The following is a 57,671-nucleotide window of genomic DNA, read 5'->3' on the forward strand; positions in this document are numbered from 1 at the left end:
ACAGAAGGAGGAAATTAGTAGATGTAATGAAAATGGATGGTAGATAAAAAGCTCATTTCTCAGGCCTATCCTTATCAGGAGTTAGTGGATTTAATCTGCTCTCCAAATAGTAATTAATTGTAATTCCAATTTAGGATGATTGTTTTAAGAAATAAGTCATTAGAAAGTTAGAGATTAGATAAAGGAGAAAAACCTGTGATAGAAGTTTCTCATTGCGATCTAGCCTACATTCAAGGAACCTCACAGGTCAAAGTCTACGACCAGTTTGATTTGAAGATTGAACCTGGAGAAAGTCTAGTCCTTATCGGTCCATCGGGCTGCGGAAAAAGCACTCTTCTTTACCTTCTATCTGGATTGCTACGACCAACAGGGGGTGAGATTAAGATTTGGGGTGAGAAAGTAGTAGAGACTCGTCAAAAAACAGCCTTTATTCTGCAAGAATATGGGCTGTTTCCTTGGCTCAATGTAGAGCAAAATGTTACTCTGGGTTTACGGGTCCGGCATATACCCAAGAGGAAGTATCAGAGCATCGTGGAGGAAATGATTCACAAAATGGGGTTATGGGAAGTGAAACATCATTTTCCGAGCCAGTTGAGCGGTGGACAAAGACAGAGAGTGGCTTTGGCTCGGGCGTTAACCCTACAACCGGATCTTTTGTTGATGGATGAACCTCTATCTGCCCTTGACGCTTTGACCCGTGAACGGCTTCAAAACCTCTTATTAGAAATTTGGCAGGAACGAAAATTAACCACAGTTTTAGTGACTCACAGTATTGAAGAGGCAGTTTTTCTCGGCAGTAGGATCTTAGTCCTTGTGGATGGTCGACCCACGCATATTATGGGCGAAATCGATAACCCTCGTGTAGGGCAAATGGGCTATCGTCAGACAGCGGATTTTTTCCAAAAGACAAGTTATGTCCGCTCTCTTCTGGAAAAGGAGGGAGCAACAGTATGACCTGGAAAGCAAGAAAACTTCAAGGACAGTTCTTGGGATATCTAGGAGCTACGATATTTTTGTTGGCCCTTTGGCAATACGCTGCTTGGAGCCTTAAAACTCCTCTTTTACCCACACCTGGAGCTGCTTTGAAAGCTACTCTAAGGTTATTAGAAGCAGATCTGGGCCGACATCTATGGGTTAGTACTTATCGAGTGGTTATATCAACCTTTATTTCCCTATTTCTAGGGCTTCCTCTAGGATTAATAATGGGTTATGAACGAAGAATTGATCGCTTTTTAGCTCCTTTAGTTTATCTTACTTACCCAATTCCTAAAATAGTCTTTCTTCCTCTAATCCTCTTATTTCTGGGTTTGGGGGACCGTTCTAAGATATTTCTGATTACTTTTATCGTCTTCTTTCAAATTTTAGTCACAACTCGTGATGCAGTTCGAAAAGTTCAATCTGAAACGATTTCTTCACTGCGATCTTTGGGAGGGAATCGTGCACAGATCTATCGCTACGTACTATTGCCTGCAAGCTTACCAGATGTTCTGACAGCTCTGCGCCTGAGCATGGGAACTGCCATTGCCGTCTTGTTCTTTGCGGAATCATTTGCGACGACAGAAGGGTTAGGGTACTTCATTATGGACTCGTGGAGCCGAGCTGCTCCGGATGAGATGTTTGCAGGAATTATAATGATGGCACTATTAGGAGTTAGTTTATTTATAGTTGTGGATCTCTTGGAAAAGGTTCTTTGTCGTTGGCAGGACTTAAAAGGGAACTGAAACTGTGATAAAAGAGCATAGTATGACCGATTATTTAAAAGTCTTGGTTATTAATATCTTTATACGAGGAGTGAAAACTATGGCTGAATTCAAAGAAGTTAGTAATTCTCAAACTTTGAACGAAATTTTAGACGAGTCAATTCAACGCAAGGTGTTTATTTTTAAACATAGCACGACATGTCCAATTAGTGCTCGTGCTTGGCAAGAGGTTCAGAATTTTATTAATCAAAGTTCAAGTGAAATCCTTGTAACCATGATCAAAGTGATTGAATCCCGGCCGATTTCTAATCAGGTGGCTGAGGATTTAGGGGTTAAACATCAATCTCCTCAAGTTTTACTTTTAAGTGATCGACAGGTCATCTGGACTACTTCACATCAGTCAGTCACTCAGGCTAATCTTATTAAAGCACTGGCAGGGGAAATTCAGCCTTTTAATCTTAACCTATAGTTAGAATGGCATTTTTACACGCCACATAACTATTTCACTTTACTTAATTCACAGGAATTGGAATATAATGATTAAGAGTAGCCTAGTGAATTAAGGATGAGGAAGAGGTGATATCTAGTCATGAAGTACAGTGAATTTGAATTTGGACTTAATAATGGGGCCGCTCTTTTTGCGAGGGAGTGGCGACCGGAACGTGACGTTCGAGGGGTTGTTTGCCTTGTCCATGGATTGGGAGAACACAGTGGTCGGTATGCTCATTTGGCATTGGCCTTAACTCAAGCAGGCTATGTTCTCATGAGCTATGATCAAATTGGTCACGGAAAATCGCTGGGTCAGCGTGGACATACTCCATCCTATGAAAGGCTTCTGGATGATATTGATAGTTTTAGACAAGAATGCTTGCAACGTTTTCCTAGTTTACCACTCTTTCTTTATGGACATAGTCTAGGTGGTAACTTAGTGCTTAATGATTGTTTACGCCGTCAACCTGAGTTTAAGGGAGTCATTGCTACCAGTCCTTGGCTAAGATTGACGGTTGAACCAACTGCTCTCGCTAAATTATTGGCCTTTGTGTTAAATAAAGTCTGGCCAACCTTTTCACTGTCTAACGGTCTTGATGTTCATGCTCTATCCCATGACAAAAGCATGGTCGATGCCTATAAGCTCGATCCTCTTGTCCATGACCGCATTTCTGTTCGAATGCTTACCACGGTAGAGCAGGCAGGACTCTGGGCAGTCGAAAATGCGGCCCAGTTTAAGTTACCCTTGTTACTAATGCACGGCGGGGCAGATCCCATAACATCTGTTGACGCTTCGTCAAACTTTGCGGCGCAGATCGAACAAGGCTGCACTTTGAAAATTTGGACTGGCTTATTCCATGAGCTTCATAACGAAACCGATAAATCGGAGATAATTGCCTACCTAATCACTTGGTTAGATTCACTGACCCCATGAAACTAGGATCCATTAAATGACCTATGATATAATCTTCTAAATATACCTTACTCCAATAATGGGGTAGGGTATTTCAATTAACTGAGGTGTAACATGGAAGCGACAAGGGAGATATATTGGAATATTAACGGTAAGGGCGTTATGTATAGCGTCGCTCTAATAGCCTTCGTAATTTTAATAGTTGGCGTTACTCAAAAGGTTCAGAGCTGGAATAAGGGTCGACCCATCAAGTACGATAATCTGGGCTTAAGATTTAAGATGTTTTTTTCAGCCATCCTCCAACATGACAAAGGGGTTTTCAGGGGAACTTTCCGTCGATTCATGCATTTATTTGTTTTTTATGGTTTTCTTATGTTGAGCTTTGGAACGTTAGTGATTGCTATCCAAGATCATTTTGGAATTCCGTTATTCTATGGAAAGAAGTATTTAATCCTGAGCCTACTGCTTGATTTATTTGGATTATTGACCATGATAGGAATTGTGATGGCCACCTATAAGCGATATATTGATAAACCAGACCATGAAGATTACTCCTTTGATGACGCAGTTTTGCTCATTCTCGTCTTTGCAATCCTTTTAACTGGTTTTATGTTAGAGGGCTTGCGCATTTTTTCAACCAACGATCTTTGGAGATGGTGGTCACCAGTCGGTCTATTCTTCTCCAATGTATATCAAAAATCAGGATTATCAGTTCCGTTGGCTTTGAGATTTCATGCTTTTATTTGGTATTTTCATATGCTTTTAACCTTTAGTTTTATCGCCTACATTCCGTATTCAAAATTGTTTCACATGGTGGCATCTCCGCTGAACATTTTCCTCAGATCGTTTTCTCCAACAGGGACGTTAACGACGAGTGCTATACTATCTAATGATGCTGATAAGATTGGCGCTGGACGACTTGAAGAGTTTAGCAAGAAGCAGCTTATTGAATTAGATGCTTGTATATCCTGTGGGAGGTGTCAAAAAGGTTGTCCTGCCTATATGAGTGGTGCGCCTTTATCCCCAAGGGTGGTTATACAAAGTTTGAAAAAGCACGCCAACCAAAGCAACTCTCTTTTCAAAAGAGGTCTAATCAATGGTTCCCCAATCATAGATCAGGTGATCTCAAAAGAAACGCTATTAGCTTGTTCGACCTGTGGACTATGTGAAGAAAAATGTCCAATGTCTATTGAACATATTAAACGAATCGTTGATATGCGCAGAAGTCTTAACACTGAGGACAAGGGTTACCCGTTGGAGGTCGAAACAATTTTTAAGACTCTTTCGAGAGAGGGGAATCCTTGGGGATTTCGTCAAGAGAGTAAGTATTATCTGGGAGATTCACAGATTTCATTACTTAGTGAAAAGAAGCAGACAGATATTCTTTATTGGGTCGGTTGTTTTGGTTCCTATGAATCTCGCAATCAGAAGGTCTCTGAAGTAATGTTCAAAATTTTACAGAAGGCAGGCGTTGATTATGCGGTTTTGGGAACGGAAGAAACGTGTTGCGGAGATTCAGTAAGGCGTCTCGGTAATGAAAAGCTCTTTCAACAATTAGCCCTTGAAACTATCCAAAAATTAAAGCGCTATGAATTCAAGACAATCGTGACTCATTGTCCGCATTGTTTTAACACTCTAAAAAATGAGTACCCACAGTTCGGTGGGAATTATCAAGTAATGCACCATTCGGAATTCATTCTAAACCTCATTAAATCTGGAAAAATAAGCCTAAAGGGTGTCCTTAAAAGCAAAGTTACGTTTCATGATCCTTGTTATTTAGGGAGATATAATGATGTTTATCAGGCACCCAGAGAAGTCATAGCCTCAATTCCAGGACTTGAATTAGTAGAAATGAAAAACAATCGAACTTGGGGTTTCTGTTGTGGTGCTGGGGGTGGGCGACTATGGACTGATAATCATGACAATCTCCAGAAGGGTGATCAAATTCACGACATTTTGGTAAAGAAAGCTTTAAGAACTGAAACTGAGATCCTTGCCACAGCCTGCTCCTTATGTTTAACGACGTTGACAGAAGCAATATCCAGTTCTGGTGCAAATCTTGAAAGTAAAGATATCGCAGAATTAGTTTACGATGTCCTATAGTAAAAACATGAGGTTGACCTGAACCGTCAACCTCATGTTTTTTTTAGTTATTAAAGACATAGTGATGATCAGCAAGGATCACTATTGAGAATCTAAAGGAATAACCAGCCAAGCAACAAGATAGGCCAAAAATCCTGTGCCCCCTACGAAGAGAAGAAGTATTGCGGCAATTCGCACGAGACTGGGATCCACTGCTAAGTATTCGGCTAATCCTCCACATACACCACCAAGTTGTTTATCAAGGCTAGATCGATACAAACGTTTCGGCATACCTTACCCTCCCTTTAAACATTGTACAGCCTATAGAATTTTATCTCTTGGCTATTTTTAGCTCACACTCTTAATACGCAAGAAGGGATCTAATTGTTACATCTTGCTAATAATATTTTTTTTAGTCTACTTTTCAAGGGCCATATTTAGGGGATTTCGAGGAACTGTTATTTATTATTCAACCATTATATTCCAGATTCATTTGATAATTGCTTTAATTTATGATAAATTTCAAATGACTAGTATAAAGATAATGTATATCAATCAATTGAATTAGATGATGAATCAATAATAATCAATAATAATTCGTTAACTCTTAAGTATTAATATATTTAGAAATAAGGGAGAGAGAACGTTGAAGAAATTTATCGGCATTTTTCTAAAGGGTCTATTAGTCCTAACTCCTATAGCGATTACATTCTATATTCTATATAAAATGTTTTTAGTAACTGATGGATTATTTAAAGGATTGCTGGAGCGTGCTGGCTTATATTTTCCTGGGTTCGGAGTGATTGTCACTCTGGCCATGATCTTTCTAGTCGGTTTGTTAGCTTCAAACTGGTTGACGAATCGATTACTTAATTATTTAGATAAGATTTTTATTAAAGTACCCCTTCTCGGAAGTATCTATGGAATTATTAAAGATACTGTAAATTCCTTTTCAGCGAATAAAAAGGGCTTTTCGCGTTTAGTCGTAGTTAACATGTCCGATGAACTTAAGCTGCTAGGATTTCTCACGAATGACGAAGAAAGCGCCTTTATTCCAAAGGGTTACGTAGCAGTCTACCTAATGCAGTCAATGCAATGGGCTGGGAATCTGATTCTTGTGCCGGAAGAGAAAGTTCAACAGATCGAAGTTTCCTCTGAAGATGCCTTGAAGTTTATTGCTTCTGCTGGGCTTTTAAGTAAGAAGGCGACACATGAAGCCATGAATTAAGGCTTGCCCAAGTTGGGCAAGCCTTAATTCATTCGATTTAATTAGTAACTTTCTGACGATTAATTACTCGGGAAGAAACGTTGCGCAGTCTGTCATTTCTGTGCTCTGAGCATTTGGGGATTGAACTTCAATTTTGTCAGCATGGCAATGATTACCTTGACCATAATAATGGCATGTGTTCACCACACATGTAATTCCTCCATTTGGCTGAGGCATTTTTTGAGCGCGTTGTGCCATTGAGCATCCTCCTTTGTTTTTGAATTCCTATAATATTATTGCCCAGTTTGTATCGATTCATGAATACCAATTCTTAACTTTATTTCATATTTTTGATTATTAAATTATATCATGCTATAGCGTTGCAAAATGACCTATTTAAGTGAAGCTTTATGATATATTATTGTTCAAATTCATAAAAGCTATTATCAATAGATAACGCTATCAAAGTCAATAATAGTTTATCGTCGATTAATAAGCTGATAAAGGAGAAACGTCATAATGGATATCAAGCTTGATAAGAAGGGGTTGGAACCCTATAAAGCGATAGCCAACGAATATCTTAAGGACAAGAAAAAGTCTCTAGGCCTTCTCAATGAGGCACTACAAAAGGCTACGACTCATAGGAGCGCGTTGGGTGAAACCTGGGAGAAGTTACAATTGCTATTTGGAGTGTTAAGAGATTGGCTTAACGGCAACTATAAGGAAATGCCTAAACGTTCTCTCCTGATGATTATCTTAGGAATTGTTTACTTCGTTTCGCCTATCGACGGAATTTTTGATTATATTCCTTTTGCTGGGTTGGTCGATGATGCTGCAGTGGCTGGTTTTGTTATTTCTCAAGTAAGCGTTGACCTTGAACGATATAAACTATGGAAAAAGCAAGTCGAAGCTTAGCTCGAACACTTGACACAAAATGGCAAAAAACAGCCTAAAACTTGCGGTTTAGGCTGTTTTTCTTTGCTGTGTTTCACACAGCCCCTTCATGTGGATAGAGCCCTGTAGCGTAGTACTGCCGAAGTATTATCCGCAATATATGCGCAAGACTTCCTTAACTGTTCATTCGGAGGAAGGCCAGGGCGAGGTGATTTCTTAGACTATTAGAATTGTCAAATGAGCGTAAAATTCTGAGACAGTGTAACATATATTTTCAAAATGAATTTGTGGATAAAATCAAACATGCCGGGACATTCAGAAAAATACGTAACATTGTTTAACATGTTTTTTGTTTCGGGGACATAAGAACTTGTTTTTTGCTTGCTTATTTGCTGGTACCAAATTTGCATAAGTGTTTATACATCTAAATATTAATCAGATCAATCTTAAATTATTTCATGCAATATATTACTTATTGATTCCAAGGTTAATAAAAATAGGGCATTCTTGTGTATTTAGCCACCGTCAATGTGTCGATGTTGATAAATTTGAGGAAGAAGGGGAGTTATATTTGTCTAGTAACTTTATCTATCATAACCGGGATCACAAATTTATTATCAAGGAATGGATAGAAGGAGAAAAGATCTTTGGCTGGAATCGATTCAAGGATTATTTAAGTATGGATGATGTTGATCAGATTCTTGACCAGGCCTTGAAAGTCTGCAAGGATGTAGTTGCTCCGACGAATGATGATGGTGACCGAATAGGGGCGATATTTAGTGAAGGCAAAGTGATCGTCCCGAGTTCCTTTCATCACGCTTATCAATTTATCCAGAAAAACGGCTGGGGTTCAACTAACAAAGATGTGGAAGGGGAGGGGATTCTGCCTAATATTTTATTCGGTGCCGTACACGAATATTTACAGGCAGCTAATCCCAGTTTAGAAACGTACATCGGGTTGACTAGTGAGACAGCCACAGTCATTCAATCCTACGGCTCTCAAAAACAGGTTGAACGGTTTGCTCCGAAAATATTTGAGGGTGTCTGGGCTGGCACCATGTGTTTAACCGAACCCGGAGGCGGCTCTGACGTAGGAGACATGCTTTCTAAAGCTTACCCGACGGAAGATCCATCAGTCTACAAAATTAAGGGGACAAAATGTTTTATTTCAGCGGGTGACCATGACCTAACTGAGAATATTATCCACTTAGTACTTGCTCGGATTGATGGAGCGGCAGGAGGTACTAAAGGTCTATCTCTATTTATTGTACCAAAGATCTGGGTTAACGACGATGGAAGCCTTGGCGAAGCGAATGATGTAGCAACAGTTGGAATCGAAAAGAAAATGGGACTTAAGGGGTCTGCCACTGCTGTCCTAAGTTTTGGTGAAGAAAGCACCTGCAGGGGGTTTCTGTTAGGTGAACCTCCAGATGCCAAAGGCTTGGGGCAAGGGATGGCTCAGATGTTCAAGATGATCAACGAGTCCCGGATCAACACCGGGCACAGCGCTCTAGCAGTAGCCACAGTTGCCTACAACAATGCAGTCGCTTATGCTAAGGAACGTGTACAGGGGAAGCTGTTCTGCAATCCTAAGGCAGGAAGGGTTCCGATTATCCAGCATGAGGATGTCAGGCGCATGCTGCTAACACAGAAGGCCGTGCTGGAAGGTATGCGGGCGATGGTTTTTAAAGGTTACTACTATATGGATCAGATTACCTTTGGTCAGGATGATGCTGACGTCATGGAAGCCAATCGTAGGATCGAAATAATTACCCCGCTGATTAAGGCTTATTGTTCAGATCAGGCATGGACTCTTATCGCTGAAGCTATCCAAGTGCACGGGGGGTACGGTTTTACTGAAGAGTATCCGGTAGCGCGCCAGGCCAGAGACAGTAAGATTTACTCCATTTGGGAAGGCACCAATTATATTCAATCCTTGGATTTGGTAAGTCGCAAATGGAAACTTGAAAATGGCAGCATATTCAACGAGTGGCTCGCTGAGCTAAAGCAATTTATTAATATACACAAAAATAGCAGCTACTTCATTAAGGAATTTGAAATTCTTATTCAAGCTGTCCTAGCTTATCAGGAATTGCTGGAAGTGATGCAAGGTTACTTAAATATGACTCCAGGCTTCGTTCCTCTGTATTCCACCAGAGTTCTTAGGGTTACCGCTGAACTGTATATCGGTTGTCTCTTAATGCAACAGGCTTTGGTGGCCCAGAATAAATTAACTGAAGCCAATTCTGAACAGTCTTTTTATAAAGGTAAGATTTTCAGTGCGCGTTTTTATGTTAGAAATATTGTTCCAGACGTTATGGCAACGGTCCGGGTCATTAAAGAGGAGGACAGCTCCGCGCTAGACATTCCAGAGGAGGCTTTTTAGTATATTGTTTGTTTCATCGCACAAATTCTTGCCCTTCCAGAAAACATCATTATTACCGCGTTAATGCCTGTCGGATTTCCGGACCAAAACCCCGCACCCAGACCTAGGATAGCTCTAGAGGAAATCAATTTAAAGCCTAATTCACTTTAATCAACGCCATTCTAAATGCACCGACTCAGAGCAAAGCCCTGTGGTGTCTGAGAATAAGTAGTAAAAAGGCCCGGCATCATATTAACATAGCCGGGCTAAGGACAATGCAAATTGCTTCAAAAAACCGATCTTAAACGATCAGAAAGCCAGCGGACAAGGAGTCTTTGAAATAAGCTCTTAGGAAAATTCGAATAATTTGTATTCGTTTAACTTTCTATAGAGCGTCGGCCTGCTTAAGCCCAGCACTTGTGCGGCTTGGGTTTTATTGCCATTCACTATGGCTAACGTGTTTAAGATAGATTCTCTTTCCAATACCTTTAGCGAAGTCCCAGCTTCAGGCGACTTTAACTTTTGGGCTATTTCAAAAGGCAAGTGCTCAGGTAAAATGGAGCCATTGACCAACACCGCAGTTCTCTCGGCCGTGTTTTGTAATTCCCGGATATTACCGGGCCAACTGTACTCGCAAAGAATTTTTTGGACTGCCATAGTGGTTTCTGGGACTTCTTTCTTAAACTGGTAACAAGAATCTGTCAGAAACCGCTTCCAAAGAGATTGAATATCTTCTGGACGCCGTCGAAGCGGCGGTAATGTAATCTTAACCACATTTAACCGGTAATACAGATCCATTCTGAAGCGACCTTGGCGTACCTCGGCGAGCAAATCCTGGTTAGTCGCGGCGATAACCCTTACGTCGATCGGAATTACTTTATGTCCGCCCAGCCTAACTATTTCCCTATTTTGCAAAACTCTGAGCAAGATGACTTGAACATCTGGGGGCAACTCCCCAATCTCGTCCAGAAATATCGTTCCTCCGTTGGCCAACTCAAACTTGCCAGCATTTCCATGTTTTTTGGCACCGGTAAAAGTCCCTTCCTCATAACCAAAGAGCTCACTCACAACTAGTTCCCTGGGTATAGCTCCGCAATTGATGGCGATTAAAGGCTTGCTATTCCGAGTACTGGCGTAATGAATTGCCTGTGAAAACATCTCTTTTCCGGTTCCCGTTTCGCCCTCCAGGAGAACATTAACGTCACTGGCAGCTACCTTCTCAGCTATGACCTTTGCATCTAGGAAGGATTTGCTTTCACCTATTAAATCGGCGAAATTATATCTCATGGCAGTTTTAAAGGGTTTCTCTGTAACTGTTCTTTTTTCAAACCATAGGACTTTATTTTCACCTAAAGCATTGGAGGCGATGATGATTTCTTTATCTTTCATCACTGGAAACCGTAATGATTGGTTATTCCCGTTGAGCTTTATTTTGTGATGCCAATGATTTTCAAGTTCGCTGATTTTCACGGGGGTTGTCCCCAAACTAGCCTTGGCCATGGAATTGGCTGAAATAATCTGATCATCGGCATCAACAAGCAGTCCGGCCCGTGGAATTGCTGAAAACAGGTATTCGGAAAAGGATTTCTGCCAGGACAACTGTTTGCTTAAATCAGCTTCTTTCATTACTCTGTTCAGTAAACTTGCTATCAGCCAGGCGATAGTCGCGATAGCGGGAAGTTGTCCAGTACGACAGGTAATTGTAACTACACCGGCAAGTTGTTTTGTAGGAGTAAAGATTGGGTAAGAAGCGCCGTCGTAGAGGTGAAATGCCGAACAATAGTGCTGATAACCTTGAGTAACAATTGGTTTTATAAGTTTTAGGCAAAGGCCAGTACAAGTGGTCCCGACAGAGGTTTCCGTCCAGATAGCCCCTGGGACATACCCATTTTCATAGGATTCCTCGATCCCTTGTTTAGGGCCGTCGAGGTAGAGTATTATGCCATCGTTGTTAACCAAGGTGACAGCAGCTGCTAATTGTTCTAGCAAAGAATTTATCATTGTCTTGATATTGTCCGAAAGGCTTATGTACACCGGGTTGCTTTTCTGATAATTACTGAGATTTTGAGGGCTCACGGTCAACGGTTCTCTTTTTAAAAAAGGGTTAACGTTCGATTCCTTAGACCTTTGCCAAGAAGTGCGGATAAGAGCTGGAATATCTGGTGTAAGACTTCCCCGTTCAATGAACTTCTTCCATTCTATATGAGTTAGCATTCAATCCCCCCAGATACTTGGATATAAAGTGATTGCGGGAACGGGTTGTGGGATTATTACTAACCAAGGTGCCTATCCAGATCCATTGGGTGAAGGAAAATCATATTTTCGCCAGATCGCTCTATTTGACGATAAGTTTTTGCCCCAATTTGAACAAATTGCCGGTTATATCCATGATAACGGGGCTGTGGCTATTCAACAGATTTTACATGCTGGCAGGTATGGAGGAATTGACCTCGGCTATTGTGTTCAACCTTCGGTAGTACCTCAAACTCTACCTCATTTCCGTCAGCCCCGGGAAGTTAGCAAAGAACAAATTAAAGCAATGGTTACGCAACATGCAGAAGCTGCAAAACGAGCCATAAAGGCTGGTTTTGACGGTACGGAAATAACTAGTTTTATGGGTTATCTATTAGCGAACTTCAATTCCAAGTTTACCAATCGCAGGACGGATGAATATGGTGGCTCAGTAGAAAACAGGGGTCGCTTTATGCGGGAATTGATTTACGCTATCAAAGAAGCGCAAGGGGATGACCATCCTTTAATCGTACGCCTAAACGGGGCCGAGCTTATGGATGTTCATGGCGGTAACACAGAGGATGAATGTTTCGAATTAATGAAGATGGCTGGTGATGCCGGCGTAGATATGATCAGTGTAACAGTCGGTTGGCAAGAAGCACCGGAATCTTCGATCGGGCGGGATGTTCCTCCCGGTCACTGGAACCGTCTAGCCATAAGGGCTAAAAAACTTCTCCCCAATATTCCGATAACCTTCGGGGTACGGTTGCCTAATCCAGTGATGGCGAATCAGAATATAGCCGATGGAGAATTCGACTATTGGGAAGTTTGTCGCCCTATGCTTGCGGAGCCGGAACTTTTGCATAAAGCAGCTGAGGATCGTCTGGATGAAGCAAAACATTGCTTAGGCTGTATGAATTGTCTTGCCCGACTATTTAGGGATCTGCCCTATCTTTGTACGAATAATCCGGCCTTAGGCCATGAGGTTGAACCGGAATACCTTATTACTCCGGCAGTGGTTAAAAAGAAGATTATGATTATCGGAGCAGGGCCAGCAGGAATTGAGTGCGCAATTGCCGCGACAAAGCGAGGGCATGATGTAACCATTTATGATAAGAGTGACAGTATTGGCGGGAGTCTTGTAGGATATGCAGCCTATGATATTGCCAATAAAGCGGACCTTCAAAGTCAAATTTCTTATTATCAGACGATGCTAAATAAGCTGGGAGTTAAAGTAAATCTCAATACGGATGTGAACCCTAAGCTTATGAGAAGTATTCTTCATCAATACGATGTAGCAGTGCTTGCCGTGGGAGCCGGAGTTGATACTAGTGTAATTCCAGTACCAGAACAAGAGGGCGTATTAGTTTTGGCTGCCGATGTTGCTAGAGGAAAGGTAAACGTGGGGCAAAAGGTGGTAGTCTTGGGTGGCGGCAAGATTGGTTTAACTTTGGCGGAAGGTCTAACCCAGGAGGGTAAAGAAGTAACCATTGTTGAAAAGGAAAAGAGGATTGCCGGAGATGTCATCCCCACTTGGAAATGGCGACATTCCTCTTGGGTAGACCAATTAAAAATAAAGACGTTAACGCTTAGTAAACCAATAAAAATCGGAGTTGGTGGAGTAACTGTCGTCAATGACAAAGGTGAAGAAACGTTTGTTGAAGCAGATACGGTCATTGCTGCGTCACCTAGAAAGCCTAATCAAGAGTTGTTCCAAGAGTTTGAATTTATGGTTGATGAGTTACATGGGGTTGGTGACGCTATGGTTCCTCGGGGACTCTTACAGGCCATTCATGAGGGATATCGTTTAGGAGTACGGATTTAGACGAGAGATGCGGGGGTGAGCTATGTGGTATCAACAATAGGTGAAATGTTTTTAGATGCTCAAGGCTGGCAAACCATACTTGACCGTAGGCCGGAGATCTTTACCGACATGCTTCAGGGGGCTAGCCTGGGGATATTGCCTAAAAAGGAGTTGGAGTCCACTGGAGGAACCATGCTGATCTGGATAAAGCAAGTCGATAAAATGGCGGTGTTTTATCGACCCTTCACAGGTTTCCAGAATACCAGTGTGGACTTATTAATGATAGCTGATGATGTAGCCCTCGAGTCACTTCATAGTAAAGCACAGGAAAATCCTTTTTATGAAATGAGAGAACAGATTCGCAATGGTAATATCCTCTATTATGTGATGAAGACCAAGAATGAACTACTTGACTTAGGCTATGAAGAGTTAATTGATGTTTTGGGGATTCCCTTTCTGGGTGCTTGTCGTTAATATTTAGAAAGGGGTGGCAGAGATGATATTTCTAAATCCAAGTGGAGCCCCAGAACTCGGCTGTAGTGAGTGTGGTTGTCGTTGGTATGACCGTTTAACAAATAGTTGTTATGAATGTGGTCAGATAGTTTCAGAGGAAGATATTGCTGAATATCAGGCAGCTTTGGAATTGTTTTATGAAGAAAGAGGCATTAAGCCTTAAATTGAAATAAGGAGGAGAAGCTTGACGGATGTAACTAGTGACGCTCTTAAGAAGCTGGAAAGAGATTGGCGTTCAATGATTTTCATTTCCCATGATTTTTTTCATTGCTGGAGGAGGGTTCTTGAGGAGAAGTTTGGAGCAGAGGAAACGGTTAATTTGGTGGACCGCTTTTGGGAATTAGTTGGCGAGGGAACCGCAGAAAGTTATCTTAAACGTGGCCGGGATACTGAAGATCTAGAACAAATAGTCGATGCTTTTGTCCGAGCTAGTCTTGTCATGGGAGAAAGTGCTAAATCGGTTAAAGACGGAAATGACGTTTTACTCATCCACGATGCCTGTCCTTGGATAGGTTCTTACAAGGATTACGGAGCACCGGGACAATGTCAAGCAGGCTGTGACAAGTGGTTTGAAACGGCATTAAAGAAAATATCTCGTGATTTCTCTGTCAGAACAGATAGTTGTTTGGCAGCGGGTGAAAGTACCTGTACTAGACGCTACTCTAGAAAGACTTATGGATAATGAGACAAGTCATTTGAACGAATACTAAAAGAATGGCTGAAAATTTAACAACGAGATGCTTGTAATCTATCCCTACTTGCATTAAAATGTTTATAAATCAATATTATTTTGTTATTGGTGCCCTTAAATAAGGGAGAATAGGGAACTGGGTGAGAATCCCAGACGGACCCACCACTGTAAAGAGGAGACTTATGCATTGCCACTGGAAAACCGGGAAGGCGCATAAAGTCAATGATTCTGAGTCAGGAGACCTGCCAGTAACCTAAGTAAGTCATGAATAAAGGTAAAGTTCATGGTCAGTCTTTGTTTTCAATTGCTAAATTGAAAACGGGGATTAGGCTATGAACTTTTTTATATGCCTTTTGAGGAAAGGGGGTGAAACAGTTGGGATATCTGGGCCGAGATGTTGAAGTCGTCTCGATAAACAATACACAATATTTGGTGGCTTCCTGTGATTCCTGTGGTGCAATTGGTATGAAGGAATTAGATGCTTTTAAGATTTCTTGGTTCGTAACAGGGAAGTTGACTACCCGAGTTGCGTTGTTGGAAGTCCTTTCTACAGGGGCTGTACCACAGTTGCTGACTGTGGCGATTTCAAACGAGCCTAACCCTACAGGGGATGAACTATTAAAGGGGGTGAACAATGAACTAGAATCCGCTGGATTAAAAACTTTACCTATGGCAATCAGCACGGAAAAAAACATGCCCACGCAACAGACCGGTCTCGGGATTAGTGTCATTGGTGTGGTTCAGAAAAATAACTTGCGTCTAGGAACAGCTCAGCTAGGAGATGACGTTTATTGTTTAGGGCTTCCAAAAGTCGGATCTGAACTTAGCAATCCAGATGATCCGGAAATTGCGCAAGTGAAAGCTATTCAGGCTCTTTTAGGGATCCCAAGTATTCATGACATCATTCCAGTCGGGTCAAGAGGAATACGCAGAGAAGCTGAACAACTTGCCTCTACTGTAAATTCCCGACTGCGCATTGATCCTTCCTGTATTCTCGACTTGGATAAATCAGCAGGACCGTCCACGTGTCTGGTTTTCTCATCATCTTCATCTTCATCTATATCCACGTCTTCATCTTCATTTTTATCGACTAAGGGCTTAAATCATGGGTTCTTAAACTTTCCGGATTTACCTTTATCTAGAATTGGCCAATTATACTAAAATTTGAGGAGGAATATTTCATGAATAATTTAGAAACAGAAAACAAGGATTTAAAACTATCCGCTTGGAATGTCAAGAGACTTTCGATTATGGCCATTTTTATTGCTTTAAGTGCCGTGGGAGCGCTTATTAAGATTCCAAGTCCTGTTGGAACCATCGGCATGGATTCTGCACCCGGATTTTTCAGTGCATTAGCTTTTGGAGGACTAACGGGAGCTATTGTCATTGCTTTTGGACACTTATTGACGGCTGCGGTTATCGGATTTCCTATGACAATTCCGATCCATTTATATATTGCTTTACAAATGGCTTTATGGGCTGTGGCCTATCGCTGGGTGAATAAGAAGTTCGGTTTGATTCCCGCAGCCATCGTTGCAATTATCCTCAACGGGGTTGTGTCATCGTTTGCGATGCTTCCAATGATGGGTATGGGTGGTGTGATTGGACTGATGCCTTTCCTTGTTGTTGGAGCAGCTCTTAATGTTATAATCTCTGCAGTAGCCTACAAAGCAATTAAGGGAAGTCGGCTCATTTAGATGATGAGGTGAAAACCGTGGAGATCGTGGAAAACTTAAAAACTACAAATTCCCATGAGACTGATATATCTGCTCATTTAAAGCATGTAGAAAATGCGATTGAACTTAATAATATCTCCTATTATTATCCGAACGTCGTAGAACCTAGCTTAAAAAAAGTCAGTTTAAACGTGGAAAAAGGAAAATTTGTTCTTTTAATGGGGGCTACTGGGGCGGGGAAAACGACCTTAAGTTTATGTCTTAACGGCCTGATTCCCCAGCTTCTAGAGGGCAAACTAACCGGACAGGTAAGTGTTGCAGGAAAGAATGTCGGGAAAACAGCGGTACAATCGTTATCCAAGGTTCTGGGGCTTGTTCTTCAGGATCCAGAAACCCAAATTATTGGTCGGACGGTTGAGGAAGATACCGCCTTTGGCCCCCGTAATTTTTTGGTTCCCTTGGAGCAGATTAAACAAAGAGTTGATCAAACATTAGAGAAAGTTCGCCTTAAAGGATATAATCAACGCTTATCTGAGGAACTCTCAGGAGGGGAAAAACAACGCTTGGCGATTGCGGGCGTTCTCGTGATGGAACCAGAAATTTTGGTCCTGGACGAACCAACTTCGGAACTTGATCCCATCGGACGGGCTGAAATCTATGAAACGTTGGATGAGTTACGCAGGAAAAAAGATTTGACTATTTTGTTAGTCGAACACTCCAGTGAAGAGCTAATTCATAAGGCCGATGAAGTCGTCGTACTTAACCAAGGGGAAATCTTCTGGAAAGGGGTGCCAACGGAACTCTTCCGCAATCTTCCACTCTTGCGTCAGTGTGGGATAAAGCCGTTACCAGTTAGTCAGATTGGATGGGATTTTTATGAAAAGGGGTGGATCTCCTTTGCTGAAATCCCTTTAGATATCCCGTCAGCGGAAGGTTTAATTCGTGCGCTTTTACCGAAATACGGAAAACAACAGTGGCAACAGAAAGGGCAAGAACAAGAACAAAGAATTGAACGAGAAAGAGAACGAGAAAGAGATTTGGGGCTAGGGCTAGAATTAGATCAAGTACATAGAAGGAATTCTAGACTTAAACAGGAAGCGAACCAGTCAGATAAAAATAGCTCCGTTGAAGTACGTAATCTAATTTACCATTACAACTCGGAACAGCCAGCCTTACGAGGAATTAATTTGACGATTGAAGCTGGCGAGTTCGTGGCTTTGATCGGACAAAATGGTGCTGGGAAAACAACCTTAGCTAAACACTTGAATGGTCTTTTGAAACCAACCCAAGGAGAGGTTATCGTTGAAGGTATGAATACCCAACAGTATGATACGTCAGATTTATCAAAAACTATTGGCTACGTCTTTCAAAACCCCGATCATCAAATTTTCTCGGCAACGGTCGAAAAAGAATTAGAATTTGGCCTGAAAAATGCGGGTTATAAAGGCAAGGAAATCCGAGAACGAGTCGAACAAGTACTTCAGGTTACTGGGTTAGAAAAATATCGTAGTGTTCATCCATTTAGTTTGGGCAAAGGAGAACGGCAAATGATTGCTGTGGCTTCAATTCTAGTCTTAAAGCCTATGCTGCTGGTCATTGATGAACCGACCACTGGCTCAGACTGGGTAGGAGTTCAGACCATGATGACTTTGATTCGAAAACTAAACGCTGCAGGTACCACTATTATTATGATTAGCCATGATATGGATCTTGTGGCTCAATTTGCTAATCGGGTCATTGTCCTAAAAGAAGGCGAGATTTTATTGGATGGCACTCCTCAAAATGTTTTTTCAAACGAACAAATGCTCCTCGACTCTGCCATTATTCCACCCCAGTTCTGTAGACTGTCAAAGCAATTGAACGATATTTTAGGTCATGAAACCTTCATCGAATCCAGTGAATTTGCTGCGATGTTCGAAAGTAAGGGGACGACAGGATGTTAATAGAGTATTTAGCAGGGGACACCTTAATTCATCGACTAGATGTACGCACTAAAATGTTTGGCTTCTTAGGTTTTATGATTCTGTCCTTCCTATTCGAAGATCCAATCTATCAACTCATAATCGTTTTCTGCACTGGACTTTTAGCCTTTTGGATAAAAATCCCCCTGCGAAAGTTCATGGTAATGGTGGTTCCCTTGATTCCTATTATAATATCGATTATTCTAATGACAGGGTTCACGTTTTCTCCGGGGCGCTTTGATCGGATTTCCAGCCAAGCGGTCCTCTTTTATGCCCTGCCAGGAGACCGATTAGGGGCGACCGTGGGAGGATTTCTTATGGGCACAACGTTTATTTTACGTCTTTTAGGGATGATGATTGCTTCTACTGTATTGACCTTGACCACGACTATGGATGAAGTTACTCAATTCTTTCAGAAAATGAAGGTTCCTCCGGAAATCTCTATGATGCTGACAACCGCGATAAGGTTTATTCCGACCTTGGATAAAAAACGCAGGCAAATTGTTGAAGCACAAAAAGCACGTGGGACGAAATTTAACGAAAAGGGGATTATCGGTTCGATCCGTTCTTACCTTCCAATTATGATCCCTATGTTTATTAATTCAATTTTAATGGCTAATTCCTTATCAATGGCCATGCTTAATCGAGGATATGGCTTGACTCGAACTTGGACATCTGTGCGCGAACTTTCATTTGAACCAAGGGATTATGGAACGATTTCTTTGGTTGTTATATTATTAACGTTAGCAATCTTTGTCCGATTTAAACTCAATCTAGGGGTATTGTAATCTAAAAGTAGGAGAGTTACGATGGCACGAGATAAAGATAGACATACTTGGCGCGAAGGATATACTACAGGAAGCTGTGCAGCAGGCGCAGCAAAAGTCGCTTGTCTGCTCCTCAGGGGGGACAGTTTAGCTAAGCAGGTTGAGATTCCTCTGCCGAATTCAGCGCGTTTAACGATACCGATCCATCGTGGAGAATCCGGATATCCAGAAGCTAGGGCGAGCATTCTCAAAGACGGCGGGGATGATGCGGATATTACGCATGGGCTTGAAATCCAGGCGATCGCTCGCTATATTTCCCCTCAAGGAGAGGTCCACATCCGCGGGGGCCAGGGAGTTGGAACCGTCACTAAAAAAGGATTGGCTCTCTCGGTCGGGGAAAGTGCCATTAACCCGGTGCCAAAGAAGATGATTTTTGAAGCGGTTCGAGAGGTCTTTCCTACTGAAGCGCTTGAAATAATCATCGAAGTTCCTGACGGAGAAAAGACTGCCTTGCGTACCCTTAATCCGAGACTAGGGGTAATTGGAGGAATTTCAATTCTCGGGACAAGTGGGATTGTCCGACCAATGTCCGAGGAAGCCTTTAAAACCTCGATCCTGCCGGAGTTAGACCAAGCAGTAGCCTATGGGCATAAAACCATAGTTCTCACTCCAGGGCACTATGGGTATCGTGTGGCGACGGAGAGTTTTAAGGTACCGACCGAAGCAGTAATCCAAATGAGTAATTTTGTAGGCTATTTATTAGAAGAAGCTGCCTACCGGGGGATTAAACAAGTAATTCTCTTAGGGCATATTGGAAAGCTTATAAAAGTCTCCGGCGGAATTTTCCATACTCATAATCGTGTCGCTGATGCCCGAATGGAAATCCTGCTGGCGCATGCCGCACTAGCAGGGGTTAATCAGGACACCTTAAAACATCTGACTGAGTTTCCAACGACTGAAGGAGTTACCTCAGAACTATTGCTCCTTGGAGAGCAAAAGTTACTTCATCATCTGGCACACCTGGCAAGTGAAAGAGCCCAGGCGTTCGCTTTTGGAGATCTAAGCGTTGGAACGATTATGACATTATTAAATGGTCAACCAGTTGGCTGGGATCTGAAAGCTCGTCAGCTAGTTGAGGAACAAGGTTGGGCGTGGCCTATTTAGGGTAAAACAAGGGGACAGGTAAAACAAGGGGACATAAAACAAGGGGACACATAAAACAAGGGGACAGGTACGTTGTTTCTGTTACCTGATAGGTATAATAGAAAACAGTGGAAAACAGGGGGACGGAAAAACAGTGCACCTGTCCCCCTGTTTCACTTAAATAATCATTTTTTGAGAAGGTATTTTGAAAAAGAGGAATTTAGTATATACTTATAGAATAAATCATTATCCGTTCGAATACATTACTCGTGAATTTAATAGCGTTATGCTTAAGGTTCCTTTGTAATAAAGGATCTAAAAGGGGAAGTCGGTGAAAATCCGGCGCGGTCCCGCCACTGTAAACAAGGAGTTCTCTTCAGATATCCACCATCAACTACTTTGATGGAGGAGAGAACGATGCTTTGAAGCCAGGAAACCTGCCTTAAGTAACATCACAGACCTACGGGCGATAGGAATTGTGTGTGTTTATTTAGGGTAAACCATACGAGCCGCTCAGGCTCGTTTTTTATTTTACTAGTCAGCACAATCTGATCTCCTTAAACAAGCGATAAACGAAACTTATGGAAGAGGGGTCATGTATGTTACAGGTGATCGGAATCGGTCCTGGAAGGCCGGAATGGTTGCCCCCTGCAATTTCTGAACTTGTAAAGTCCTGTGAAATTTTAATTGGAGGGTCTAGAGCGCTTAAACTGTTTCCGGATTTCACAGGACGCCAGTATTCCTTATCCGGTGACCTAGCCAGTAGTGTCGAGCTGATCAGAAAGGCACTTCAGGAAGAAAAAATTGTTGGAGTTCTCGTCTCTGGTGACCCTGGATTTTTCAGTTTTTTACCTAGACTTAAAAGGGAATTTCCTGAGGAAAGAATCGACGTCTATCCAGGGATCAGCTCGCTTCAATTTGCTTTTGCGAGAGCTGGGCTTCCATGGCAGGAGGCAACATTTGCTAGTGTTCATGGTCGAGAGCTGTCCATCCTTCCTCAGATGATAACCCGTCCTACAGCGGTTCTAACCGGTGGAGAAAATACTCCTCAGAAAATCGCACAATTCTATCTGGACCGCGGCTATAACCCGTTAATATCGCTTGGGAATGCCCTTGCTTATCCAGAGGAATTTTGGGCGACAATGGATGCGGAGCATTTGGCTCAGGAAAAGACCTTGTTAAAAAATGCTATTGTTATCCTGTATCCTGCTCAGAAACGAGATACAGGGATCGATTCTCAGCAGGGTACGACAGATGATAGCCATCAGCTTTCCAAGCAAACTATTATTCATGATAACCGGAGACCCACTGAACACAAGACTGGTGCTAGGCTAGGAATTCCAGACGAAGAGTTTCTGCGAGGTAAAGTACCCATGACCAAGGCGGAAATTCGTGTGCAAGTACTCGCTAAAGCTCAAATCTCACAAGATGACCGTGTCGTGGATATTGGGGCTGGTACGGGGAGTATAAGTATTGAAGCTGCTGGTCTCGCTTCTGAAGGGGTAGTTTATGCGATTGAACATAATCCAGAGGCTCAAGCACTTATTCTTGCCAATCGACAAAGGTTTGGCATCTCTAATCTTCAACTGATTCCTGGAGCTGCGCCGGATGTCTTCGGAGAGCTTCCTCCAGTGGATGTCTGTATTATTGGCGGGAGTAATGGACGTTTATCAGAAATTTTAAACACGGTTCCCCTTATTGAAGGGGGAAGAATCGTGATCACAGCAGTGACGATCGAAACAGTGGCACAAGGATTAAAACTACTCACTGACTATAACTATCAGGATATAGATACAATTTCTATTCAAGCGGTCCGTTGGAAAGCAGTGCAAACTCTGCATATGGCACAAGCCTTGAATCCAATCTTTATAATATCAGCACGAAAAGGGGAAACGTCATGACTATAAACTGGGGAAAATTCTATGGAGTCGGGGTCGGTCCCGGTGATCCACGGCTCTTGACTTTGCAAGCCGTCGATGTCCTGCAAGCGGTCGATATAGTAGCCATCCCAAAATCTAAGCTTGATCGAGAAAGTGTAGCTTGGGATATTGCCAAAATTCATTGTCCAGCCAAGGTGCGTCTTGTCGAACTCGAAATGCCTATGACTTCCGATCAGCAAGTTTTGGCAAAGGCTTGGCAAGATGGAGCACTAACTCTTCTTGCCGAATTGAAACAGGGTAAATCCGTGGCCTTTATCACACTGGGTGATCCTTCACTTTATAGCACTTACAGTTACCTACTCAACATCCTTCAGGAGGAACTTCCTCAAGAGTGCATAGTTACAGTACCAGGGATCACAGCAATGTCCGCAGCGGCAGCCAGGATTAACTTACCGCTTGCCACAGGGGATGAGCCTCTGCTTATTTTACCAAGTACCGAAGATGTGGGTGAATTTCTCAACTTCCCTAATTTAGTCTTAATGAAAGTCTCTCGAAGACTTCCTGAAATTTTAACCCTTCTCGAAGAGCATGATAGAAAAGCCGTCTTATTAACTCGCCTTGGACAAGCCGGTGAGAAAATCCGTTGGGAACCTAAACCACAGGATTTCACAGCCGATAAAATTGATTATCTCAGTTTGTTACTCGTCAAAAAGGATTTGTTGGGGAGGGAAAACAGTGAGCCAGACAAAAACTAACGGTGAAGTGATCTTCGTCGGAGCTGGTCCGGGGGATCCTGAACTGATTACGATCAAAGGATCGCGCGCACTCGAACGAGCGGACCGCGTAATTTATGCTGGCTCGTTAGTCAACCCAGAATTACTTAAGATTTGTCGTGCTGGAACCCCTTTTCACGATAGCGCTCATCTCACACTTGAAGAAGTAGTCACTCTCATGTTCGAGGGAACTAAGCGTGGCGAAACGATTGTCCGACTTCATACAGGAGATCCCAGTATGTATGGAGCGATTAAGGAGCAATTTGAACAGTTAGATAAGCAAGAAATACCGTATTCCGTCATTCCAGGGGTTAGTTCGGTGTTTGCTGCTGCCGCAGCGGTTAAACGTGAATTTACGCTGCCAGATATTAGCCAAACCTTGATTCTTACTCGCTTAGCTGGACGCACTCCAGTTCCAGAACGTGAAGCTCTTGCAAAATTGGCCAAACATCAAGCCAGTATGGCAATTTTTCTAAGTGTTCAAGATATGGGTTCTGTCGTTCAAGCGTTGCTAGAAGGTGGTTATCTGGCTTCTACTCCCATAGCTGTGGTTGCCAAAGCGAGTTGGCCGGATGAAGAAGTTCTATTGGGAACCCTAGAAACGATCGTCGAAAAAGTCAAAGAGGCAGGGATTCGTAAACAAGCACAAATTCTTGTCGGAGACTTCTTAGATCCAGCCAATGGGTACGCCCGTTCAAAACTCTATGACCCGACCTTTACACACGAATATCGGCAAGGAACAAAAAAGTGAATGTAAATGCAAGCGATGATAATAACGTAAACGTCGACGTAAATCCTAAGGTTGATGTAAATACGAAAGTAGCTCTTGTGTCGTTAACTGACCGAGGATTAGACACGATCCTGCGTATAGGAGAGGGCCTTCCGAATAGCATTATTCTAGAGTTTTATCTACCTGAGAAAGTAATTGTTCAAAGCGAACAACTCTCAAAACAACGACCATCCCTGGCTCAGGGTCAAGAACAAATCCAAGAAGAATCTCTAGTACAGTGGAAAGCACAACCTCCCCTCAAAATGCAACTACAATCGTTCCATCGTTTGAGCGATATCGTCCCAAGGTTATGGCAAGAGCATGCCGTTCTTATCTTTGTAATGGCGACTGGAATTGTCGTTCGCCAAATTGCTTCCTTGATCGAGTCGAAGGACCGAGATCCGGCCGTGCTTGTCTTAGATGAGGAAGGGAAATTCGTAATTCCTTTGCTTTCCGGGCATTTAGGTGGTGCAAATGCATGGGCCCATCAAATCTCTGAACAGATTGGGGCTTTGCCCGTTATCACGACTGCTACGGATGTGAGGGGCTTGGTGGCTCCAGACGAATACGCTCGCCGATTCGGTTGGAAAGTGGAACCTGTCCAACATTTGCCTGCGGTTAACCGCATACTTTTGGAGCGGAAGCTCCTTAAGGTTTGGGCATTTTCTCCATTAAAGCCTAAGTACGACACATGGCTTAACGATCCCCATTATGAATTCTTATCAAAAAACGATAGAGATCAAGCGAATGTGATTGTCGACCCTTTTCTAAACTCAAGTATTAAAGCAGATTGCCTGTATTTAATTCCACCAATTTTAAGTGTCGGGGTGGGATGTCGTCGAGGGGTTTCTAAGGAAGTCATTCTAGAGAGAATCAGAATGGCAGTAGATCAACTTGGATCCTCACTGAAGGCAATCTCAGGAATCTATAGTATTGACCTTAAATCCGATGAAGTGGGTCTAATTGAAGCGGCTAAAGCCCTGCGGGTTCAGTTTCATACCTTTCCAGCGGATGAACTGCAAGCGGTTAATCTTCAAAATCAGTTAAGTCGATCAAACTTTGTAAGCGAAAAGATAGGAGTGGACGGTGTATGCGAAGCAGCGAGTTTACTGGGGGCTCAAAAGGGGCGGCTAGTCCTGCCGAAAACCAAGGGGCAGGGGGTCACAGTGGCGATCAGCATAGAAAACTCTTTGTCGTGGGCCTAGGGCCTGGAGACCAAGATCATATGACAACACGGGTTCAGTCGGTATTAAATGACGTTGAATTTATCGTAGGCTATAAAACTTACATAGATCTTATTCGGCCGTTTATTACCCATCAACAAATTGTAGCAACTGGGATGCGTCAAGAAATTGACCGCTGTCGAGAAGCGATTCGCTTAGCTGCTGAGGGACACCGAGTTGCTGTCGTAAGCAGTGGAGATGCCGGAGTTTATGGCATGGCGGGGATAATTATTGAGTGTCTGGAACAAGAGAACCTTTTGGATCTACCCTTAGAAATCATTCCTGGAGTAACGGCGGCTTCTGCGGCTGCTTCTATGCTAGGAGCTCCTTTAATGCATGATTTCGCGGTAGTTAGCCTAAGTGATCTCTTAACTCCCTGGGAAGTTATTGAGAAACGAGTGCGTTTAGCAGCGGAAGGGGATTTTATCTTCGCCCTGTATAACCCGAAAAGTAATGGTCGTCCCCAGCACATTGAGACCGTCCGCGAAATTGTACTGCGCTATCGTCATCCTAACACTCCGGTAGGCCTAGTTCGAGAGGCATTACGAGGGGAGGATTCGAGCGTACAAATCACGACACTAGCCGATTTCACAAAACACCCCATCGACATGCTGACAACTGTGATCATCGGAAACTCTCAAACTCGTGTTGTTGGTCCTTATATGGTAACTCCCAGAGGGTATAAACTGTGAGGCTTTTGGTCTTAGCAGGCACAGAGGATGGACGAGAGCTGGCGGATGCTCTTATGCAGCGTGGACATGATGTTTTGGTATCTACACTGACAGCTTATGGTGCAGATTTGGCACTAGAACAAGGGTTGCCTGCTCGCTCAGGAGCGATGGATGCGGAAATCCTTACTGACCTTCTAAAAGCTAATTCCTTTGCTGCTCTCGTAGATGCAACTCATCCTTACGCGGTACGGGTGAAAGAAATGGCTAAAAAGGTTTGTGACGATTTAGCACTCCCTTACCTGCGCTGGGAGCGCTCAGCACTGGAACTCGCAGATCATCCCCTCATACACTGGGCTGAAGACATACCAGCCGCTGCGCAAATTGCAACCGAGTTAGGACAACGTATTTTACTGACCACCGGAAGCAACGGGTTGCCTGAATGGATAGCTCAGCGTTCTATTAACGCTAAAATGCTCTATATACGCGTTCTCCCTACTTCTGACGTGTTAGCACGCTGTGAATCGTTGGGTTTCAAACCTAATCAAATCATCGCTGCTCAAGGACCGTTTTCCCAAGAGTGGGATGAAGCGATGTTTAAGCAATTAAAGATTGAGGTTGTCGTAGCCAAAGAAAGTGGAAAAGTAGGCGGGACCCTTGAAAAGGTAAAGGCCTGTCTCAGCTTAAACATACCGTTGGTAATTTTAAAACGACCAACAACCGAAAAGGCTTCAAATAGTTGGACACTTAGCCAATTTATTAAACATTTGGAGGAAATGCTATGAAATCAGAAATTATTCTCTTAGGACACGGCAGCCGTCGTGCAGAAGCTAACCAAGGGCTTTTAGTGGTCGCTGAAAAAGTAAGTCGTTTAATGGGACAGCCGGTAACCCCTGCCTATATGGCTCATGATCACCCTAGCCTTCCGGAAGCAGTTGAAGCAAAAATTCAAAGCGGTGCGTTACGCATTGTCGTGATGCCACTCTTTCTCTTCCGCGGAATCCACGTGACGGTAGATATTCACGAAGAATTGCATGAAATTCGCGAACAACATCCGAACGTTGAGATCATTTTCACCAAAGAACTGGGAGCTGATGACGGTATCGCAAGTTTGGCCAGCCTTCGCATTAAGGAGGCTTTAGGCGAATGATGACAGATTTCATATTAGACCCGGGGCAAATTGAAGTAGAAAGTATGAAACTTATACGGGCTGGTCTAACCCGTTCATGGCTAGATGCAGACTACCCAGTTGTAGAACGTATCATTCATACAACGGGGGATCCTTCGTTAGAGTCTTCGATTGCCATTCATCCCGAAGCGATCGCTTGTGGGCTCAAGGCTCTGAAGGAGGGAGCCAATGTCATCACGGATGTGGAGATGGTCCGAGCAGGGATCTCCAAAGAGAAACTAAAAGCGTTGGGTGGAACCGTGGAATGCTTCCTGAATTCTCCCGAGGTCCCCGAACAAGCGAAAGCTTGGGGAATCACACGCTCGATGACCGCTTTTCGCCTGAATGCAGACCGTCTTCGTGGCTCAATTGTAGCCATTGGCAATGCACCTACGGCCCTTATCGAAGTCTTGCGTTTAGCTGAAGATCCGGAGACTCGACCCGCGTTGATCGTTGGAATACCCGTGGGTTTTATCGGTGCTAAAGAATCCAAGGATTTGCTATGGGAGCATCAAGAGTTCCCCTCGATTACAGTACTCGGCACGCGGGGTGGAAGTCCAATCGCTGCCACTGTTGTTAACGCGCTAATATATACGGTTTTGAAACGACTCAAATAAGTTGCTTAGTGAAAGTTAATCAGTTGAACTTGTTCGACCAAAGCTGAACATTGAGACATAAAAGGAAAGCACCACTTAAGAAAAAGAGGGTGACAATGATGTCTTTAAACAATCAATCGACTGCCAAACTGATGATCCAAGGGACCTCTTCCAGCGTTGGAAAGAGTGTTTTGGCGGCTGCGTTTTGCCGAATATTTTACCAAGAAGGGTACCATGTAAGTCCGTTTAAGGCACAGAACATGGCTCTTAACTCATTTGTGACTACGACAGGTGGGGAAATGGGAAGAGCGCAAGTGGTTCAGGCCCAAGCCGCCGGAGTTGAGCCAGAAGTCCGAATGAACCCCATTTTGCTTAAACCCAGTGGACCGACCGGTTCTCAAGTTGTGATTATGGGCAAATCTCAGGGGAATGTGACTGCTCTGCGTTATCATGGGGAATATCAGCGCATGACCTGGCCGTATGTGACAGAGGCTCTCCACGGACTACTCAATGAATTCGAAATTGTTGTGATTGAAGGGGCAGGAAGTCCGGCAGAAGTCAATCTTAAATCGAACGATATTGTTAATATGCGAGTTGCCATGGAGGCCAATTCACCAGTTTTGCTCGTGGCTGATATCGATCGTGGCGGAGCCTTGGCATCAGTTGTTGGGACTTTGGAATTAGTGGAACCCGAAGAACGAGCTATGATAAAAGGGATTATTTTCAATAAGTTTCGGGGGGAAATCAAACTTCTACAACCAGCCCTCGATTTCATTGAAGAACGAACAGGAATTCCCGTAGTAGGGGTTGTTCCCTATTTCAAGATCCGTATTCCAGACGAAGATTCTGTGGCTCTGAGCGAAGCTGACGAAAAACCCTCAGTTTCTTTAGCAGAACAATTAGATGTTGCGGTGATTCGTTTACCTTACATTTCGAACTTTACAGACTTTGATGCGCTTCAAGATGAACCAGATGTGGCGGTCCGCTATGTCACTGACCCGGCGAATTTAGGAAAACCAGATCTCCTCATTATTCCTGGGAGCAAAAATACTCTGGCGGACTTACGTTTTCTCCATGAAAGCGGATTTGGAACTTATATTCAAACGTTCTGTCAAGAAGAGCTGCCTGTCATAGGGATTTGCGGTGGTTATCAAATGATGGGGCGCTTGGTGAAGGATCCGTTACATACTGAGTCAGAGCTTGAAGAGGTTTTAGGACTTGGGATTCTGCCAATGGTGACGGAATTTTATCCTCAAAAACATACCGTCCAGAGTAAAGGGACCATCCTTGCCGAGCAAGGCTTTTTAAAAGCTTGTACAGGGCAAACGGTGGTGGGCTATGAGATTCACATGGGGCGGTCCACGTTAGATGAAGGGCATTCACCGCTATTTAATTTGACGTCGAATGGAGAGTCCAATGTTGATGGTTTGCAGGCAGGTAATTCCTATGGCACTTATTTACATGGAGTTTTTGATAATGACGGCTTGCGTGCCTCACTTTTGAATTGGCTCTGGGAGCGCAGAGGGATAACGAGACCTGTCGAAGCGTCACTTTCTCAGGCAGCACTTCGTGAATCAGCGTTTAATGAGTTGGCAGATTTAGTCCGTCAAAATGTAGATTTAGAACGGATTCGAGCCATAATGGGCTTAAAGGTTGAGTAAGACCTTAAATTGAGCTTAAACGATGATGATGAATCTTAGGAAAAGACTGGGAGACTCAAAATGATGGAAACGCTTAGTATAGTATGGGCGGTTCTTCCGATCGCTGTTCTGTTTGGCTTTATGCTTGATCAAGTTATAGGAGACCCGCGTAGCTGGCCCCATCCCGTCGTGGGAATAGGAAATATGATTGCCTATCTGGAGCACAAGCTTAATATAGGAGCTCCCAGGTTACGGCGTCGCAACGGAGTCCTACTCACGATCCTTGTAGTAGGAGGAAGTTATCTGCTAACCTGGGGGGCAGTATGGGCAGCAAAGAGTCTTCATCCCTTGTTCGGCTTAGTAATCAGTATTTATGTTATTTTTACAACGTTAGCGGGTAAATCCCTCTTAGATGCTGGGCAAAGTGTCCTAGTCCCTTTGCTAAAGGGGGACCTGAGTGAGTCTCGTACTCGGCTTTCTTGGTTGGTCAGTCGGGATACTGAGAATCTTTCCGAAGGAGAAATTGCTCGGGGAACGGTTGAAACCTTGGCAGAAAACTTCGTTGATGGGATCCTATCTCCAATTTTTTATGCGTCTGTCGGAGGAGCGCCTTTAGCAATGGCCTTTAAAGCAGTTAGCACGTTGGATTCCATGGTCGGTTATAGGAATGAGCGTTATAAAGAGTTTGGCTGGTTCTCAGCTCGAACGGATGATTGGGCGAATTATGTGCCAGCGCGCTTATCAGTTCCAATATTACTCCTTGCAGGTTGGTTGAGGGGAATGACAGTAGGTCAAGCCTATCGGATTTGGAAGCGTGATGCCTCCGGCCATCCTAGTCCCAATGGTGGAAATCCGGAAAGTGTGGTTGCAGGGTTACTTGGTATACGCCTGGGAGGGATTAATATCTATCATGGCCAGACTCATCACCGTGCAGAGATGGGAGATGCTCTCCATCCCGTAAACGCCACAGATATTGTTCGTTGCCGTCAACTAGTCCAAACAGCGACTTGGTTATCTCTTATCCCTGCACTTATTATAGCTTACGTAGTTTAGCGAGCGCGAAGTTCGATGCGCGTACAAAGAAAACTTGGCTAGCGCCAAGAAGAATTTATTTCATTCATCAGTGGTACTGCATAGCGGCATGGGAGTCTGACTAGTATAGAATATTCGCTCCGCGAACCTCGATTTCGAACCTCGAACCTCGTGCCTCGCGCCTCGAATCAGAAGGGAGATACAGCATGAAGATTCCACGGATTGTCCTAGCAGGAACGCATAGCGGCGTTGGAAAAACAACCCTTGCTACGGGTTTGATGGCGGCTTTAAAAAAACGCAATCGACCAATCCAAGGGTATAAGGTCGGACCAGATTACATCGACCCCAGTTATCATGCGGCAGCTACAGGAAGGGCTTCTCACAATCTAGATCGCTGGCTGTTGGGCGAGCATCTTCCTTCCGTCTTCGCTCAAAGTGCAAAGGAACGTTGGGCAGTGATTGAGGGTGTCATGGGTATGTTTGATGGGATGAGCGGAACCGCAGGTTTTGGAAGTACGGCTGATGTAGCAAAACTTCTGCAAGCTCCCATTGTTCTCATTGTCGATGCATCTTCTATGTCACGAAGCGTCGCCGCTCTCGTTCATGGATTTAACTCTTTTGACCCACAGGTAAAAGTACAGGGTGTAATCCTTAACCGTGTTAAATCAACGGCTCAGGAAAAAATACTGAGAGAAGCTCTTAGTGATCTTCAGATTCCGGTTGTAGGGGTCCTGCCAAAAGAACTCTCCTTACACCTTCCAGAACGGCATTTGGGATTGATTCCCGTGGGGGAAGGTGAACTGTTAGAAGGTTATATTGAGACACTTTCAGAGTTAATTACTCAACACGTTGACTTAGATCAAGTCGAACGCCTTATGTTAGGTGCCCCCGAGTTTAGTTTAGCATTTTTAGACCAAGAAACTCTGACAACTTCCACGTGTTCTGCCAGTCATTCGAGCATTTTTGATGCTTCTTTAAATGACGCCACAAAGTCAAATTCCACGACTCAAGCTCAGAATAAGAAATTCAGGCTAGGCTTGGCGAGGGATGAAGCCTTTCTATTTTACTATCAAGATGCTTTAGACCTTGCAGAACGCTTGAATTCTATAATTATACCGTTTAGCCCATTACACGATTTGTCTCTACCATCGGACCTTGATGGAATTATCTTAGGCGGCGGATTTCCCGAACTTCATCTGAATCGATTGAGCGAAAACCACTCATTTTTAAACTCTCTGCGCGCTTTTGCAGAGAGTGGCAAACCAATCTATGCAGAATGTGGAGGGTACATGTATCTGGGTAAATCCATTAAGGATTTTGAAGGTAATGAGCTTCCGATGGTGGGCCTAATTCCGATGAAGGCTGAAATGACAAAACGCTTGCAGGGTATAGGGTATCGTAAAGGTGTGTTTCATAAGGATAATTTCCTTGGTCCTCGAGGAACCATAGTTCAGGGACATGAATTTCACTATTCTCGTGTGGTTTATGATCAAGAGTATTCTCCTGTTTACGAATTGTTTAAGGGAGATCAAGCAGATCGAATGGAAGGATATGCCCGAGATAATATCATCGCTTCCTATCTTCACTTGCATTTTTCGGGACATCGGGAATTGTTTGAGCACTGGTTTGCTTCCCGTTCTGGGAGACTAGGAGTATGATAACGGTCTTTACCGGGCAAGGAAAAGGAAAAACCACCTCAGCCCTCGGAGAAGCTGTACTCGCTTACTCTCAGGGAAAACGTGTTTTAATGGTGCAATTTCTGAAAGGGAGCACTTATAGTGGTGAACTTGTGGGGCTTAATCGTTTAGCGATACCAATTATTCAATTTGGAGTTGGTTGTCGCTGGGCGGGGATGATTCGTACTGGCATGAAACACTGTACGGGATGTGGGGAATGTTTTCGAGAAAACCGTAATCCAGAAATTGCCTTGGATTTGGTTAAACAAGCCTTTGATTTTTTATCAACTGAAGTTGCGGCTGATACTTATCAAGTGATTATTTTAGATGAAATTAGCCACGCCTTAAACCGTGGTTTTATAGATATAAATTTATTGAAAGAGCTGCTACAAACTGGGTCTTCCTTGGACTGGATACTTACGGGTCGAGGAATGCCCGAAACCATAGAGTCTGTCGTGGACAATTGGTATGACCTTAACATGTTAAAACATCCTTTCTCACAAGGGGTTAGCAGTCGTAGGGGGATTGAATATTAATGGATTTCGCTGTCGGGTCTGCCCGGTGTCCGGGGACATGTGGGGAATGGGTACAAGGGGCCCGCAAGGGAGTCCCGTTTCTAATAGATTGTCCCATTGACCGTTTTTCCGAAGCCAGAGTAGTATTGAATTTTCATACTAAGAATTGGGAGCTTCCTCTACACAAGACCAAAGTTCTTCAAATGTTGGAATTACTGAAAGAAAACTTAGGCCTACCCATGTTAGGCGGTAAGGTAGAGTTTTTGCAACAGCTCCCTGAAGGGAAAGGAATGGCGAGCTCGACAGCAGACATCACTGCTGTAGCGGCAGCCACTCTGATGGCCCTCGGAGAGGAGCCCGTTCCGGAACGTTTAGCACAGTTGGCTTTACAGATTGAACCCAGTGATAGTGTCATGTTCCCAGGAATTACGGAGATTGAGCATGTTCAAGGACATAATTATCGCCAACTAGGTTCTTCAGTACCTGCTTTGTTTTTGGCCTTAGATTGGGGTGGAGCGATCGATACTAGAGTGTTTAATGCTCGACCTGGGCTAGCGGAGCATTATCGGCGCTATGAGGTTGACATTGGGAAGGCATATCGATTGGCCCGCGAAGGAATAGAACAAGAGGATTTAGAAAAATTGGCCACGGCAGGAACGATTAGTGCCCAATGCAATTTAGAAATCAATTATAAATCATTGTTTGGACCTTTCTTGACTTGGGTTAGGCAGAAAGGGGGACTCGGAGTTGTGACGGCTCACAGTGGCACACTACTCGCCGGGGTATTTCCCCAAAACGATTTTTTCAGTCGGGAAGCACGTCATAATTTACAACTTGAAGCCCAACAACTGTTTGAACCGGTCTATCTAGATCTTTTTCTCAGTCAATCGGGTGGAATCGTAGCCACAAATTTAGGAATTACTGAAAATATGGGGTGAGATAATGCACGGTGGCAATCTCCGCAAAGCTCAAGAGTTATATGGTTTGGATTCTTTGATAGACCTCTCCGCCAATATCAATCCGTTTGGACCCCCGAAAGGAGTTTGGGCATCCTTAGAACAGGGAATGGGGGATATTGTGAATTACCCTGATCCCGAGAGTTTAGCTTTGAGAAAGACGCTTTCTAACCATCTGAGCTTACCTGTCGAAGCAATTATGTTAGGTAACGGAGCAGGTGAACTGATTTTCACACTCGTGCAAGCGTTGAAACCTAAAAAAGTGGCAATTCCAATTCCGACATTTAGTGAATACGAACGGGCAGCGCGTTCAGTTGGAGCTGAAATCCACTATATCCCATTAGGACCTGAGGGCTGGTCAAAGTATGATCGAACGGATGAAGAAAGCTGGCGGGAAATCCTTGAAGGGTGCGACTTACTCTTTCTCTGCTCCCCCCACAATCCCACGGGGACAGTGCTTGCCAATAAGTCAATAGAAAACATCCTGAAAATTACCAAGCAACTGGGATGTCGTGTTCTTTTTGATGAGTCGTTCCTCGACTTTCTACCAGACGAATCCCGTAAATCGGCAAGGGCCTATCTGGATTCCAATGCTCATCTCATGGTCTTATACTCCTTAACAAAGTTTTATAGTTTACCAGGGTTGCGTTTAGGAGCGGTCTTTGCAGCTCCTTCTTTGCTTGCCCTTTTCGAACAATATAGAGATCCATGGTCGGTCAATGTTCTTGCTCAACATGCCGGGATGGCTGCGCTTCAGGATTTGGGCTTTGCTGAGGAGGCACGGCTAAAATTAATGGAGAGCCGAGATCATTTCTACAGAGAATTTGCACAAAGTAATTTTATAGGTTTACGGCTTTGGCCAACATCTGTTAATTTTGCCCTGATTGAGGTGTTGAATCATTCGTCCGAACCTCTGATTCAGCATTTAGGGCGTTTTGGAATTATGGTCCGTGATTGTTCCAGCTTCACGGGTCTTCCAGGTGATTTTATACGGGTTGCGATTAAGGATATCCCCAGGATGAAGCGGCTTATTGAGGGGTTAAAAGAATTTTATTTATGGGTTGAAAGAGGTGGTACGGATGCACATTGCTGAAGGGATGCTTCCAGCTCCCTATGCAATAGCGTATTGGGTTGGCGCAGGAGTTTTTTTTGCCGCTGGGGCTAAATCGTTGGCTAAAAAGAGTCAGGAAATACCCATGATGAAACAACTCACTGGGGTTATGACGGCTGGAATCTTCCTTGTCTCACTTCTTCCCATTCCAGTGCCAATGACGGGCACCTGTTCCCATCCTGGTGGAACCCCTTTAGGTGCCATCTTATTGGGCCCGGCAGTTTCTGTGTTAATGAGCCTTATTGCGCTTTTATTTCAAGCTCTCTTCTTTTCCCACGGTGGATTAACGACACTTGGGGCCAACACCCTGACAATGGGAGTCTTTGGAGGATGGGCAGGGTGGCTGCTTTTTTGGGGATTGCGCCGACTCAAGCTCAATCTCTTTTGGTCAGGATTTATTGCAGGGTTTCTTGGTGATTTAGCAATTTATATAGGGACGTCGACTCAATTAGCCTTAGCGATTCATGGTACACATCCATTCAGTGAAGTTTTTAAAGCAATCTTAGTGGTCTTTATTCCCACCCAATGGCCAATAGCCATTTTAGAAGGGATATTTACAGGATTAGTCCTGAAATATATTGCTGATCATCGTCCGGATATTCTAATCATGCTCAGAGTTCTACCAGCTTCTAACGAGGCTACACATCCTCGTTACGACGAATCCTCAAGTACTAATCTCTCAGAAAGAGGGAAAATCGGATGAAACAACGCACGTGGAAATGGGGTCTCCTGATTTTGTTTCTGGGGGTTATCGTATATCTGGGAGTCTACTCTCCAGCAATGCCGGGAGCAGATACACATGTCAGTGCTGTGGCGGAGAAATATGCTTCACAAGTGGGGGCAGGGGAACGTCCCCCTTTAATCAATACTGATAAGGGGGATCTGTTACTTTTTTTGTTTGCTGTAGGGGGAGCGATTGCAGGATTTTGGATAGGATACGTTTGGCGGGACCTTTTCGGACGAACTGGAAAGTGAATGTGGAACTCCCACTTGCAAATATAGGAGTTCCAATGGATAAGGGGAGAGAAGAATGCTGGCGCAAGGGATAAGAGTACAGAATCCAACAACAAAATTGTCACAGGTGGATGGACGCGTCAAATTGTTCTTGACCGTTGCTGGTTTGCTTGCGGCCACAAGTACAAGTTCTTGGTTACTCCCATTTTGTTTTGGAATTGGAAGTCTCCTACTCTTGCGCCTGGTTGGAGTTAGTGGGCACTTGCTGTGGAGACGTTTAAGACCGATCCTCTTACTTGCTACCTTAATAGGTGGGTCTCAGATTTTTATTAATGGTCAGACTCCAATATTTCAATGGGATATCTTCTCGATTCATATAATCGGGTACCGCGAAGGAATGGAACGGGGCGAACTATTTGCAGCACGAATTTTAGGCGGTGTCAGTGTGATGTCCGTGTTGACGTTCACGACAACGGTTCAAGAGTGGATTCAAGCCCTTGCTTGGTTTAGAGTTCCACAAGTGGTTATTGAAATCATGACGCTAGCCTATTCCTCCTTATTCACATTGTTAGATGAGTTAGAACGTTTGCAAAAGGCCCAACAGATGAGATTGGGTTACGGAACATGGTGGCGAAGCATACAATCCATCGGTGCCATCGGTGGGATATTGTTCATCCGAGTTTTTGACAAGAGCGTTCGATTATGGCAAGCTATGAAATGCCGAGGGTATAATGGCGAAATATCCGTGCTTCATAATCGTGCCCTAAAAAAGAAGGATATTTTGGTCTCTGGTTTTGGATTCATAATGATTCTTGGTAGCTGGTTGGTTGGAAAATAGCGTATAAAGAAAACTTGGCTAGCGCCAAGCCTTGGTGAAGGAGGTCGCCTTAGTTGCACTTATGCTTCCAGAAAGTATGTAACGAAGTTATACTTTCTGACTAGTACAAAATAACCAAAGGAATTTGAGGGTGACGTTTTGGCAATCTTGGAGACAGAAAACGTAAATTTTGCCTATCCGAGCGGGGCTGAGATTTTACACGGTGTCAACTTTTCCGTCAATGCAGGGGAATGTGTCGCGCTATTAGGAGCTAATGGCTGTGGCAAGACAACCTTATTTCAGCATTTTAATGGGTTATTAAAACCTCGTTCTGGAAGTGTTCTGTTAAAAGGAAAAGATTTATCCCAATGGCACAAAAATGAAGTCTTTACTCAAGTCGGAATGGTTTTTCAGGACCCACATGATCAGCTGTTTGCAGCAAGCGTCTATGAAGATGTATCCTATGGTCCTAAAAATATTGGCTTATCACCCTCGGAGATTCAGGAACGAGTGGAATCAGCCTTAAAACAATGTAAAATGTGGGATCAACGAAATCACAGCATTCATCAATTAAGCTACGGTCAGAAGAAACGTGTGGCCATTGCTGGGGTGTTAGCTATGCGCTCTGAAATCATCGTTTTGGATGAGCCCACGGCAGGTCTCGACCCCCGAACTGCGGCAGATCTGATGCTTACGTTAAAGGGATTACAAGTCAATAAAGGGTTGACCATTATTCTTTCAACGCACGAAGTGGATATCGTACCCATCTACTGTGATAAGGTCTATGTCATGCAAGAAGGGCGTATTGTGATTAAAGGAACCCCCGAACAGGTATTTTCGGATCCTGTACTCATTCGAGAAGCCTACTTACGTCTACCTAGAATCGCCCATCTTTGGGAGATCTTAAAGCATAAAGAGGGACTAGACTCCTCAGCTAATCCTCTAACCATAAAAGAGGCGAGAAAGGCCTTTCGGAAATTGTAAGTTTGCCTGAGATCCTTTTAATACACTTCCATAAATGGAGGTGTATCTTTTTTTTATTAGACTACAATTATTACAAATGGAAATAACTAACTTGATAATGAAATTCAAGGCGGTGAAATTGTGATATGGTTATTATTACTCTTAATTAGTATTGTTCAAGTAACCTTGATTTGGAAAAATATTCTTTTGAAAAACCAAGACCCTGGAAAAACGATTGTTTGGTTTTTTGTTCTCGGGCTTCTGCCCATATTCGGGTTTCTCCTATATAAGGTATTGGGTCAAAAAACACCGGGTAAAGGCACGAACACTAAGATTCTAGCAAAGGATCAGCTTGACCGAACAGAGATATTACCTCAACATTTTGAGGACTCTGAACAAAAACTTGCCCATCTTCTTTTGAAAAATGGACAGGCACACTTAACTATTCGTAATCAGGTCGAGATTCTTTTGAACGGGCAGCAAAAATTCAGAGCGTTATTCAACGCCTTAGAAGGAGCAAGCCTTCACATACACCTCAGCTATTTTATCTTTAAAGACGATGAAATTGGCGAAGATGTCATGAAGATCTTGACTCGTAAAGTTTCTGAAGGTGTAGAAGTTCGAGTCCTGCTTGATGGGATGGGGAGTCTTTCTATTTCTGGAGGTTTGATGAAACGAATGCGAGCAGCGGGGATTCGCGCAGAATGGTTTTTCCCGATTCGCTTTCCCTATCTAACCTCCAGGCTAAACCTGCGTTATCACCGCAAGATCGTGGTTGTGGATGGACGGATAGGTTTTACCGGGGGATTGAATATTGGAGATGAGTACTTATCGCGCGACTCAAAATTAGGTTTTTGGCGGGATACGCATTTAAAACTACAAGGGGAAGCTGTCCAGAGCCTCCAAGCGATTTTCTTAAACGATTGGCAGTTTGTTACCGGTGAAGAATATCATGGTTCTTGTTATTTTCCCCAAACGAGCATTATGCAAAATCTACCTATTCAAATACTCGTAGATGGCCCCGATTCAATTTATTCTGCGATTTTGCAAAGTTTCTTTAGCATGATAACTATGGCGAAGCACAGCATCTACATAGAAACCCCTTACTTTATCCCTGATGAGAGCTTGATTATGGCTTTAAAAACTGCTGCTCTCAAAGGTTTAGACGTCAGAATTATTGTCCAAGGAATCCCTGAAAGCAAACTGACCTATTGGGCTATGAATTCATATTTTGAAGACTTACTTCAAGCGGGTGTAAGAATCTTCAAATACATGAAAGGAACTCTTCATGCCAAAATTCTCCTCATAGATAATCATCTTGCCTCAGTAGGTTCAGCGAATATGGATCTTCGAAGTTTTTTCTTAGATTATGAGATATGTACCTATATGTATGATCAGGCTTTGACGGAACACTTAAAACAGAATTTTGAATCGGACTTAAAAGAGAGTCACGAAGTGATCTTTATGGACTTTCAGCATCGCTCAATGATTGATCGGTCAAAAGAATCGATTGCCCGCTTATTTTCATCGCTTTTATAATTTTGATTTTAAAAGATGCCATTATTGTCTTAGAAGACTGGTGGCATCTTCTTTTTACTTATTCAACTTTGATTCGGCCAATGAGAAAACTGAATCACAAAGTTCATTTCAAAAATAATTTAAGTTAGCAAATCAGAAAATTTGTTTCGAATACGTCTATAGATTGAAAGTGTAAATTATAAACGACTTTTTGAGATCTATACGCTTCCAAAATCTATGGTATGCTTATTTAAGCCAGAAAATAGTTGATCAAGTATAGAGGAAGATAGGAGGTTGACGAACGAGGTGGAGGTCAATTCGTCGTTTGATGAGACCTACGAACTACTATTTCCATTGATCTACAGATTTGTGTCGCTCCGCGTGCCCAAGTCTGATGTGGAAGATGTCACTGCCGATATTATCGTCAAAGTATGGCGGGGGTTAGATAATATAGAGAAAAAGACTGCTCTTAAATCCTGGGCACTTACTATAGCGACACATCAGATTGCAGATTATTACAGAACTCATAAACGAAAACCTCTCATAATTTTAGATGAAACAACCAAGCCCCTCCCTCAGGAATTTGACCAAAGTGAAACGTGGGCCACTCTTTTAAGCGTAGGAGAAGCCTTGGCAAAACTCCCGCCTCAACAGGTCAACGTTATTCAGCTACGTTTGATTGAGGGTTTTAGTGCTGGGGAAGTTGCAGAAATTATGGGATCAACTCAACAGGCAGTGGACAGCCTCTTATACCGAGCAAAAAAAGGGTTCCGCAAATTATATCAGGGGAAGGAAAAAGGGGGGAGGGTCCTATGAGATGGCTATTGAAGAGATCACAACCCATGACCCTCTGGGAAGAGGATGGTGATTTACAACGCATGAGAGCATTTTTTCATACGTTTGAAGCAGAATCAGAAGGTCAAGAACAGATAAAACAAAGCGTCAAGGAAAAGGCCCTCGAGAAAATGGCAAGCGCTGAAGAAAACGAAGAGTTACCGGTGAATAGCAAAGCAGGCTTAGTGCAACGAATTCGAGTAAGATTACAGGCCTTGATTGGAACCTTTCCCAGGAAACTAAGCATTTCTGTCGCTATGTTGGCCATCCTTTTGATCCTAGGGCAAGGGGCCATGAATTCATGGAATATATTTCCTAAAATGGGCAACTCTCAAAAATTGCCACAATCCATCACCACACCGAAAATGGCTGATTCAGCTAGAACAAAGGGAGAAAGCTCATCAAATGGTGGAGCTTTATTCGGTGACATTTCACCAAGCGAAGGGACTGAGCAGAAAGCAGCTTCTTTGAATTCAGCTGACACATCCACCCACAAACAGAATTCACTTGCAATTCTTCCTGTTCCACCGGATCAAGCGATCATACCACCAGCCGATGCAGGGATCCCCCGCAAGATTATTCATGATTTGTCGTTAACCCTCGAAGTGACCATCGTTAATGACGCGGTTAACTCGATAAGCCAAGAAGCTCAAAAACTCCAAGGATATGTCGTTTCATCCCAACAAAGTGGGTTAGATAATCATTCATCCGCACAGCTTACGATTAAGATTCCAGCAGATAAACTGAATGCCTTGCGTGATTCGCTCTCATCATGGGGCAAAGTACTCGATCAGCAGCTCCTGGCTAATGACATTACCAATCAATACTATGACTCTCAATCTCGCTTACAAGTTCTAGAGGCAGAAGAGCAGCGTTACCTTGAGATTCTGAACCAGGCCAAAACTGTCGACGATGTGCTTAAAGTGGAAAATGCACTTGGAAACGTCCGCCAGCAAATTGAACAACTTAAAGGGCAACTAAAACTTTGGAACAATCAAGTCGATTATTCGACAGTGACCCTTCAGCTCGTTACCCAACAAAGTCAGAATATAAAGGTTCAGAATGCTTGGCAACCGATTTCATGGAGTAAGACCTGGGAAGCGACTGGGGATGCAGTACTAAAAACCATGAGTACCTTGTGGAATGCTCTGAATTATCTAGTGGTCGGAATAGGGTATGCGTCCCCTTACCTTCTAATTGGAGCTGTAGGATGGGCTCTTTATCGAGTATGGAAAAAGAAGAATTCTTAAAGACTGTTCCCAGTGATATAATCCCTGGCTATCTTTAGCTCTGTGAAGGTCTAGATCTGTGTATAATGCAGGATCTAGGCCTTCCTCTTGTCAACCACTTAACTTTACTCAGAAGATATATGTCTGTATAATAAATAGGTAATCTTCAAATCTTGAGCAAGGTCGGAGGTATGTATTTGAAACTCACAATGCGTACAAAGTTTATTGGAGGGATCATGGGGATTGCCGTGGGTGCCATCCTTGCCGCCTACGGGATCCAGGGCTTTATTGTCTATTCCGGGTTAAGCGGAGGTGGAGTTGGTGGGATTGCTCTGCTCCTTTTCTATATTTTTAAGCTTCCGATTGGGGTAGCGACATTTGTTTTAAATGTGCCTTTGTTTGTGTTAGGCTGGCGTGAAGTCGATAAACAGTTTGTCTTTAAAACCATATGGGGATTAGCAATATTCTCCGTTTTTCTTGATCTATTTGCCGGCATTCAACCGCTTGACGTTCAGGACATTTTTTTGGGAGCTCTTTATGGAGGGGTGATCTCAGGAATTTCCTCAGCTATTGTTTTCCACTTCGGTGGAAGCCTAGGCGGAACAGACATCATAGCTAAGGTGATTCAACAAAAATATGGTGTGCCAATGGGTACGTCCGCCCTAGCAATTAACGGAGTCATTATCCTAATATCTGGGGCATTACTTGGGCCAAAAGTGGCACTTTATACGTTGGTTATGCTGTTTGTATATGGTCGTGTACTCGATTTAATTCAAAGCGGAGTTCCATCGAAATCCATTACTATCATTTCAGATCAATCCGAGGCCTTAGTTGATCGAATTATGGTTGATTTGGGACGGGGCGCAACGTTTTTACATGGAAGAGGAGCATACTCCTGTGAGCCAAAGGACGTAATTATTTGCGTCGTCAGTCTGCCTGAAATAGGTCGTCTAAAACGAGCTGTTCGAGAAGTAGATCCTTCTGCATTTATGATCGTCCAAAATGCCGGAGAGGTCCTTGGCAAAGGATTTCTTTCCAATGATTAAGTGCCAGTAACTACTTCATTTCTGAATCTAACGATTTGAGTTCACTTAAGGTAACAAATCGATACCCAAGGTTTTGAAGAGAATCAAGGATTGTACCCAATGACTTCACAGTTTGACTGCGCTGATACCCTCCATCATGCATAAGGATAATGGCACCAGGAAAAACGTCGCGCATGACATTATCCACAATTTGTTTTACTCCAGGGTTACGCCAGTCTTTGCTGTCCACACTCCATAGGGCGACGATATGTCCATTTTGTTTAATAGTTTCCAGTTGGGTTTTAGTTACAAGCCCTCTTGGAGGACGATAGAAATAGGTATGGCTACCAGTTGCCTCAAAGACAACTTGGTCGGTTTGACTCATTTCTACCATAAACTTGCTTTGTGGATAATTATGGGTAAAGCTATGGTTTCCGATTTCATGGCCTTCATTAATTAAGCGTTTAAGTAAGTACGGGTTCTCTTGAGCCGCTTTTCCTAAAACAAAAAATGTGGCCCGAACTTTCTTTGCTTTGAGGATATTTAGAACATCGGGTGTATCAATCGGATCAGGTCCATCGTCAAAGGTTAAAGCAACCACTTTTTCCTGAGTATGTGACATGTAATAGGTTCCAGGTGTCCGAACCAGTGAAGGGATCGATAACATGTGTTGAGATAGACTGAACAAGCCTATTGTGATGATCAGTAACAGAAACGTTATTATTAGTTTGCGTCGAGACAATACGTAAATGAACAATAAATTTCCACCCCCATATCGCTTCTATATTTCTATGGATAAATAACGACTTCCATGCCTAAGAATCATCTTAAACATAGCAACCTTAAAAAGGTTAAGGAAGATAGTGGTTATCTAGTATGAAAAACTTGAAGGCTGGGATTAACCAGCTTTTTGTGACTATCAGAAAGTATACATTGAGACTATAAGTTGATGAGGGGTCTAGAAAGGAGTGGCTGATTTTGGGTTTCCGTTTCGTATTCGGGCGTGCAGGTAGTGGTAAGAGTACCCTTTGTTTGGAAGAAATCCGTAGCGAATTGCGCTTGGAACCCTTAGGGGAATCTCTGATCCTTCTTGTCCCGGAACAGGCAACTTATCAGATGGAAATAGCCCTAGCCAACACACCCGATCTGGGTGGAAGTTTACGCGCACAAGTCTTAAGTTTTCGAAGACTTGGCTGGCGCGTATTTTCGGAAACCGGAGGCGGACAGAAAGTCCTAATCGGCACGATTGGGAAACGGATGCTCCTGCGCCAGATTCTTTTAAAACATCGACTTCAGTTAAAAGCATTTGCCCGTTCGGCTACCCGACCGGGTATGGCTGATCTTCTCGCCCAAGCCATCGGGGAATTTAAAACATATCGGATTGCTCCCAGTGTATTGCGAAATGTAACCATGACGGACGGTATTTTAAACGATAAACTGCAGGACTTAGCCCTTATTTTTGAAGAATATCAAGCAGCACTTGGCCTAGGTACACGCGATACGGATGATGAATTATCAGTTTTGGCAGAAAAAAATCCCTGATGCGCCCTTTCTCCAAGGGGCCATTGTATGGGTTGACGGATTTACCGGATTTACCCCTCAAGAATTAGAAGTCTTGAAAACCCTTGTCAGAACGGCCAAGGAAGTAATCGTAACTTCCCCTCTCGATCCGTTTTTAGTAACAGAGGAGCTTACCCAAGGCGAGGGGATCTTTAAAGTGGGGGAGGATTTTTTTACAGGTCCTTGGCGTACTTATCAAGATCTGCAACGTATTGTAGTTGAGACTGGCACCACTATACATCCTCCGAGCTTGCTTAAGAACACGAAGCGCTTTAAACATCCCTGGCTAAGTCATTTAGAAACAAATTTCTTTGTTTACCCGATCACAACAATGCCCGAAGCAGGGAACCAGGCTGGAATCTTAAGTGGGGAGGGAATTCAAGTCTTATCTGCCGTTAATCGGCGGGCTGAAGTGGAAGGGGTTGCACGGGAACTACGGCGCTTGGTCAGAACTGAAGGGTTACGCTGGAACGAAATTGCGATCATGAGTCGTGATCTTACAGGCTACCATGAACTCATTACTCAGGTGTTTACAGCCTATGATGTTCCACATTTTTTAGATCATAAACGATCTGTCCTTCATCATCCCTTGATTGAATTAGTACAATCCATTCCAGAAGTGGCAGTGAAACATTGGAGCTATGAGCCTCTCTTTCGTTGTTTGAAGACGGATTTTTTCCCGCTGCAAAGGGATGCGATCGATCGACTGGAGAATTACGTACTTGAACACGGAATTCACGGAGAGGGTTGGGACAGAAATGTGGACTGGCGTTATCACCGCCAATGGACTCTGGGGCAAAATGAAGAACAACGTTCCGAGGAATTAAAATTCCAGGCTGAGCTGAATACTTTCAGGCAAATAGTTTATGACCTTATTAATCCCTTCATTCAAAGTGTCATACCAGGAATCCACGCTGAGACCCTGAATGTACGGGACGTGACAGAAATATTGTTTAGTTTTTTAGAAAGGCTTAATGTTCAAGCCACTTTAAAGGAATGGTCACAAAAGGCTCAGATGCAGGGGAATCTAGGCGAAGCCAAACTCCATGAACAAATCTGGGAAGCAGTTATCCAAGTCCTTGATGAAATAGTAGCAGGCTTGGGGGATGAGTCTCTGAATCTGGAGGACTACTCCTTAATTCTCGCCTCTGGCCTTGAAGCGATTGAACTGGGTCTGATTCCTCCTGGACTGGACCAGGTCTTAGTAGGGTCGTTAGATCGTTCACGGAATCCAGAAGTGAGGGTGCTTGTTCTCATGGGAGCTAATGAAGGGGTACTGCCTGCCCGTCCAGGAACAGATGGAGTTCTCGACGAGTATGAAAGGGAACAATTGAAGATGGTTGGCATCCCTCTAGCTCCTAAAGGAAAGGCCCAGACCTTTGAAGAGCAATTTTTTATTTACTCAGCACTTACCCGAGCTACGGAAAAACTGGTGGTTAGTTACCCTTTGACGGATGAAGAGGGGAAAGGGCTGACGGTTTCGCCCGTTGTCAGAAGACTAAAGCTTCTTTTTCCAACCCTATCAGAGAGTTTCGTAGGTAACCAAGAGGACATTCAGCGCCTAAGTCATCCCAATTCTGCCCTGCAAGCTTATGCAGAACAACTACGCACGTTGCGTGAAGGGGAGCCACTTTCCCCATTGTGGCAGGCTACTGAAGCATGGCTGGCACAGGACCCCCTTCAAACTAATCAAATTCAGCGTTTACAAGCTAGTCTTTTATACCAGAATCAAGAAGAACGACTCCAACGACCTCTCGCACGTCGCTTATATGGTAAATGCTTGAAGGCCAGCGTCTCTCGTTTAGAACAATTCGCTAAGTGTCCGTTTGGGCATTATGCTCGTTATGGACTTAAGCTTCGTGAAAGACCCACTTATCAGCTAACGAGTCCCAATATGGGTGAATTCTTTCATACTATCCTCCATAATTTTGCCATTCAACTCCAAGAACGTGGCTTAGATTGGGGCAAATTGACGAAGGAAGAATCTTGGGCACTCGTTAATCAACTTGCAGACGAGCTTGTCCCAAACCTTCAACACAACATCCTCCAAAGTAGTTCTCGCTATCGGTTTTTAACCCATAAATTAAAGCGAACAGTTCATCACGCTGTAAAAGTCCTTGCTGAACATGCTCGTAAAGGGATTTTCATTCCAATTCAGTTGGAAGTAGGTTTTGGCCCCAATCAAACACTCCCAGGAATCGAGATTCCTTTGACTGAAGAGGATTCCCTGTTGCTATGTGGGCAAATTGACCGAGTGGATGCTGCCTTCTTAGATGGACAAGTCTATTTGCGGATTCTTGATTATAAGTCCCGTGAACTATCCTTAGCCCTGGATTCAATATATTATGGATTAAATCTCCAATTACTCACTTATTTAAAGGTTGCTCTACAGGGAGCAGAAGTATTACTGAACACAACATCCCCTCAGAAAGTTCCCGCAGGGTTTCTGTATTTTCCTGTACTGGAACCCCAGCTTGAAGAGAATATACCGATTAGCCCAGAAGAATTGGAAGAACATCGTGTTCAGGCCGTTAAAGTCAGTGGGTATTTATTAGCGAATCCACGGGTCCTAGAAGCTATGGATTCTACCTTCACCACCGGACGTTCTGATTTACTGGGGGTAACCTTAAAAAAAGACGGAACCTTTAAGAAAGGGGCCAACGTCCTAACGGAGGAACAGTTTTCCATACTTAGTGATTATCTTCATAAGTGGTTCCGACAAACAGGGGAGAGACTATTTGATGGGGATATTTCACTATCTCCCTATCGGAGAGGAAAGAGCACTGGATGTCAATACTGTTCTTTTAAACCCGTGTGTCACTTTGATCCCTACCTTCCAGAAAACCAATACCGAGACCTACCTGCCTTAAAGCATGAAGAGGTATGGCGCCGCGTGGAGAATACCACTCTCGAGCAGAATTTTGGCTCCTCATCCGATTCGAACCTTCATTCAAACGTAAAAGGTCCAGAAAGCCTAGATTTCAACTGGTTGGAAGGAGAGAAACTTATATGAGTGAACCAAAATGGACTGCGGAACAACTAGCCGCAATCCAATTGCGAGGCCAGCTTCTAGTGGCTGCTGCTGCAGGTTCCGGAAAAACTGCTGTGCTTGTGAAACGCTTAATTCACAGAATCACAGACCTAGAAGACCCAGCCGATGTCGATCGCTTTCTGGTTGTAACCTTTACTAAAGCGGCCGCCAACGAGATGCGCGAGCGTATTGGCAAAGCTTTAGATGATACTCTTATTCAGGAACCTGAGATTGAGGTAATTGAACGTCTCCATCGGCAACGCACGCTTCTTAATCGGGCAAGCATTACCACATTACATTCCTTTTGCTTAGAATTAATCCGAAAGTATTTTTATCAACTTGAACTGGATCCAGCCTTTCGAATTGCAGATCAAGCTGAGGCCGAACTTTTACGTCAGGACGTGGTTGAAGATCTTTTTGAAACCTACTATGAACGAGAAGATGGTCCCTTTTTGAAGCTTGTCGAGGCCTTTGGAACGGATCGCGATGACCAACCTTTGATGGGTCATGTCTTACATCTTTATAATTTTGCCTATAGTCAACCTCGGCCAGCTGAATGGTTAAGTGCACTTCACAAAGCTTATATGTGGGAGACGATTGAATCTTTGATGCAAAGTCAATGGGGGCAATCAGCTCGGCAAGGGCTTATGGACAGTGTGGGAGAAAGTTTTAACTTACTCGAACGTGCTCAACTAATAGCCCAGGCTCAACAAGGACCAGTGCCCTATGCTGAGACAATTCAAGATGATCTTAATCGAATTGGGTTACTAAATCGTGCTTTGAAAGAAGGGGATTGGACTCAGGTCGAACTACAATTCCAACTAGCTGTTAATTTTCCTAAGCTAAAACCAATGACTTCAAAAGCCAAGAAAATAGCCCTTTCAAACGAAGATACACCGAATTTTGATGAAGCAAGCCAAAAGTCATTACAAGAAGAATGCAAAAAATTGAGAGAAGACGCTAAAAAGAAACTTAATTCTCTCAAGGATGATGTCTTTACTTTTCCCCTTGAGCAGCAACTTCCTGCCCTTCGCGAGATGGGCACATTGGTGCAAACACTTGGAGCCTTAGTCCAGGAATTCTCTCGAGTCTATCGAGCGGCTAAGGACTCCCGTACCCTCCTAGACTTTACCGACTTAGAACATTTCGCCCTGCAACTACTGGAGGTAGAGGGTAAGGCTTCTCTGATCGCTCAAGGATTAAAGGAGTATTATGCGGAAGTTTTAGTGGATGAATATCAGGACATTAACCCTGTTCAAGAGCGAATCTTACAGCTTGTATCAAGACAAGAGGGGTCTCCAAATCTCTTTATGGTCGGAGATGTCAAACAAAGTATCTATCGCTTTCGCATGGCTGATCCCAGCTTATTTCTTGCTAAATACAGCACTTTGCCCCATTGGAATTCGAGTAAACCGGGGGATACCTCTTATACGGAGATCATCATCGATCTTAATAAGAATTTCCGAAGTCGTCTAGAAGTGGTAGATGGGGTAAACTTTCTCTTCCGTCAAATTATGACGAAAGGGGCAGGGGAAATTCCTTATGATGATCAAGCAGCTTTACAATATGGAGCCGCGTTTGTCTCTGGTCAGGATCAACTTTGCACAGCAGAAGGACCGATTGAAGTTCACCTGATTGACTCTAACAGCATCAAACAACAGTTGACCGAACTTTCCATTACTGAGGGAATGGACGACATGGACTTCACGTCGTCGGAGAGTGCCTCCGGCACTGAAGTTCAGAGCCCTTTAGGCGCTGAAGAAACCATAAATTCTGAGGATCTTGATAAAGCACGGATTGAAGCGCGCTTAGTGAGTGATCGAATTCAACAGATGGTTCAAGGAGCAGAATTTCAGATTTATGACAAGGATCTTAAACTTTATCGCCCTGTCCGGTACTCGGATATTGTGATTTTGATGCGTTCTTATTCGGCTGTTGCGCCAATCTATGTGGAAGAATTCCAAAGCTCTGACATTCCCGTTTATGCTGAAACAACCAGTGGTTATTTTGGCGCGAGCGAAGTAGAAACGATGTTATCCTTGCTTAAAATAATTGATAATCCGCGTTTGGATATTCCCTTAGCTGCTGTCCTTCGTTCTCCACTCGTGGGTCTCAATGGGAGTGAGTTAGGCAAACTTCGAATGATGCTTCCTGAAGGAGACTTCTATGAGGCCTTAACTCTAGGGGTATGGGCTGCACTCGTCCATGAAACTCTAGGCCCAGATCTAGAAAATCAGTTCAGACAAATCTTAGATCTTTACGAAGATTCTTGGGAAAGGCGGCTTAAAAAAGCCCAGGAGATTTTAACTACGGCTCCGGCACTTAAGGATAAAATTTCAAGTTTTTGGATTAATCTACAAATCTGGAGAACCAGATCTCGCCGAACTTCCCTGGCAGATCTACTTTGGTCTCTATATGAAGAGACTGGGTACTTGATGTATGTGGGGACTTTGCCAGCGGGTATTCAGCGTCAGGCCAACCTACGGGTCCTTTATGATCGAGCCAGTCGATTTGAGGCAACGAGGTACCGTGGTTTGTTCCGCTTTTTGCGTTTCTTGGAGCGTTTTCAAGGACAAGGCAAAGATATGGGCAATGCTCGCGCTTTAGGAGAAAACGAAAATGTTGTTCGTTTGATCACGGTTCACGCTAGCAAAGGGTTGGAGTTCCCGGTTGTTTTTGTGGTTGGTTTAGGACGAACGTTTAATACGCAAAGTCTCAAGGGAAAAGTGCTACTTCACTCAAAATTAGGAATGGGCATGCCAATTATCGATGTGGAAAATAATGTTCGTTACCCTTCTTTAATCCAGTACGCTGTCAAACAACGTCTAGCACAAGAATCGTTGGCAGAAGAATTACGGATTCTTTATGTTGCACTAACACGAGCTAAAGAACGACTTTTTCTCTATGGTAATATTGATAACTATGATAAAACTCTTGCCAAATGGCAACGAACTTCTGCTTGGAACGAGATCCCCTTACCAGAGGGTCAACTTCGGAGTGCCAAATGCTATCTGGATTGGATGGGCCCAGCCCTTGTTCGCCACCCCCAACGTCTCTTTAGTGAAGCGGTGCTACCAGAAAATTATCAAACGAAGTTTTCACTTCCCGAAGCTAGTTCAAGCTGGGAGATACATCTTCATCAAAGCTTAACTTCGGGCAAAGATCATTGCCACGAACAAAATCATGAAGTGAGTGGCGATGACAATCTTGAGGGAGCTACCGATCATCAAATAGCGAACTCTGAAAATAAAACTAAAGAACAATGGTTTATTGAGATTGACCAGCAGCTAAACTGGCAATATCCCTACCACAAGTCTGTTGCTCAGATATCTAAAACAAGTGTTAGCGAACTGAAGCGGTTGAACAATTGGCATACCCAGGATAACGTCTCTCCGATTCCAACGCTTTCAAAACAAACAGATTTTATGAAGCGTCCGAACTTCCTCCAGGTCGCGCAATCTTTAAATGCTGCGGAACGGGGAACAGCCTTGCACACGGTTATGCAACATATTCCCTTTAAGGAACTGACAACCCTTTGGCCCAATTTAGTTCAATCAGAGCAGATCGATTATATTCTTGAATTTTTAAACCTACTCGAAAAACGTGAAATCCTTAGAGCAGACCAAAAGAGCGTCATTCAGCCAAGCCAGATTGTTGAATTTCTAGGCTCTCCTCTAGGGCAGCGACTTTTTAAAGCGGAACAGGTACTTCGAGAAGTACCATTTACCTTGACGCTTCCTAATTGGGATCAAACCACAGTTTTAGTTCAAGGGGTTATTGATGTTGTGGTTATAAATAATAACGATCACCAAAGGAAAACGGCAGAAATTCTTGACTACAAGACAGATTCACTGAAGGCAGATGGCGAAACGGAACCTGAGGAGGTCTTGCGCAATCGATATGCTCTCCAACTTTCACTTTATGCTCATGCCATCGAGCATTTAACCAAAATTAAGGTTGAAAAAAGTACCCTTTACTCCTTTAGCTTAGGTTGCGAAATTGATATTTCTGGTGAGCTTCTCAAAGAGATTTTAGGGAACGCTTTCCCGTTATTCTGTTAACTAATACTGTAAACCTAAAGGCAAAACCATCAAATAACCAGGAGGATCCTCTAAAGACATTTAGTTTTTTATGATATAATAATTAAAGTTTTAAAATATTTGTTATATTTAGAGAGGATTTATGACTTCGGTGGCGAATTACTAAGTGTTCTTTGTGATTGTTGTAACTATCTTTAATAGGAGTAAGGAAGAAAGAGGGGTTGTAATGAGTCAAAATAAAATAGGTTCTGTTTTGATTGTTGGCGCAGGGATTGCTGGGATTCAAGCTGCACTGGATTTAGCAGAGTCGGGATACTTAGTTCATTTGGTAGAAGAATCGTCAGCAATTGGCGGAACTATGCCAATGTTGGATAAGACCTTCCCAACGAATGATTGTTCGATGTGCATTTTATCCCCGAAATTAGTGGAGTGCGGACGCCATCTTAATATCAGAACCTACACCAATTCACAAGTTGTCAAATCAGAAGGAGAAGCTGGAAACTTCAAAGTAACCATTAAACAAAAGGCCCGTTATATTGACCTAGAAAAATGTACGGGTTGTGGTGCATGTGCTGAAGCTTGCCCAGTCAAAGTCGATGATGAATTTAATCAGGGCTTAGGAAAGCGTAAAGCTGCGTTTAAACAGTATTCCCAAGCCTTCCCCAATGCCTATGGAATTGACGAAAAGAATTGTTTGTATCAAACCCGTGGTAAAGCAAAAGGTAAGGATATTTGCCTAAAATGTGTTAAAGCATGTCAAGCAGGGGCAATCGACCATCAGATGGAAGACAAAGAATTTGAAGTTGAAGTCGGTTCTATGATTCTTAATCCAGGCTTTAAAGTGTTTGATGCCTCTAGCCTCGATTATTACGGCTATGGAACGATCAAAAGCGTTATAACAAGCCTAGAGTTCGAGCGTCTTCTCAGTGCATCAGGGCCCTTTGATGGACATTTAGTAAGGCCTTTTGACCAGAAAGAACCTCAAAAAATTGCCTGGATTCAATGCGTTGGTTCCAGAAACGCTAAAATTAATCATAACTACTGCTCCGGTGTTTGCTGTATGTATGCTATTAAAGAAGCAGTTATCGCCAAAGAACACAGCCATATTCCAGTGGATACGACCATATTCTATATGGATATGAGAACTCCTGGCAAAGATTTTGAAAAATATTATAACAATGCTAAGAATAATCAGGGGGTTAACTTCATCCGTTCTCGTGTTTATGAAGTAACCGAAGCCAAAGATGATTCAGGAGATGCAGTGATCAGATACTCTACAGAAGACGGTCAAATTTGCACAGACCAATTTGATTTAGTTGTTCTGTCAGTGGGTCTTGAGCCAGGCGATAGTTCCAAAGACTTAGCCAATATGTTAGATCTAAAGGTCAATAAATATGGATTTGCTGAGCTTCAACCACTAAGCGGAGTCAATACTTCTAAAGATGGAGTTTTTGCTGCAGGTGCTTTTAGTGGTCCAAGAGATATTCCGGAAACAGTTATGCAAGCAAGTGCCGCGGCTGGTGCTGCCTCTGCTTTATTATCCGATGAGCGTGGAACTTTAGTCAGTGAAAAAGAATATCCACCTGAACTAGATGTTGCTGGGGATGTTATCCGAACTGGAGTCTTTATTTGTCACTGCGGTGTTAATATCGGTAGCGTTGTCAATGTGCCCAGTGTGGTTGAGTACGCCAAAACTCTACCTACCGTTGCTTATGCCACTGATAAAATCTATGCTTGTTCACAAGATGCTCAAGCTTCGATCAAAGCTCTGATTAGTGAACAAAAATTAAACAGAATCGTGGTTTCTTCCTGTAGCCCACGAACCCATGAGCCTTTATTCCAAGAGACGTTGAAGGAAGCTGGGTTGAATGCTCACCTATTTGACATGGCCAATATCCGTGACCAATGTTCTTGGGTTCATATGCATGAGCCAGAAAAAGCGACCGAAAAAGCGAAAGATCTCACAAAGTTAGCGATCGTGCGTGCTTCCATGCAACAACCTGTTCAACCTATCTTCATGGCCATGAACCATGCTGCCTTGGTGATCGGTGGCGGAGTAGCGGGTATGACCAGTGCCCTATCTCTAGCGGATCAAGGATATGAGGTCCATTTGGTCGAAAAAGACAAGGTTCTAGGCGGCGTAGCGAGGAGATTCTCCACTGGTTTCAGAGGAGAAGATATGAAAGCCTTTGTTGCGGACCTAATTGATCAAGTAAGTAATCATCCAAACATCAAACTCCACGTAGGTGTCGGCATAAAAGATGTTGGAGGTTTCTTAGGCAGCTTTACAACCACTTTGGAAAATGGAGAACAGATAGCACATGGCGTTGCACTTCTGACCATTGGAGGCCAAGAATATAAGCCTCATGAATATCTCTATGGCCAAGACCAGCGAATAATGACACAAATTGAAATGGATGAGGCACTCTATAACCATGACTCTAAAGTAGAAAACGCCAAGAATTTTGTCTTCATCCAATGCGTCGGCTCGCGTTGTGATGAAAATCCTTATTGCAGCCGTACTTGCTGTACTAAATCAGTGAAGTTAGCGCTTAAAGTCAAAAAGAAAAATCCAAAGGCTAATATCTTCGTTCTGTACCGTGATATGAGAACCTATGGCTACTTTGAAGAGGATTATGAAGAAGCGAGACGAATTGGGATCATCTTTGTCCGCTATAGTGAGAATGCCAAACCTGTCGTTAATAAAGAAGGGGATACCTTAGTAGTAACCGTAACAGATCATGTCTTAGATCGCCCGCTTGAGATTGAGGCAGATGTGATTTGCTTAGCGGCGGCCATTAAAGCACCCGAAGACGGCAGAAAGCTTTCCAAATGGTTCAAAATCCCCTTAAATGCCGATGGCTTCTTCTTAGAAGCACATATGAAATTGCGCCCTGTTGATTTTAGTACTGATGGTGTATTTATGGCTGGAATCGCACACAGCCCCAAAAACATGGAAGAAGTTATTACCCAAGCTAAAGCTGCTGCTGGACGCGCGGGTGTGGCCTTGTCCAAAGATCAGGTAGAATCTGCAGGTCTTAATGCCTTTGTTAATAAACGCAAATGTACCGCTTGTGGAACTTGTGAAGCAGTTTGCTCGGCCAAAGCAGTCACCGTTGATTTGGTTAACCGCGTAGCTGTTGTGAATGATGCTCTGTGTAAAGGCTGTGGAGCCTGCGCTTCGAGTTGTCGTTGTGGAGCCATAAGCCTCAGAGGATGTACAAATGAACAAATTGTCGAGATGTTGAATTTCCTATAAGGATTAGGCACCTAATAATAATTGGGAAAGGTAGATGATTATGGGAGAAATTCAGGTTGAAACTGAAAATAAAAAGTACGATCCAAAAATTGCTGCTTTCTTGTGTAACTGGTGTAGTTATGCAGGAGCGGATCTAGCGGGTGTCGGTAGAATTCAATATCCACCCACTATTAGAACGATTAGGGTCCCATGCTCCGGTAGAATCAATCCTTTGTATATCTTAAAAGCGATGGCAAATGGAGCTGATGGAGTCTTGGTATCCGGATGTCACCCAGGGGACTGCCATTATATTAGTGGCAACTATGTAGCACGCAGAAAATTTGCGCTCATTAAATCGTTGCTAACTTATGTTGGCTTAGAGGAAGATCGAGTTAATTTTTCATGGGTATCAGCAGCAGAAGGTGGCCGCTTCGCTGAAGTTGTGAAAGGGGTTAGCGAGCGGGTCGGTGCCCTTGGACCTAATAAAGGGGTCTTTAAAGTAGATGACGGGGGTGCAACGGATGAATAAAATTATCAGCGATATCCGAGAAACGGCCCGTCAATTACTGGCTGATGGCAAAGTAGACGTTGTTATTGGATACGAAAAAGGTTCCTTACCGTTAAAGGCGACTCCTTGCTTTGTGCATTCTGCTCAAGAGGTTGATTCATTAATTTGGGATGAAACCTGCGAGAATAACCTAGCAGCATTTGTAGCTAAGACGCCAGGCAAGAAGGCCATTGTAGCAAAAGGCTGTGACAGTCGAGCTTTAGTCGTTCTGTTGCAAGAAAACCAACTGGTCAGAGATGACTTGTATATCATTGGAGTTTCCTGTCATGGGGTCATCGATCAAAGAAAAATTGGAGCTGAAGTGGGAGAAATTCTTGAAGCTAGTATCACCGATGGAAAAATATCCGTGAAAGGGATGGAAGGGGATAAAGAGTATCTCTTTGCAGAAGTGAAAGATGCTACCTGTCAAACCTGCCGTTACCCTAATCCAGTCATAGAGGACCTTCATCTTGGTGAATTAATTCAAGTTTCTCAAGACGTTGCCGCTTTTGCCGACGTAGCGGCCATGGAAAACAAATCTGAGAGCGAACGACAAGAGTATTTCAAAGAGCAAATGAGTAAGTGCATTCGCTGTTACGCCTGTCGTAACGCTTGTCCTTTATGCTATTGTCAGGAATGTTTTGTTGATTGTAATTCTCCAAGATGGCTTACGGGTGGAGTGGATCGTGCCGAAAATCTCCTTTTCCAAGCTGGACGTGTGCTTCACTTAGCTGGACGTTGTGTTGATTGTGGGGCTTGTAGCCGTGCTTGTCTGCAAGGGGTTGACATTCGTGCCTTAAACCGCAAAATGACCAAAGATGTTTACGAAATGTATAACCATGAGTCCGGTATAAGTGAAGAGGGTAAACCTGCTCTGAATGTATACAGTGCAAATGATCCAGAAGAACAGTTCTTGGTAAAGGAGTGAGGTGAGAAAATGAAGATAAGTAAAGAAAAATTTGGCCAAGCATTGGATGCTTTAATCGCTGAATACCAAATAATTGCTCCTGTTAGTGATGCTAACGGAATTGCTTTCAAAGGAGTCAAAAGCTTCTCAGAAGTCAAGCAAGATTATCTCAATTCTAAACTTCCTCCCAAAGCTTTCTTTTTTCCTCAACATGAAAAACTTATGTCTTATAAAAAAGAAGGTAAAGATGTAACTGTTAAGAGTGAACTTAAAGTTGAGAACACGGTTCTTTTTGGAATTAGACCGTGTGATGCTAAAGGAATGCAACTCTTAGATATGGTCTTCAAAAATGATCAGTATACAGACCCCTATTATTATGAACGACGTGAAAAAGCTGTCATCATCGGGGTTGCCTGTCAAAAAATCGCTCCAACGTGTTTTTGCTCCTCGTTTGGGATTTCTCCGGCAGGTAGTGAAGGGTCCGATCTGTTTTTAATCGATCTCGGAGATTCCTACGACGTAGAAGTAATCACTGAGAAAGGTAAAGCCTTAGCTGCTCGTTTCGAGGCCCTCTCAGAACTGACAGCTGATGAACAAGCTTTGGTTGAAAAAGTGAAACGTGCAGAAACTACGAGTAAGGTCGATGTCTCAACCACCACCAGTAAACTTGATAAAATGTTCAATAGTCCTTATTGGGATTCTCTCCAAGAGAAGTGCATAGGGTGTAATGTTTGTTCATTCTCTTGTCCTACCTGTCATTGCTTTGATATTTCCGAGGAAGTGCGAAAAAATGAAGGAACTAGAGTGCGAACTTGGGATGGTTGTATGGCTCCCCTCTTTACACTTCATGGTTCTGGTCATAACCCACGGGATCATAAAAAGGCCCGTTGGCGTCAGCGGATGATGCACAAGTTCAATTATTTTGTCCATAACAATGGGTCTATGTCGTGCGTAGGCTGTGGTCGCTGCATAAAAAGTTGCCCAGTTAATATGGATATTCGACAAGTCATTGATGGGGCTAACAAAGCAGAATTGGTGGTGGAATGATGCAACAGAATCCTTATATCCCAATAACAATGAAACTAGTTAAAAATTTAGTAGAAACTGAAGACAAGCTGATCAATACCTTCACTTTAGAGTTTCTCAATAAACAAGATGAAGAAAACTTTAAATATATGCCTGGGCAATTCGCCGAACTTAGTGCCTATGGTCATGGAGAGGCACCTTTCGGAATCGCAACGTCTCCGACAGAGCCTGGAATTCTGAAGTTTTCGGTTGCAAAAGTAGGCTGCGTCTCTAATGCCTTACACCTTATGGAAGAAGGAACCATGGTAGGAGTCAGAGGACCCATGGGAAATTACTATCCAATCGAAGAGTTTAAAGGTAAAAATCTTGTTATTATCGGTGGAGGTTTTGCGTTTACGACGCTGCGTTCATTGGCTAAATACATGCTCGATCCTAAACATCGTGGTGACTATGGAGATATTACGGTTATTTACGGTGCCAGAAACCCTGGCTTATTGCTCTACAAGGAAGAATTAGCCGAGTGGGAAAACAATCCTAATATTAATTTAGTCACCACCATCGATAGACCGGCTGAAGGTTGGAATAAACACGTGGGCTTTATTCCTAGCATTACAGAACAAATTGCTCCTTCTTCGGTGAACACCTATGCTGTCGTGTGCGGACCACCAGCCATGATCAAATTTACATTACCAGTCTTAGAAAAACTCAACTTCCCTCCCGAACGTATTTACACTTCTTTAGAAATGCGCATGAAATGCGGCTTGGGAATCTGCGGTCGTTGTAATATCGGCACGGAATATGTTTGTAAAGATGGCCCGGTTTTTTCCATGGCTCAGTTAAAAGAGCTCCCTAGTGAATATTAATCAAATCGGAGGTGATAGTAAGAATGGCTGAACCCATTAGAGTTAAAGACTTAGATCAAACCCTGCGAGATGAAGTGGCAGGATTATTAAAAGGGTACGATTTTTCCAACTGCCTGACTTGTGGTATGTGCACGGCTGGCTGTAAGTATAGTGATTTAATCGAGGACCAGGATCCCCGTAAATTCATTCGCAAAGTAGCCCTTGGAATGCGAGAAGAAGTAGAAAATGATCCTTTTGTTTGGAATTGCAATATGTGTGAACGCTGTACTGTAGAATGCCCTATGGGTGTAAATATTGCGGCTATAACCAGAGCTTTCCGAGGAAAAACTCCTGTTCCGCCCGGTCATTTACAGATTATTGCCGATGACCATATACGTACGGGTAACCAAATGGCTGTAGAACAACTCGATTATGATGAAACTCTGGAATGGCTTGAGGAGGAACTTCAGAAAGAACTGAACGATCCAACTTATAAGATACCTATAGACAAGCCTGATGCTGATTTTATGTTCGGCTTCAATGCTAGAGAGATCAAACATTATCCACATGAACTGCAAACAATTTTACATGTCTTTTATGCAGCCAAAGCAAACTATACACTAAGCAGTAAACGTTGGGATGCAACCAATATCTGTTTGTTCACCGGGAAAAACGATGAATTTCAAGAGATTTCAC

Annotated in this window: 52 protein-coding genes and 2 riboswitches (1 of these 54 running past the window's edge); of the genes, 48 read left to right on the top strand and 4 right to left on the bottom strand. The window is 43.3% G+C overall.

What is annotated here, in order from left to right; all coding sequences use genetic code 11:
• Positions 1–195: 195 nt before the first annotated feature.
• The 5 genes from UF75_RS03680 (at position 196) to UF75_RS03700 (ending at position 5,205) form a co-directional block, all read left to right on the top strand.
• A complete protein-coding gene (locus tag UF75_RS03680; RefSeq protein WP_045573250.1) occupies positions 196–954 on the top strand; it encodes an ABC transporter ATP-binding protein in 759 nt (252 codons plus the stop codon).
• Complete coding sequence (locus UF75_RS03685; protein WP_045573251.1) at positions 951–1,721, top strand: ABC transporter permease; 771 nt, start codon at positions 951–953, stop codon at positions 1,719–1,721. The genes UF75_RS03680 and UF75_RS03685 overlap by 4 nt, the downstream gene beginning before the upstream one ends.
• Positions 1,722–1,800: 79 nt before the next feature.
• The gene (gene ytxJ, locus UF75_RS03690; RefSeq protein ID WP_045573252.1) at positions 1,801–2,169 is read left to right on the top strand and encodes a bacillithiol system redox-active protein YtxJ; all 369 of its coding nucleotides are present in this window, start codon (positions 1,801–1,803) and stop codon (positions 2,167–2,169) included.
• A 120-nt stretch (positions 2,170–2,289) separates the two neighbouring features.
• On the top strand, positions 2,290–3,123 hold the full coding sequence (locus tag UF75_RS03695; protein WP_045573253.1) for an alpha/beta hydrolase: 834 nt from the start codon (positions 2,290–2,292) through the stop codon (positions 3,121–3,123).
• Positions 3,124–3,216: 93 nt separating this feature from the next.
• On the top strand, positions 3,217–5,205 hold the full coding sequence (locus tag UF75_RS03700) for a heterodisulfide reductase-related iron-sulfur binding cluster (protein WP_045573254.1): 1,989 nt from the start codon (positions 3,217–3,219) through the stop codon (positions 5,203–5,205).
• Between the two features lie 81 nt (positions 5,206–5,286).
• Here the strand turns inward: UF75_RS03700 and UF75_RS03705 are convergent, their stop codons facing one another.
• Positions 5,287–5,475, bottom strand: a complete 189-nt coding sequence (locus tag UF75_RS03705; RefSeq protein ID WP_045573255.1) for a PspC domain-containing protein — start codon at positions 5,473–5,475, stop codon at positions 5,287–5,289.
• A gap of 355 nt (positions 5,476–5,830) precedes the next feature.
• Between UF75_RS03705 and UF75_RS03710 the strand changes: the two genes are divergently transcribed.
• Entirely contained in the window at positions 5,831–6,412 is a 582-nt protein-coding gene (locus UF75_RS03710; RefSeq protein ID WP_045573256.1) for a DUF502 domain-containing protein, read from the top strand.
• A gap of 63 nt (positions 6,413–6,475) precedes the next feature.
• On the opposite strand, the gene UF75_RS26810 is transcribed toward UF75_RS03710, so the two are convergent.
• On the bottom strand, positions 6,476–6,649 hold the full coding sequence (locus UF75_RS26810; protein WP_082074997.1) for a DUF1540 domain-containing protein: 174 nt from the start codon (positions 6,647–6,649) through the stop codon (positions 6,476–6,478).
• A 261-nt stretch (positions 6,650–6,910) separates the two neighbouring features.
• Between UF75_RS26810 and UF75_RS03715 the strand changes: the two genes are divergently transcribed.
• Entirely contained in the window at positions 6,911–7,306 is a 396-nt protein-coding gene (locus tag UF75_RS03715; RefSeq protein ID WP_045573257.1) for a YkvA family protein, read from the top strand.
• Between the two features lie 550 nt (positions 7,307–7,856).
• A complete protein-coding gene (locus tag UF75_RS03720) occupies positions 7,857–9,671 on the top strand; it encodes an acyl-CoA dehydrogenase (RefSeq protein ID WP_045573258.1) in 1,815 nt (604 codons plus the stop codon).
• Between the two features lie 327 nt (positions 9,672–9,998).
• Here UF75_RS03720 and UF75_RS26110 read toward each other — a convergent pair whose 3' ends face one another.
• Complete coding sequence (locus UF75_RS26110) at positions 9,999–11,864, bottom strand: sigma-54 dependent transcriptional regulator (RefSeq protein WP_052692982.1); 1,866 nt, start codon at positions 11,862–11,864, stop codon at positions 9,999–10,001.
• A 28-nt stretch (positions 11,865–11,892) separates the two neighbouring features.
• On the opposite strand from UF75_RS26110, the gene UF75_RS03730 reads away from it, so the two are divergent.
• From UF75_RS03730 to UF75_RS03880, 31 genes are all read left to right on the top strand, one after another.
• On the top strand, positions 11,893–13,707 hold the full coding sequence (locus tag UF75_RS03730) for an FAD-dependent oxidoreductase (RefSeq protein WP_197079314.1): 1,815 nt from the start codon (positions 11,893–11,895) through the stop codon (positions 13,705–13,707).
• 24 nt (positions 13,708–13,731) lie between these two features.
• Positions 13,732–14,160, top strand: a complete 429-nt coding sequence (locus tag UF75_RS03735) for a hypothetical protein (protein ID WP_045573260.1) — start codon at positions 13,732–13,734, stop codon at positions 14,158–14,160.
• Between the two features lie 22 nt (positions 14,161–14,182).
• Positions 14,183–14,362 carry a hypothetical protein gene (locus UF75_RS03740; protein ID WP_045573261.1) on the top strand — a complete coding sequence of 60 codons (180 nt, stop codon included), beginning with the start codon at positions 14,183–14,185 and terminating at the stop codon, positions 14,360–14,362.
• A 21-nt stretch (positions 14,363–14,383) separates the two neighbouring features.
• Positions 14,384–14,881, top strand: a complete 498-nt coding sequence (locus UF75_RS03745) for an L-2-amino-thiazoline-4-carboxylic acid hydrolase (protein WP_045573262.1) — start codon at positions 14,384–14,386, stop codon at positions 14,879–14,881.
• Positions 14,882–14,979: 98 nt separating this feature from the next.
• A riboswitch (cobalamin riboswitch) is annotated at positions 14,980–15,155 on the top strand.
• A gap of 101 nt (positions 15,156–15,256) precedes the next feature.
• On the top strand, positions 15,257–16,051 hold the full coding sequence (locus tag UF75_RS03750) for an alpha-ribazole kinase (RefSeq protein ID WP_348983026.1): 795 nt from the start codon (positions 15,257–15,259) through the stop codon (positions 16,049–16,051).
• Between the two features lie 20 nt (positions 16,052–16,071).
• A complete protein-coding gene (locus UF75_RS03755) occupies positions 16,072–16,587 on the top strand; it encodes an ECF transporter S component (protein WP_045573264.1) in 516 nt (171 codons plus the stop codon).
• A gap of 26 nt (positions 16,588–16,613) precedes the next feature.
• Entirely contained in the window at positions 16,614–18,509 is a 1,896-nt protein-coding gene (locus tag UF75_RS03760; protein ID WP_052692986.1) for an energy-coupling factor transporter ATPase, read from the top strand.
• A complete protein-coding gene (locus UF75_RS03765; protein ID WP_045573265.1) occupies positions 18,503–19,315 on the top strand; it encodes an energy-coupling factor transporter transmembrane component T in 813 nt (270 codons plus the stop codon). The genes UF75_RS03760 and UF75_RS03765 overlap by 7 nt, the downstream gene beginning before the upstream one ends.
• A 21-nt stretch (positions 19,316–19,336) precedes the next feature.
• Positions 19,337–20,458, top strand: a complete 1,122-nt coding sequence (gene cbiD / locus UF75_RS03770; RefSeq protein ID WP_045573266.1) for a cobalt-precorrin-5B (C(1))-methyltransferase CbiD — start codon at positions 19,337–19,339, stop codon at positions 20,456–20,458.
• 255 nt (positions 20,459–20,713) lie between these two features.
• A riboswitch (cobalamin riboswitch) is annotated at positions 20,714–20,897 on the top strand.
• A 139-nt stretch (positions 20,898–21,036) separates the two neighbouring features.
• Positions 21,037–22,338: a bifunctional cobalt-precorrin-7 (C(5))-methyltransferase/cobalt-precorrin-6B (C(15))-methyltransferase gene (locus UF75_RS03775; protein WP_045573267.1), complete on the top strand. Its 1,302-nt coding sequence runs from the start codon at positions 21,037–21,039 to the stop codon at positions 22,336–22,338.
• A complete protein-coding gene (cobI, locus tag UF75_RS03780; protein ID WP_045573268.1) occupies positions 22,335–23,072 on the top strand; it encodes a precorrin-2 C(20)-methyltransferase in 738 nt (245 codons plus the stop codon). The genes UF75_RS03775 and cobI overlap by 4 nt, the downstream gene beginning before the upstream one ends.
• Positions 23,053–23,841, top strand: coding sequence for a precorrin-4 C(11)-methyltransferase (cobM, locus tag UF75_RS03785; RefSeq protein ID WP_045573269.1), 789 nt, complete (start codon positions 23,053–23,055; stop codon positions 23,839–23,841). The genes cobI and cobM overlap by 20 nt, the downstream gene beginning before the upstream one ends.
• 77 nt (positions 23,842–23,918) lie before the next feature.
• Positions 23,919–25,064, top strand: a complete 1,146-nt coding sequence (locus UF75_RS03790; RefSeq protein WP_045573310.1) for a cobalamin biosynthesis protein — start codon at positions 23,919–23,921, stop codon at positions 25,062–25,064.
• Between the two features lie 20 nt (positions 25,065–25,084).
• Positions 25,085–25,774, top strand: a complete 690-nt coding sequence (gene cobJ, locus UF75_RS03795) for a precorrin-3B C(17)-methyltransferase (RefSeq protein WP_045573311.1) — start codon at positions 25,085–25,087, stop codon at positions 25,772–25,774.
• On the top strand, positions 25,771–26,535 hold the full coding sequence (gene cobK, locus UF75_RS03800) for a precorrin-6A reductase (RefSeq protein WP_045573270.1): 765 nt from the start codon (positions 25,771–25,773) through the stop codon (positions 26,533–26,535). Before cobJ ends, cobK begins: the two co-directional genes overlap by 4 nt.
• On the top strand, positions 26,532–26,900 hold the full coding sequence (locus UF75_RS03805) for a CbiX/SirB N-terminal domain-containing protein (RefSeq protein WP_045573271.1): 369 nt from the start codon (positions 26,532–26,534) through the stop codon (positions 26,898–26,900). The genes cobK and UF75_RS03805 overlap by 4 nt, the downstream gene beginning before the upstream one ends.
• Positions 26,900–27,535, top strand: coding sequence for a precorrin-8X methylmutase (locus UF75_RS03810; protein ID WP_045573312.1), 636 nt, complete (start codon positions 26,900–26,902; stop codon positions 27,533–27,535). Before UF75_RS03805 ends, UF75_RS03810 begins: the two co-directional genes overlap by 1 nt.
• Positions 27,536–27,630: 95 nt before the next feature.
• Entirely contained in the window at positions 27,631–29,175 is a 1,545-nt protein-coding gene (locus UF75_RS03815) for a cobyric acid synthase (RefSeq protein WP_156146204.1), read from the top strand.
• Between the two features lie 60 nt (positions 29,176–29,235).
• Positions 29,236–30,207 carry an adenosylcobinamide-phosphate synthase CbiB gene (gene cbiB / locus UF75_RS03820; protein ID WP_197079316.1) on the top strand — a complete coding sequence of 324 codons (972 nt, stop codon included), beginning with the start codon at positions 29,236–29,238 and terminating at the stop codon, positions 30,205–30,207.
• 185 nt (positions 30,208–30,392) lie between these two features.
• Entirely contained in the window at positions 30,393–31,844 is a 1,452-nt protein-coding gene (locus UF75_RS03825; RefSeq protein ID WP_045573273.1) for a cobyrinate a,c-diamide synthase, read from the top strand.
• Positions 31,841–32,398, top strand: a complete 558-nt coding sequence (locus tag UF75_RS03830; protein WP_045573274.1) for a cob(I)yrinic acid a,c-diamide adenosyltransferase — start codon at positions 31,841–31,843, stop codon at positions 32,396–32,398. Before UF75_RS03825 ends, UF75_RS03830 begins: the two co-directional genes overlap by 4 nt.
• Positions 32,398–33,315, top strand: coding sequence for a GHMP kinase (locus tag UF75_RS03835; protein ID WP_045573275.1), 918 nt, complete (start codon positions 32,398–32,400; stop codon positions 33,313–33,315). The genes UF75_RS03830 and UF75_RS03835 overlap by 1 nt, the downstream gene beginning before the upstream one ends.
• Before the next feature lie 4 nt (positions 33,316–33,319).
• Positions 33,320–34,426 (top strand): threonine-phosphate decarboxylase, encoded by a 1,107-nt coding sequence (locus UF75_RS03840; RefSeq protein WP_045573276.1) that lies wholly within the window; start codon positions 33,320–33,322, stop codon positions 34,424–34,426.
• Positions 34,413–35,147, top strand: coding sequence for an energy-coupling factor ABC transporter permease (locus tag UF75_RS03845; protein ID WP_082075000.1), 735 nt, complete (start codon positions 34,413–34,415; stop codon positions 35,145–35,147). Before UF75_RS03840 ends, UF75_RS03845 begins: the two co-directional genes overlap by 14 nt.
• A complete protein-coding gene (locus UF75_RS03850; RefSeq protein ID WP_052692984.1) occupies positions 35,144–35,419 on the top strand; it encodes a hypothetical protein in 276 nt (91 codons plus the stop codon). Before UF75_RS03845 ends, UF75_RS03850 begins: the two co-directional genes overlap by 4 nt.
• A 55-nt stretch (positions 35,420–35,474) precedes the next feature.
• A complete protein-coding gene (gene cbiQ, locus UF75_RS03855; protein ID WP_045573277.1) occupies positions 35,475–36,236 on the top strand; it encodes a cobalt ECF transporter T component CbiQ in 762 nt (253 codons plus the stop codon).
• Positions 36,237–36,374: 138 nt separating this feature from the next.
• On the top strand, positions 36,375–37,199 hold the full coding sequence (locus UF75_RS03860) for an ATP-binding cassette domain-containing protein (RefSeq protein ID WP_045573278.1): 825 nt from the start codon (positions 36,375–36,377) through the stop codon (positions 37,197–37,199).
• 120 nt (positions 37,200–37,319) lie between these two features.
• Complete coding sequence (cls, locus tag UF75_RS03865; protein ID WP_045573279.1) at positions 37,320–38,717, top strand: cardiolipin synthase; 1,398 nt, start codon at positions 37,320–37,322, stop codon at positions 38,715–38,717.
• 285 nt (positions 38,718–39,002) lie between these two features.
• A complete protein-coding gene (locus UF75_RS03870) occupies positions 39,003–39,512 on the top strand; it encodes an RNA polymerase sigma factor (RefSeq protein WP_045573280.1) in 510 nt (169 codons plus the stop codon).
• Entirely contained in the window at positions 39,509–40,780 is a 1,272-nt protein-coding gene (locus UF75_RS03875) for a DUF4349 domain-containing protein (RefSeq protein ID WP_045573281.1), read from the top strand. Before UF75_RS03870 ends, UF75_RS03875 begins: the two co-directional genes overlap by 4 nt.
• Before the next feature lie 176 nt (positions 40,781–40,956).
• On the top strand, positions 40,957–41,805 hold the full coding sequence (locus UF75_RS03880) for a YitT family protein (RefSeq protein WP_197079317.1): 849 nt from the start codon (positions 40,957–40,959) through the stop codon (positions 41,803–41,805).
• Positions 41,806–41,815: 10 nt separating this feature from the next.
• On the opposite strand, the gene UF75_RS03885 is transcribed toward UF75_RS03880, so the two are convergent.
• Positions 41,816–42,526, bottom strand: a complete 711-nt coding sequence (locus UF75_RS03885; RefSeq protein ID WP_348983027.1) for a polysaccharide deacetylase family protein — start codon at positions 42,524–42,526, stop codon at positions 41,816–41,818.
• A gap of 236 nt (positions 42,527–42,762) precedes the next feature.
• Here UF75_RS03885 and UF75_RS29840 point away from each other — a divergent pair, with 236 nt between their 5' ends.
• The 9 genes from UF75_RS29840 to UF75_RS03925 all read left to right on the top strand — a co-directional run.
• A complete protein-coding gene (locus tag UF75_RS29840) occupies positions 42,763–43,326 on the top strand; it encodes a hypothetical protein (protein ID WP_242860103.1) in 564 nt (187 codons plus the stop codon).
• Positions 43,289–46,357, top strand: a complete 3,069-nt coding sequence (gene addB / locus UF75_RS03890; RefSeq protein ID WP_242860104.1) for a helicase-exonuclease AddAB subunit AddB — start codon at positions 43,289–43,291, stop codon at positions 46,355–46,357. The genes UF75_RS29840 and addB overlap by 38 nt, the downstream gene beginning before the upstream one ends.
• Positions 46,354–50,436, top strand: a complete 4,083-nt coding sequence (addA, locus tag UF75_RS03895; protein ID WP_045573284.1) for a helicase-exonuclease AddAB subunit AddA — start codon at positions 46,354–46,356, stop codon at positions 50,434–50,436. Before addB ends, addA begins: the two co-directional genes overlap by 4 nt.
• 205 nt (positions 50,437–50,641) lie before the next feature.
• Positions 50,642–53,674: an FAD-dependent oxidoreductase gene (locus UF75_RS03900; protein WP_045573285.1), complete on the top strand. Its 3,033-nt coding sequence runs from the start codon at positions 50,642–50,644 to the stop codon at positions 53,672–53,674.
• A gap of 40 nt (positions 53,675–53,714) precedes the next feature.
• Complete coding sequence (locus UF75_RS03905; protein ID WP_045573286.1) at positions 53,715–54,182, top strand: hydrogenase iron-sulfur subunit; 468 nt, start codon at positions 53,715–53,717, stop codon at positions 54,180–54,182.
• Positions 54,175–55,128, top strand: coding sequence for a 4Fe-4S ferredoxin (locus tag UF75_RS03910; protein ID WP_045573287.1), 954 nt, complete (start codon positions 54,175–54,177; stop codon positions 55,126–55,128). The genes UF75_RS03905 and UF75_RS03910 overlap by 8 nt, the downstream gene beginning before the upstream one ends.
• A 9-nt stretch (positions 55,129–55,137) precedes the next feature.
• Positions 55,138–56,154, top strand: a complete 1,017-nt coding sequence (locus UF75_RS03915) for a 4Fe-4S dicluster domain-containing protein (RefSeq protein WP_045573288.1) — start codon at positions 55,138–55,140, stop codon at positions 56,152–56,154.
• On the top strand, positions 56,154–56,996 hold the full coding sequence (locus UF75_RS03920) for an FAD/NAD(P)-binding protein (protein ID WP_045573289.1): 843 nt from the start codon (positions 56,154–56,156) through the stop codon (positions 56,994–56,996). Before UF75_RS03915 ends, UF75_RS03920 begins: the two co-directional genes overlap by 1 nt.
• Positions 56,997–57,019: 23 nt before the next feature.
• On the top strand, positions 57,020–57,671 hold the 5' portion of the coding sequence (locus tag UF75_RS03925) for a (Fe-S)-binding protein (RefSeq protein ID WP_045573290.1). 578 nt of this gene lie beyond the right edge of the window; 652 of the gene's 1,230 nt are visible here — the first part of the coding sequence; it begins with the start codon at positions 57,020–57,022; its stop codon lies beyond the right edge, outside the window.

This window comes from Desulfosporosinus sp. I2 (assembly GCF_000960765.1).
Classification (GTDB): Bacteria; Bacillota; Desulfitobacteriia; order Desulfitobacteriales; family Desulfitobacteriaceae; genus Desulfosporosinus.

What these genes read in the sequence shown, in the direction of transcription:
- UF75_RS26810 (WP_082074997.1), bottom strand. Translation starts at nt 6,649, where the DNA reads ATGGCACAACGCGCTCAAAAAATGCCTCAGCCAAATGGAGGAATTACA.
- addB (WP_242860104.1), top strand. Translation starts at nt 43,289, where the DNA reads ATGATGAATTATCAGTTTTGGCAGAAAAAAATCCCTGATGCGCCCTTT.
- UF75_RS03775 (WP_045573267.1), top strand. Translation starts at nt 21,037, where the DNA reads ATGTTACAGGTGATCGGAATCGGTCCTGGAAGGCCGGAATGGTTGCCC.
- cbiD (WP_045573266.1), top strand. Translation starts at nt 19,337, where the DNA reads ATGGCACGAGATAAAGATAGACATACTTGGCGCGAAGGATATACTACA.
- UF75_RS03900 (WP_045573285.1), top strand. Translation starts at nt 50,642, where the DNA reads ATGAGTCAAAATAAAATAGGTTCTGTTTTGATTGTTGGCGCAGGGATT.
- UF75_RS03815 (WP_156146204.1), top strand. Translation starts at nt 27,631, where the DNA reads ATGATGTCTTTAAACAATCAATCGACTGCCAAACTGATGATCCAAGGG.
- UF75_RS03850 (WP_052692984.1), top strand. Translation starts at nt 35,144, where the DNA reads ATGAAACAACGCACGTGGAAATGGGGTCTCCTGATTTTGTTTCTGGGG.
- cbiQ (WP_045573277.1), top strand. Translation starts at nt 35,475, where the DNA reads ATGCTGGCGCAAGGGATAAGAGTACAGAATCCAACAACAAAATTGTCA.
- UF75_RS26110 (WP_052692982.1), bottom strand. Translation starts at nt 11,864, where the DNA reads ATGCTAACTCATATAGAATGGAAGAAGTTCATTGAACGGGGAAGTCTT.
- UF75_RS03765 (WP_045573265.1), top strand. Translation starts at nt 18,503, where the DNA reads ATGTTAATAGAGTATTTAGCAGGGGACACCTTAATTCATCGACTAGAT.
- UF75_RS03700 (WP_045573254.1), top strand. Translation starts at nt 3,217, where the DNA reads ATGGAAGCGACAAGGGAGATATATTGGAATATTAACGGTAAGGGCGTT.
- UF75_RS03845 (WP_082075000.1), top strand. Translation starts at nt 34,413, where the DNA reads ATGCACATTGCTGAAGGGATGCTTCCAGCTCCCTATGCAATAGCGTAT.
- UF75_RS03875 (WP_045573281.1), top strand. Translation starts at nt 39,509, where the DNA reads ATGAGATGGCTATTGAAGAGATCACAACCCATGACCCTCTGGGAAGAG.
- UF75_RS03920 (WP_045573289.1), top strand. Translation starts at nt 56,154, where the DNA reads ATGCAACAGAATCCTTATATCCCAATAACAATGAAACTAGTTAAAAAT.
- cbiB (WP_197079316.1), top strand. Translation starts at nt 29,236, where the DNA reads ATGATGGAAACGCTTAGTATAGTATGGGCGGTTCTTCCGATCGCTGTT.
- cobJ (WP_045573311.1), top strand. Translation starts at nt 25,085, where the DNA reads ATGACAACACGGGTTCAGTCGGTATTAAATGACGTTGAATTTATCGTA.
- UF75_RS03755 (WP_045573264.1), top strand. Translation starts at nt 16,072, where the DNA reads ATGAATAATTTAGAAACAGAAAACAAGGATTTAAAACTATCCGCTTGG.
- UF75_RS03685 (WP_045573251.1), top strand. Translation starts at nt 951, where the DNA reads ATGACCTGGAAAGCAAGAAAACTTCAAGGACAGTTCTTGGGATATCTA.
- UF75_RS03830 (WP_045573274.1), top strand. Translation starts at nt 31,841, where the DNA reads ATGATAACGGTCTTTACCGGGCAAGGAAAAGGAAAAACCACCTCAGCC.
- UF75_RS03715 (WP_045573257.1), top strand. Translation starts at nt 6,911, where the DNA reads ATGGATATCAAGCTTGATAAGAAGGGGTTGGAACCCTATAAAGCGATA.
- UF75_RS03840 (WP_045573276.1), top strand. Translation starts at nt 33,320, where the DNA reads ATGCACGGTGGCAATCTCCGCAAAGCTCAAGAGTTATATGGTTTGGAT.
- UF75_RS03740 (WP_045573261.1), top strand. Translation starts at nt 14,183, where the DNA reads ATGATATTTCTAAATCCAAGTGGAGCCCCAGAACTCGGCTGTAGTGAG.
- UF75_RS03910 (WP_045573287.1), top strand. Translation starts at nt 54,175, where the DNA reads ATGAATAAAATTATCAGCGATATCCGAGAAACGGCCCGTCAATTACTG.
- UF75_RS03810 (WP_045573312.1), top strand. Translation starts at nt 26,900, where the DNA reads ATGACAGATTTCATATTAGACCCGGGGCAAATTGAAGTAGAAAGTATG.
- ytxJ (WP_045573252.1), top strand. Translation starts at nt 1,801, where the DNA reads ATGGCTGAATTCAAAGAAGTTAGTAATTCTCAAACTTTGAACGAAATT.
- UF75_RS03695 (WP_045573253.1), top strand. Translation starts at nt 2,290, where the DNA reads ATGAAGTACAGTGAATTTGAATTTGGACTTAATAATGGGGCCGCTCTT.
- UF75_RS03905 (WP_045573286.1), top strand. Translation starts at nt 53,715, where the DNA reads ATGGGAGAAATTCAGGTTGAAACTGAAAATAAAAAGTACGATCCAAAA.
- cobI (WP_045573268.1), top strand. Translation starts at nt 22,335, where the DNA reads ATGACTATAAACTGGGGAAAATTCTATGGAGTCGGGGTCGGTCCCGGT.
- UF75_RS03805 (WP_045573271.1), top strand. Translation starts at nt 26,532, where the DNA reads ATGAAATCAGAAATTATTCTCTTAGGACACGGCAGCCGTCGTGCAGAA.
- UF75_RS03915 (WP_045573288.1), top strand. Translation starts at nt 55,138, where the DNA reads ATGAAGATAAGTAAAGAAAAATTTGGCCAAGCATTGGATGCTTTAATC.
- addA (WP_045573284.1), top strand. Translation starts at nt 46,354, where the DNA reads ATGAGTGAACCAAAATGGACTGCGGAACAACTAGCCGCAATCCAATTG.
- UF75_RS03835 (WP_045573275.1), top strand. Translation starts at nt 32,398, where the DNA reads ATGGATTTCGCTGTCGGGTCTGCCCGGTGTCCGGGGACATGTGGGGAA.
- UF75_RS03705 (WP_045573255.1), bottom strand. Translation starts at nt 5,475, where the DNA reads ATGCCGAAACGTTTGTATCGATCTAGCCTTGATAAACAACTTGGTGGT.
- UF75_RS03825 (WP_045573273.1), top strand. Translation starts at nt 30,393, where the DNA reads ATGAAGATTCCACGGATTGTCCTAGCAGGAACGCATAGCGGCGTTGGA.